The sequence below is a fragment of the Micromonospora rhizosphaerae genome (genome assembly GCF_900091465.1).
Taxonomy (GTDB): domain Bacteria; phylum Actinomycetota; class Actinomycetes; order Mycobacteriales; family Micromonosporaceae; genus Micromonospora; species Micromonospora rhizosphaerae.
The window spans coordinates 2,589,911-2,646,466 of record NZ_FMHV01000002.1 but is presented as its reverse complement, the minus strand read 5'-3'; the positions used below and the strand labels follow the sequence as shown (position 1 = coordinate 2,646,466).

General features: G+C 73.0%; 48 protein-coding genes and 5 tRNA genes (2 of these 53 only partly in view). 26 read left to right on the top strand and 27 right to left on the bottom strand.

Annotated features, from left to right (window positions below; genetic code table 11):
- On the top strand, positions 1–7 hold the final stretch of the coding sequence (locus GA0070624_RS12750) for an Acg family FMN-binding oxidoreductase (RefSeq protein WP_091340745.1). Its footprint begins 1,004 nt before the window's first position; the window shows 7 of its 1,011 coding nt (coding positions 1,005–1,011); the start codon falls outside the window, past its left edge; the stop codon is at positions 5–7.
- Between the two features lie 92 nt (positions 8–99).
- Positions 100–1,773, top strand: a complete 1,674-nt coding sequence (locus GA0070624_RS12745; protein ID WP_176732012.1) for a GAF domain-containing sensor histidine kinase — start codon at positions 100–102, stop codon at positions 1,771–1,773.
- Positions 1,774–1,813: 40 nt separating this feature from the next.
- Here the strand turns inward: GA0070624_RS12745 and GA0070624_RS12740 are convergent, their stop codons facing one another.
- Positions 1,814–2,452 carry a response regulator gene (locus GA0070624_RS12740; RefSeq protein WP_091340738.1) on the bottom strand — a complete coding sequence of 213 codons (639 nt, stop codon included), beginning with the start codon at positions 2,450–2,452 and terminating at the stop codon, positions 1,814–1,816.
- 189 nt (positions 2,453–2,641) lie between these two features.
- On the opposite strand from GA0070624_RS12740, the gene GA0070624_RS12735 reads away from it, so the two are divergent.
- Positions 2,642–3,616 (top strand): Acg family FMN-binding oxidoreductase, encoded by a 975-nt coding sequence (locus GA0070624_RS12735; RefSeq protein ID WP_091340735.1) that lies wholly within the window; start codon positions 2,642–2,644, stop codon positions 3,614–3,616.
- An 85-nt stretch (positions 3,617–3,701) separates the two neighbouring features.
- Here GA0070624_RS12735 and GA0070624_RS12730 read toward each other — a convergent pair whose 3' ends face one another.
- The gene (locus GA0070624_RS12730; protein WP_091340732.1) at positions 3,702–4,721 is read right to left on the bottom strand and encodes an NAD-dependent epimerase/dehydratase family protein; all 1,020 of its coding nucleotides are present in this window, start codon (positions 4,719–4,721) and stop codon (positions 3,702–3,704) included.
- A gap of 717 nt (positions 4,722–5,438) precedes the next feature.
- Between GA0070624_RS12730 and GA0070624_RS12725 the strand changes: the two genes are divergently transcribed.
- Positions 5,439–6,029 (top strand): hypothetical protein, encoded by a 591-nt coding sequence (locus tag GA0070624_RS12725; protein WP_091340730.1) that lies wholly within the window; start codon positions 5,439–5,441, stop codon positions 6,027–6,029.
- Positions 6,030–6,140: 111 nt separating this feature from the next.
- Here the strand turns inward: GA0070624_RS12725 and GA0070624_RS36370 are convergent, their stop codons facing one another.
- The 3 genes from GA0070624_RS36370 to GA0070624_RS12710 form a co-directional block, all read right to left on the bottom strand.
- On the bottom strand, positions 6,141–7,793 hold the full coding sequence (locus GA0070624_RS36370) for a PKD domain-containing protein (protein WP_091340726.1): 1,653 nt from the start codon (positions 7,791–7,793) through the stop codon (positions 6,141–6,143).
- A gap of 187 nt (positions 7,794–7,980) precedes the next feature.
- Positions 7,981–8,055 (bottom strand) — tRNA-Val (locus GA0070624_RS12715).
- 59 nt (positions 8,056–8,114) lie between these two features.
- Positions 8,115–8,187, bottom strand: a tRNA-Gly gene (locus GA0070624_RS12710).
- A gap of 160 nt (positions 8,188–8,347) precedes the next feature.
- On the opposite strand from GA0070624_RS12710, the gene GA0070624_RS12705 reads away from it, so the two are divergent.
- Complete coding sequence (locus GA0070624_RS12705) at positions 8,348–8,596, top strand: DUF6458 family protein (protein WP_091340723.1); 249 nt, start codon at positions 8,348–8,350, stop codon at positions 8,594–8,596.
- Positions 8,597–8,684: 88 nt separating this feature from the next.
- Here GA0070624_RS12705 and GA0070624_RS12700 read toward each other — a convergent pair.
- The 3 genes from GA0070624_RS12700 to GA0070624_RS12690 form a co-directional block, all read right to left on the bottom strand.
- Positions 8,685–8,759 (bottom strand) — tRNA-Val (locus tag GA0070624_RS12700).
- 13 nt (positions 8,760–8,772) lie between these two features.
- Positions 8,773–8,843 (bottom strand) — tRNA-Cys (locus GA0070624_RS12695).
- A 34-nt stretch (positions 8,844–8,877) separates the two neighbouring features.
- Positions 8,878–8,950: transfer RNA gene (locus GA0070624_RS12690), tRNA-Gly, on the bottom strand.
- Positions 8,951–9,141: 191 nt separating this feature from the next.
- Here GA0070624_RS12690 and GA0070624_RS12685 point away from each other — a divergent pair.
- Entirely contained in the window at positions 9,142–9,744 is a 603-nt protein-coding gene (locus tag GA0070624_RS12685; RefSeq protein WP_091340719.1) for a TetR/AcrR family transcriptional regulator, read from the top strand.
- 56 nt (positions 9,745–9,800) lie between these two features.
- Positions 9,801–10,376 (top strand): TIGR03086 family metal-binding protein, encoded by a 576-nt coding sequence (locus GA0070624_RS12680; protein ID WP_091340716.1) that lies wholly within the window; start codon positions 9,801–9,803, stop codon positions 10,374–10,376.
- Here the strand turns inward: GA0070624_RS12680 and GA0070624_RS12675 are convergent.
- Entirely contained in the window at positions 10,268–11,521 is a 1,254-nt protein-coding gene (locus GA0070624_RS12675) for an alkane 1-monooxygenase (RefSeq protein ID WP_091340713.1), read from the bottom strand. The genes GA0070624_RS12680 and GA0070624_RS12675 overlap by 109 nt on opposite strands.
- A gap of 85 nt (positions 11,522–11,606) precedes the next feature.
- Positions 11,607–12,419 (bottom strand): hypothetical protein, encoded by an 813-nt coding sequence (locus GA0070624_RS12670; RefSeq protein ID WP_091340710.1) that lies wholly within the window; start codon positions 12,417–12,419, stop codon positions 11,607–11,609.
- Positions 12,420–12,596: 177 nt separating this feature from the next.
- On the opposite strand from GA0070624_RS12670, the gene GA0070624_RS12665 reads away from it, so the two are divergent.
- Together GA0070624_RS12665 and GA0070624_RS12660 are read left to right on the top strand one after the other, a co-directional pair.
- A complete protein-coding gene (locus GA0070624_RS12665) occupies positions 12,597–13,265 on the top strand; it encodes a class I SAM-dependent methyltransferase (protein WP_091340707.1) in 669 nt (222 codons plus the stop codon).
- Positions 13,266–13,274: 9 nt separating this feature from the next.
- Complete coding sequence (locus GA0070624_RS12660) at positions 13,275–14,438, top strand: cytochrome P450 (RefSeq protein ID WP_091340705.1); 1,164 nt, start codon at positions 13,275–13,277, stop codon at positions 14,436–14,438.
- Positions 14,439–14,940: 502 nt separating this feature from the next.
- On the opposite strand, the gene bioD is transcribed toward GA0070624_RS12660, so the two are convergent.
- Positions 14,941–15,669, bottom strand: a complete 729-nt coding sequence (bioD, locus tag GA0070624_RS12655; RefSeq protein WP_091340702.1) for a dethiobiotin synthase — start codon at positions 15,667–15,669, stop codon at positions 14,941–14,943.
- Positions 15,666–16,802, bottom strand: a complete 1,137-nt coding sequence (locus GA0070624_RS12650) for an 8-amino-7-oxononanoate synthase (protein WP_091348726.1) — start codon at positions 16,800–16,802, stop codon at positions 15,666–15,668. The genes bioD and GA0070624_RS12650 overlap by 4 nt, the downstream gene beginning before the upstream one ends.
- 188 nt (positions 16,803–16,990) lie before the next feature.
- Here GA0070624_RS12650 and bioB point away from each other — a divergent pair, with 188 nt between their 5' ends.
- The 4 genes from bioB to GA0070624_RS12630 all read left to right on the top strand — a co-directional run bounded on the left by bioB (position 16,991) and on the right by GA0070624_RS12630 (position 20,078).
- Positions 16,991–17,986: a biotin synthase BioB gene (bioB, locus tag GA0070624_RS12645; protein WP_091340699.1), complete on the top strand. Its 996-nt coding sequence runs from the start codon at positions 16,991–16,993 to the stop codon at positions 17,984–17,986.
- An 8-nt stretch (positions 17,987–17,994) separates the two neighbouring features.
- Positions 17,995–18,204 carry a biotin synthase auxiliary protein BsaP gene (gene bsaP, locus GA0070624_RS12640; protein ID WP_091348723.1) on the top strand — a complete coding sequence of 70 codons (210 nt, stop codon included), beginning with the start codon at positions 17,995–17,997 and terminating at the stop codon, positions 18,202–18,204.
- A 224-nt stretch (positions 18,205–18,428) separates the two neighbouring features.
- Complete coding sequence (locus GA0070624_RS12635) at positions 18,429–19,652, top strand: YbfB/YjiJ family MFS transporter (protein ID WP_091340696.1); 1,224 nt, start codon at positions 18,429–18,431, stop codon at positions 19,650–19,652.
- A 12-nt stretch (positions 19,653–19,664) separates the two neighbouring features.
- The gene (locus tag GA0070624_RS12630) at positions 19,665–20,078 is read left to right on the top strand and encodes a universal stress protein (protein ID WP_091340693.1); all 414 of its coding nucleotides are present in this window, start codon (positions 19,665–19,667) and stop codon (positions 20,076–20,078) included.
- Here GA0070624_RS12630 and GA0070624_RS12625 read toward each other — a convergent pair.
- Positions 20,013–21,053, bottom strand: coding sequence for a GlxA family transcriptional regulator (locus GA0070624_RS12625; RefSeq protein WP_245718758.1), 1,041 nt, complete (start codon positions 21,051–21,053; stop codon positions 20,013–20,015). The genes GA0070624_RS12630 and GA0070624_RS12625 overlap by 66 nt on opposite strands.
- Positions 21,054–21,404: 351 nt before the next feature.
- Here GA0070624_RS12625 and GA0070624_RS12620 point away from each other — a divergent pair, with 351 nt between their 5' ends.
- A complete protein-coding gene (locus tag GA0070624_RS12620) occupies positions 21,405–22,145 on the top strand; it encodes an LPXTG cell wall anchor domain-containing protein (protein WP_141714991.1) in 741 nt (246 codons plus the stop codon).
- Between the two features lie 531 nt (positions 22,146–22,676).
- Positions 22,677–24,242, top strand: coding sequence for an aldehyde dehydrogenase family protein (locus GA0070624_RS12615; RefSeq protein WP_091340683.1), 1,566 nt, complete (start codon positions 22,677–22,679; stop codon positions 24,240–24,242).
- 154 nt (positions 24,243–24,396) lie between these two features.
- Here the strand turns inward: GA0070624_RS12615 and GA0070624_RS12610 are convergent, their stop codons facing one another.
- Both GA0070624_RS12610 and GA0070624_RS12605 read right to left on the bottom strand, forming a co-directional pair.
- Positions 24,397–25,452, bottom strand: coding sequence for a GNAT family N-acetyltransferase (locus tag GA0070624_RS12610; RefSeq protein WP_091340679.1), 1,056 nt, complete (start codon positions 25,450–25,452; stop codon positions 24,397–24,399).
- Between the two features lie 81 nt (positions 25,453–25,533).
- The gene (locus GA0070624_RS12605) at positions 25,534–26,238 is read right to left on the bottom strand and encodes an ACT domain-containing protein (protein WP_091340676.1); all 705 of its coding nucleotides are present in this window, start codon (positions 26,236–26,238) and stop codon (positions 25,534–25,536) included.
- A 150-nt stretch (positions 26,239–26,388) separates the two neighbouring features.
- On the opposite strand from GA0070624_RS12605, the gene GA0070624_RS12600 reads away from it, so the two are divergent.
- Positions 26,389–27,477 carry a phosphotransferase family protein gene (locus tag GA0070624_RS12600; RefSeq protein ID WP_091340673.1) on the top strand — a complete coding sequence of 363 codons (1,089 nt, stop codon included), beginning with the start codon at positions 26,389–26,391 and terminating at the stop codon, positions 27,475–27,477.
- 25 nt (positions 27,478–27,502) lie between these two features.
- On the opposite strand, the gene GA0070624_RS12595 is transcribed toward GA0070624_RS12600, so the two are convergent.
- The 6 genes from GA0070624_RS12595 to GA0070624_RS12570 form a co-directional block, all read right to left on the bottom strand.
- Positions 27,503–28,549 (bottom strand): LacI family DNA-binding transcriptional regulator, encoded by a 1,047-nt coding sequence (locus tag GA0070624_RS12595; protein WP_091340669.1) that lies wholly within the window; start codon positions 28,547–28,549, stop codon positions 27,503–27,505.
- Between the two features lie 86 nt (positions 28,550–28,635).
- Complete coding sequence (locus tag GA0070624_RS12590; RefSeq protein ID WP_091340665.1) at positions 28,636–30,063, bottom strand: GH1 family beta-glucosidase; 1,428 nt, start codon at positions 30,061–30,063, stop codon at positions 28,636–28,638.
- Entirely contained in the window at positions 30,060–30,959 is a 900-nt protein-coding gene (locus GA0070624_RS12585; protein WP_091340662.1) for a carbohydrate ABC transporter permease, read from the bottom strand. Before GA0070624_RS12585 ends, GA0070624_RS12590 begins: the two co-directional genes overlap by 4 nt.
- A 9-nt stretch (positions 30,960–30,968) precedes the next feature.
- Positions 30,969–31,946, bottom strand: coding sequence for a carbohydrate ABC transporter permease (locus GA0070624_RS12580; RefSeq protein ID WP_091340660.1), 978 nt, complete (start codon positions 31,944–31,946; stop codon positions 30,969–30,971).
- 118 nt (positions 31,947–32,064) lie between these two features.
- Positions 32,065–33,378, bottom strand: coding sequence for an ABC transporter substrate-binding protein (locus tag GA0070624_RS12575; RefSeq protein ID WP_091340657.1), 1,314 nt, complete (start codon positions 33,376–33,378; stop codon positions 32,065–32,067).
- Positions 33,379–33,626: 248 nt separating this feature from the next.
- Complete coding sequence (locus GA0070624_RS12570) at positions 33,627–34,172, bottom strand: plasmid pRiA4b ORF-3 family protein (RefSeq protein ID WP_091340654.1); 546 nt, start codon at positions 34,170–34,172, stop codon at positions 33,627–33,629.
- A 150-nt stretch (positions 34,173–34,322) separates the two neighbouring features.
- Here GA0070624_RS12570 and GA0070624_RS12565 point away from each other — a divergent pair, with 150 nt between their 5' ends.
- Both GA0070624_RS12565 and GA0070624_RS12560 read left to right on the top strand, forming a co-directional pair.
- Positions 34,323–35,108, top strand: coding sequence for a pyrimidine reductase family protein (locus GA0070624_RS12565; protein ID WP_091340652.1), 786 nt, complete (start codon positions 34,323–34,325; stop codon positions 35,106–35,108).
- A 93-nt stretch (positions 35,109–35,201) separates the two neighbouring features.
- Entirely contained in the window at positions 35,202–35,618 is a 417-nt protein-coding gene (locus tag GA0070624_RS12560) for a DUF7144 family membrane protein (protein WP_141714990.1), read from the top strand.
- A gap of 31 nt (positions 35,619–35,649) precedes the next feature.
- On the opposite strand, the gene GA0070624_RS12555 is transcribed toward GA0070624_RS12560, so the two are convergent.
- Positions 35,650–37,224 (bottom strand): alpha/beta fold hydrolase, encoded by a 1,575-nt coding sequence (locus GA0070624_RS12555; protein WP_245719147.1) that lies wholly within the window; start codon positions 37,222–37,224, stop codon positions 35,650–35,652.
- A gap of 282 nt (positions 37,225–37,506) precedes the next feature.
- Between GA0070624_RS12555 and GA0070624_RS12550 the strand changes: the two genes are divergently transcribed.
- The 8 genes from GA0070624_RS12550 (at position 37,507) to GA0070624_RS12515 (ending at position 47,140) form a co-directional block, all read left to right on the top strand.
- Entirely contained in the window at positions 37,507–39,255 is a 1,749-nt protein-coding gene (locus GA0070624_RS12550) for an ATP-binding protein (protein WP_091340645.1), read from the top strand.
- 15 nt (positions 39,256–39,270) lie between these two features.
- Complete coding sequence (locus tag GA0070624_RS12545; protein ID WP_091340642.1) at positions 39,271–40,419, top strand: exonuclease SbcCD subunit D; 1,149 nt, start codon at positions 39,271–39,273, stop codon at positions 40,417–40,419.
- Positions 40,419–42,893, top strand: coding sequence for an AAA family ATPase (locus tag GA0070624_RS12540; protein WP_091340641.1), 2,475 nt, complete (start codon positions 40,419–40,421; stop codon positions 42,891–42,893). Before GA0070624_RS12545 ends, GA0070624_RS12540 begins: the two co-directional genes overlap by 1 nt.
- 13 nt (positions 42,894–42,906) lie before the next feature.
- Positions 42,907–43,869: a hypothetical protein gene (locus tag GA0070624_RS12535; protein ID WP_091340638.1), complete on the top strand. Its 963-nt coding sequence runs from the start codon at positions 42,907–42,909 to the stop codon at positions 43,867–43,869.
- Positions 43,869–44,726 (top strand): spermidine synthase, encoded by an 858-nt coding sequence (locus GA0070624_RS12530; protein WP_091340635.1) that lies wholly within the window; start codon positions 43,869–43,871, stop codon positions 44,724–44,726. The genes GA0070624_RS12535 and GA0070624_RS12530 overlap by 1 nt, the downstream gene beginning before the upstream one ends.
- Before the next feature lie 82 nt (positions 44,727–44,808).
- Positions 44,809–45,504 carry a sigma-70 family RNA polymerase sigma factor gene (locus GA0070624_RS12525; RefSeq protein WP_091340634.1) on the top strand — a complete coding sequence of 232 codons (696 nt, stop codon included), beginning with the start codon at positions 44,809–44,811 and terminating at the stop codon, positions 45,502–45,504.
- Positions 45,501–46,286 carry an anti-sigma factor family protein gene (locus tag GA0070624_RS12520; protein WP_091340631.1) on the top strand — a complete coding sequence of 262 codons (786 nt, stop codon included), beginning with the start codon at positions 45,501–45,503 and terminating at the stop codon, positions 46,284–46,286. The genes GA0070624_RS12525 and GA0070624_RS12520 overlap by 4 nt, the downstream gene beginning before the upstream one ends.
- Positions 46,287–46,486: 200 nt before the next feature.
- The gene (locus GA0070624_RS12515; protein ID WP_091340629.1) at positions 46,487–47,140 is read left to right on the top strand and encodes a hypothetical protein; all 654 of its coding nucleotides are present in this window, start codon (positions 46,487–46,489) and stop codon (positions 47,138–47,140) included.
- 154 nt (positions 47,141–47,294) lie between these two features.
- Here GA0070624_RS12515 and GA0070624_RS12510 read toward each other — a convergent pair whose 3' ends face one another.
- The 5 genes in view from GA0070624_RS12510 to GA0070624_RS12490 are tightly spaced (at most 25 nt apart) and all read right to left on the bottom strand, a layout consistent with a single transcriptional unit that may run on beyond the window.
- Complete coding sequence (locus GA0070624_RS12510; RefSeq protein WP_091340624.1) at positions 47,295–49,061, bottom strand: stealth family protein; 1,767 nt, start codon at positions 49,059–49,061, stop codon at positions 47,295–47,297.
- A 25-nt stretch (positions 49,062–49,086) separates the two neighbouring features.
- The gene (locus tag GA0070624_RS12505) at positions 49,087–51,327 is read right to left on the bottom strand and encodes a glycosyltransferase family 4 protein (RefSeq protein WP_091340621.1); all 2,241 of its coding nucleotides are present in this window, start codon (positions 51,325–51,327) and stop codon (positions 49,087–49,089) included.
- Entirely contained in the window at positions 51,324–52,970 is a 1,647-nt protein-coding gene (locus tag GA0070624_RS12500) for a stealth family protein (protein ID WP_218105144.1), read from the bottom strand. Before GA0070624_RS12500 ends, GA0070624_RS12505 begins: the two co-directional genes overlap by 4 nt.
- Complete coding sequence (locus GA0070624_RS12495; protein ID WP_091340619.1) at positions 52,967–55,030, bottom strand: PIG-L family deacetylase; 2,064 nt, start codon at positions 55,028–55,030, stop codon at positions 52,967–52,969. The genes GA0070624_RS12500 and GA0070624_RS12495 overlap by 4 nt, the downstream gene beginning before the upstream one ends.
- A protein-coding gene (locus GA0070624_RS12490; protein WP_091340616.1) for a stealth family protein crosses the window boundary here: on the bottom strand, positions 55,023–56,556 show its 3' portion. It continues 398 nt past the right edge of the window; the window shows 1,534 of its 1,932 coding nt (coding positions 399–1,932); its start codon lies beyond the right edge, outside the window; the stop codon is at positions 55,023–55,025. Before GA0070624_RS12490 ends, GA0070624_RS12495 begins: the two co-directional genes overlap by 8 nt.

Genomic DNA, 56,556 nt, shown 5'->3' with positions numbered 1-56,556 from the left:
CTCTTAGCGGGCTCGTCCCGCACGATCTTCGGGCGATAGCATCGGCCGGTGGCCAGCGAACCGAATTCACGGCATGAGCACGTGGCCCCGTCGCTGGGCCTGAGCCCGCTGTCCCGGGTCCGCCTCGACGAGCTGCTTCAGGAGATGCTGGACCGGGTCGGCGAGGTGGTCACCAGCCGGGAGCGGCTGCGCGCCCTGCTGGACGCGGTGGTCGGCATCGGCTCCGACCTCGACCTGCGCATCACCCTGCAACGGATCGTGCAGTCGGCGTGCGAGCTGGTCGGCGCCGAGTACGGCGCGCTCGGCGTGATCGGCCCCGACCGGATGCTGCACGACTTCGTCATCCACGGCATCAGCCCCGAGCTGCACGCGAAGATCGGCGAGCTGCCGCACGGCCGGGGAGTGCTCGGGCTGCTCATCGACGATCCCCGCCCGCTGCGCATGCCGGACATCACCCAGCACCCGAAGTCGTACGGCTTCCCGAAGCACCACCCGCCGATGCACAGCTTCCTCGGCGTGCCGGTCCGCATCCGCGACCACGTCTTCGGCAACCTCTACCTGGCCGAGAAGCAGGGCGCGGCGGAATTCACCGAGGACGACGAGGAGATCGTGGTGGCGCTGGCCGCCGCGGCCGGCGTGGCGATCGAGAACGCCCGCCTCTACGCGCTGGCCCACCGGCGGGAACGCTGGCTCGCCGCGACGGCCGAGATCACCTCGGTGCTGCTCGGCGAGGTCCGGCGTACCGACGCCCTGACCCTGGTCGCCCGGCGCGCCCGGGAGGTGGCCGAGGCGGAGCTGGCGCTGGTGCTGCTCTACGACGAGGACGCCGGCCAGTTCACCGTCGAGGTGGCCGACGGGGCCGACGAGCGGGCCCGGGAGCTGGTCGGAGCGGTGCTCCCCGCCGACGAGACCACCTTCGCCGGCTCGGTCACCGAGCGCCGGCACGAGCTGCTGGACAATCTCGCCCTGGCCGCGCCGTGGCCGGCTCCGGTGGTCGCCGGGCCGGCGGTGGTCTCCCCCCTCGCGGCGGCGGACATCCTGCACGGCGTACTGGTCATCGCCCATCGGCCCGACCACGGTCCCACTGGCGAGGACGACGTCGCGCTGCTGAACAGCTTCGCCGGCCAGGCGGCGCTGGCCATGGAGCGCGCCCGCGGCCAGGAGGAACGGGAGCTGCTGGTGGTCCTGGAGGACCGCGAGCGCATCGCCCGGGACCTGCACGACGTGGTGATCCAGCGGCTCTTCGCCACCGGCCTGCAGTTGCAGAGCGCCGCGCCGATGAACGTTCGGCCCGAGGCGGCCAAGCGGATCAACGCCGCCGTCGACGACCTGGACGCCACCATCCGGGACATCCGGCGGACGATCTTCGAGCTGCGCACCCCGATGAGCGCCGCGCTGCGTACCGAGATCCGCGAGGCGATCGAGACGGCCGCCGCGTCCCTGGGCTTCCGGCCGGAGCTGGAGCTGACCGGGCCGATCGACAGCGCCGTCCCGGACGCGCTGCGCCCGGAGCTCACGGCCGTGCTCCGGGAGGGGCTCTCCAACGCGGTACGCCACGCGCAGGCCGACCGGGTGGCGGTGGCGGTGAAGGTCGAGGCCGGCTGGGTGACCGTGACGGTGACCGACAACGGTGTCGGCTGCGATCCGGAGGCGGCCCGCAGCGGCCTGGTCAACCTGCGCGAGCGGGCCGAGCGGCTGGGCGGCGACTTCCAGCTCAGCCGGGTGATCCCGCACGGCACCGAGGTGCGCTGGAGCGTCCCGCTGCGCGACTGAGCCGGCCGGTCCCGCCCCGCCGGCCCTCAGCGGGCCGCGGTCAGTGGCTCTTGCCGAGCAGCCGGGTGGCCAGCACCGCGGCCTGGGTACGCCGTTCCAGGCCGAGCTTGGCCAGCACGCTCGAGACGTAGTTCTTCACCGTCTTCTCGGCCAGGAACATCTTGCCGGCGATTTCCCGGTTGGTGAGCCCCTCGGCCACGTACTCCAGGATCCGCCGCTCCTGCTCGGTGAGGCTCTTCAGCTCGCGCGGCTGCTCGACGCCGCTGCGGATCCGCTCCAGCACCCGGGTGGTGATCGCCGGGTCGAGCAGGGACTGGCCGGCGGCCACCCGGCGCACCGCGTCCACCAGGTCGGTGCCGCGGATCTGCTTGAGCACGTAGCCGGAGGCGCCGGCCATGATCGCCGCGAAGAGCGCCTCGTCGTCCTCGTACGAGGTGAGGATCAGACCCTTGATCGAGGAGTCCATCGCCCGGACGTCCCGGCACACGTCGATGCCGTTGCCGTCGGGCAGCCGGGCGTCGAGGATCGCCACGTCGGGGCGGAGCGCGGGGATGCGGCGGGCCGCCTCCTGGGCGGAGCCGGACTCGCCGACCACCTCGATGTCGCCGCTGCTCTGCAGCAGGTCCGCAAGGCCACGACGGACGACCTCGTGGTCGTCGAGCAGGAACACCCGGATCATCCCTCGTTTCTACCCGGTCAGCCGGGCGATTCACACGGGCCGAAGGTCCCTACCGCGGCGCGCCCGCGCCGGGCAGTCGGGCCCGGTGGGAACGGGACCTCCGGCCCTGCGCGCGAAGGCCCTGGTTGACGCACCGTGGGAGGGAACCAACCGGGGGGCGGCACGGCCTGCCACGGAAGGAGCACCACCATGACCATCGGCTTCACCGTCGAGCAGCTCAGGGCCGCCGCCATCGACGCCGTCCGGGCACCGTCGCTGCACAACACCCAGCCGTGGCGGTTCCGGCTGCGCGACGGCGCGATCGAGCTCTCCGTCGACCCGCTACGGCGGCTGCCCGCCACCGACCCGAACGGCTGGGGCGCCCGGATCGCCTGCGGGGCGGCGCTGTTCAACCTGCGGCTCGCGCTGGCCGTCGCCGGCACGCCGGCCACCGTCCGGCTGCGGCCGTACCCCGCCGAGCCGGACGTGGTGGCCCGGCTGGTGCCGGACCTGCCGCGCCGTCCCACCCCGACCGAGCAGAGCCTGTACGCGGCCATCGACCGCCGGTTCAGCAACCGCGCGCCCTTCTGGCCCGATCCGGTGCCCGCGGACGCGCGGTGGCGGCTCGGTGAGGCGGCCCGGGCCGAGCAGTGCTGGCTGGAGCTGCTGATCGGCAACAGCGCGGTCAACGCTCTCGCCGAGATCGCCCGCAGCGCCCACCGGGTGCTGGAGCGCGACCCGGCCTACGTGGCCGAGCGGGCCGAGTGGATCCGCTCGGAGCCCGCCCCGGACGGGGTGCCGGCCACCGCCGGCGGCCCGCAGAGCGAGCCGCAGGACCTGCTCCCGCAGCGCGGCTTCGGCGGGCGAAACCGGGCGCCGGGTCGGGACTTCGAGCCGGAGCCGCTGGTCGCGGTACTCGGGTCGGCGGGGAACACCGCCATGGACCAGATCATCGCCGGCCAGGCCCTGCAGCGGGTGCTGCTCACCGCCACCGACGCCGGGCTGAGCGTCTCGATGATCTCCCAGCCCATCGAGGTGCCGGGGGCGCGGGAGGCACTGCGGCTGTCGCTGGGCCGCTTCGGCACGCCGCAGATGGTCATGCGGATCGGGTACGGCCAGCCGGGGCGGCCGACGCCGCGGCGATCGGTGGACGAGGTGCTCGATCTGCCGGTAGTGCCGGCCTGATCGCCCCGCCCGACGCGGCCCTCGCGCGACGGCAATCCGGACCCGACGCTCGGGCGACCGTTTCCCACCCACCGCGCCGCCCGGGTCAGGCCGGTGCGGCGGTGCCCGTCACGGCCGCCAGCAGCGCCGCCTCCCGCTCCGGGTCAAGCCCCACCGCGGCCCGCGCCGGTCGGCCGGCGCGCGGCGGCACCTGCCCCACCTCCCGCAGCCACCGCCAGGTGTCGGCGACCGTCTCGGCCACCGGACGGCAGACCAGCCCGGCCGCGTACGCCCGCTCCACGCCGCGCTCCTGCAACCAGCGGTACTCATGGCCGAGCGGGACCCAGATCGGCAGGTCGTTCCAGGGCACGACGCCGGCGGCGAGGATCGGCTCGGGGTCCGTCCAGCGCAGCACGGCGTCCGAGCCGGTCACCGCGACCGCCGTTTCGAGCAGCTCACCCATCGTCGCGTGCCCGGTCCGGCTCACCACGTTGTACGCCCCGCCGACGCCCTCCGCGCCCCGGTCCAACAGCCAGGTCGCCAGGTCCCGCACGTCGACGTACTGCAGCGGCAGATCGCGCGGGCCCGGTGCCAGCACCTCGCCGCCCCGGGCGATCCGGGTCAGCCACCAGGGCAGCCGCCCGATGTCCTCCCCCGGCCCGAGGATCAACCCGGCCCGGACCAGCAGCGCATGATCGCCGAAGACCTCCACGGCGGCCCGCTCCCCACCCGCCTTCGACTGCGCGTAGTCGCCGTCGACCGCGGCGGCGGCGGCCTCGACCGTCGGCGCGTCCTCGTCCGAGCCCGGCTCGACCGGCTCCGCGTAGACCGAGCCGCTGGAGACGTAGACGTAATGGCGCGCCTTACCGACCAGCGCCCGGGCCGCGTCCCGCACCGCCCGGGGCGCGCCGTCCCAGGTGTCCACCACCAGGTCCCACTCGCCGCCGGCCAACGCCGACAGCCCGTCGGGCGCGGTCCGATCACCCCGCAACCGGTGTACGACCGCCGGCACGCCGCCGTGCAGCCCCCGGTTGAACACCGTCACCGACCAGCCGCGACGACGTACCCCCTCCGACACGATGGCCCCGCCGACAAACCCCGTTCCGCCCAGCACCAGGAGTCTCATGGCTCCCAGCCTGCCGTGCGCTGCCGCCGCAGGTGAGGGGTGTTCACGGTGAGCGGATCTGCTCAGGGCAGAAGGTGCGTCGTTGTCGTCCTCACGCCGCCGCGGCCGCATCAGCCGAAAGGTTTGAGGCCGCCCGGCACCTTCCCGGCCGACGTCGGGCCGGGTTCCGTCGCGGCCTCGACGGGCTTTTTCCGGGTTTCTCCCCGGCCGACCTCGCATCGGGTTTCTTCGCCGGGGGTCCCTATGCCGATTGACCAATATGCCTGAGAGGCATATCGCTGATTGGCGTGTGCGGGCTGTCCCGCCCGGAGGTTCCGGCGCCCGGTTCCGCCGCGGCTCGGCGCAACGGCCTCGGTGTCCGGCGTATTCGGCTGTCCGGGCGGCGGGGGACGTAGCCATCTGGGCGATTTCGGTGCCGGATTGTCCGATTCCAGGTGTGACCGGTGGCATTGTGGGGTCGGAATCGTGGCCGGGGTGGGGTCGTTATACCTGGCGTACGACCGAGGGCCGCCCCCTGATCTGGGGGCTGGTGGACGGGCCCCGGAATGCTGGTGGGCCGCCGGTCGTTTGCACATGGTCCCGGCGCCGTGAGGCAGCCCCGCCCGGCGGTCGGATCTTTCCCCCGAAGACTTTTTGAGCGCCCGTCCGTGGTGCGTGCGCATCTACCCGGCCCCCTATCGGGTGGGTGTGCCTGACCCCCGAATTGGAGCTTTGATCATGAACTCGATGCTGCGTAAGAGCGTGCTCGGTATCGCTGGTCTGGCCTTCACCGGTGGCGTGTTCGCCGGCCCGGCCACCGCCCACGCCGCCGCCCCGGTGGACGCCAAGCCCGTCGCCGTCGTGCAGGCCGACAAGCCGGGTGTGGACAAGGGCAAGCTGATTCCGCATGGTGTGCAGGGCACCCAGTCGCGGATCGACCTGAACAAGGAGCAGATCGGTAACGTCAAGGCGATCATCGCCGCGACGAAGAAGTCCGGCATGGACGAGCGGGCCGCGGTGGTCTCGATCGCCACCAGCCTGCAGGAGTCGAAGCTGGAGAACCTGGGTCACCTGGGGGAGCGCAACGACCACGACTCGCTGGGCCTGTTCCAGCAGCGCCCGTCCTCGGGTTGGGGCACCCCGGAGCAGATCACCGACCCGCAGTACTCGACCATGGCGTTCCTCAAGGGCCTCAAGCAGGTCGACGGCTGGCAGGACATGCCGCTGACCGAGGCCGCCCAGACGGTGCAGGTGTCGGCCTACCCGCACGCCTACGCCCAGTGGGAACAGCAGGCCGCCGACCTGGTCACCCAGCACTGGAACAACTGACACAGAGCACCAAGCCGCTGGCCGGCACCCGAACACGGGTGCCGGCCAGCGGCATATCCAGCGCCGTTCCAGAAGCAACCCGACCAGATGTGGACCGACACCTGCCGCGGATCAGGCCGGCTGGAGGATGACCGTCCAGGTCGTCGTGGTGGTGCTGGCGGCGGCCGCGGTGGCGGTCAGCCCGCCGTAACTGCCGGTCGGCACCGAGCTTCCCGAGTCGGCGAGCAGCCCCGTCACCCGCCCGCCGCCCGTCTGCGAGCTGTTGCTGCGGACCTCGACCCCGGGGGGCGGCGTGAGCGCGGTGGAGAGGCCGTCGCCGTGCATCCAGTACGACACGCCCCAGCTCTGTTCCGCCGCGACGGCGGCGTACGGGGTGACCCGCACGGCGGAGCTGGCCGTGTCCGTGGCGGCCGCGACCGCGTTCACCGGCTGCGTCGGGTTCACGCCCCGGTAGGCGGCGAGCACGAAGTTGCCCTTCGACTGCGCGCCCAGGGTCACCCGGACCGTCGAGCCGGCGTCTCCGGCAGCCGCCACCTTCTGCCACGCCGTGGTGGTGGCGTTGCCGCCGTCGATCCGGTCCAGCCGGGTCCAGCCGGTCACGCCGGTGGGCTCACCCGTGGTGGCGTGGGTGTTCTGGCTGAGGAACAGCACCAGGGCGTCACCCGTCTGGACCCCGGCCGGCACCACGAGGGAGTGCGTCACGACGTTCGCGTTCGCGGTGGCCTGCCCGACGAAGGAGATCCGCTCGGCGATCGGCGCGACGGTGAGCTGCGTGGTCGCCGTGTCCGTGGCACCCCGATCGTCGGTCACGGTGAGCGTGACGGGGTAGGTGCCGGCCGCGGCGTAAGTGTGCGAGGTGGTCGGTACGGAGTCGGTGTCGGCGGTGGATCCGTCGCCGAAGTCCCAGCGGTGGTCCTGGATCGCGCCGTCCGCGTCGCTGGAGCCGGCGGCCGAGAACGTGCAGACCAGCCCGGAACACGACGGGGCGAGGTCGGCGACGGGCGGCTGGTTGGCGGTGCCGCCCGAACCCTTCAGGATCTTGATGTAGTCGATGTCGCCGGCGAAGTAGTCGCAGGTGACGTTCACGCCGTCGCAGGAGCTCTTGCCGCCGATGGAGAGCTGCCAGGAGTTCGCGATGGTGCCGGTCGGCCCGGTCAGCCGGCTGGTCCGCACTCCGTCGACGTACATCTCCACATAGGTCGAGGTGCGATTGCAGGTGACCGTGTGCCACTGCCCGTCCGCGATCGACACGCCCGTGTAGCCGGTACGCGAGGAGCCGTCGCCGCCGCGGAACAGGCACCTCGGCATGCCGCTCGGCGCTTCGAACTTCCAGTAGCCGCCCGAGGTCCCGCCCTGCCCCTTCTGCATGATGTTGCCGAAGGAGTGCGTCGTGCGGTAGCGGACGGTGAACGAGAAGTCCCCCGCGTCCGGGTTGAAGTCGGTGCTGTGCGGAACCCGGTTGATGTGCTCCGGGACGTACTCCATGTCCGTGGGCCGGTGGTAGGCGAACCGGTGGCCGGTCGCCCCGGCGTAGAGCGCGCCCGTCACCACCTCGGCGCCGATCGTGCCGTCCCGGCCGTTACCGCTACTGTCCTTCAGCACGGTCGCCCCAGGCGGCTCGTCCATGCTCCAGAACGCCACCGTCCGGGTGGCCGTCGCTTGCGCGGGTGAGCCCCCGACCACGATCCCCGCCGCGGCCAGCAGGGCGGCGACGCCGAGCCGACCGACCGCGCGCCTCCAGGGCCGTCCGGTGCCTGACCGCATGCGATCGCCTCCCTGGTCCGCGAGCCCTCACCCTGTCACGGGCAGGGCCCACCGTTCCATGGCCCGTCGGGCGGACCAAGGAGGGCTGCCTCGGCGGTGTGAAGTTACCGATGTGGTCAATCGCGGGGGCCGAACGGGGCCCGGAAAAGAATCAGCGGCCCCGGGAGCGAACCCGTGCCGCTGTCGATGGTGGGCGATACTGGGTTTGAACCAGTGACCTCTTCCGTGTCAAGGAAGCGCGCTCCCACTGCGCCAATCGCCCGCGCGCCCGCCGGCGCCCGCTGCGACCGGCGGCGGTCGCCCCGCGAGGGGCGGATCGCGAGCGGACGACGGGACTCGAACCCGCGACCCTCACCTTGGCAAGGTGATGCGCTACCAACTGCGCTACGTCCGCATGCCGCCGGCTCTCGTCGGCGACGGGTGAACTCTACCCGATGACAAGATCGCCGTACGGGTGCCCCCACCGCTTTGAACGGGCCGGGTGATTGCGCTGGTTGCCAGCTGGGTACTGACCCTCCTCGACAGCGCACCACGTCCCCCTGAAGGAGGCTGTCGTGGGAATCGGTACCAGCATCTTCCTGATCGCGGTCGGCGCGATCCTCACCTTCGCGCTCAACGCCAGCATCGGCGGGGTCAACCTCGACGTCGTCGGCTGGATCCTGATGGCGGCCGGCGTACTCGGCCTCATCATGACCACGCTGGTCTGGGGTCGCCGCCGCGAGGTGGTCACCACGGCCGAGCCGGCGGAGCCGGTGGAGTACCGGCGGGTGGACGAGCGCCGGGACGTCGGCCCGCCGCTGTGACCCGACCGGTTGCCGACGGAGCAGGTCCGGAAATCAAAAGGCTCGTCACCGATGTCCGGTGACGAGCCTTTTGACCTGCTCATCCAACTGGTGGGCGATACTGGGTTTGAACCAGTGACCTCTTCCGTGTCAAGGAAGCGCGCTCCCACTGCGCCAATCGCCCTCGTCTACTGCCGAGGTGGAGACGGGATTTGAACCCGTGTACACGGCTTTGCAGGCCGTTGCCTCGCCTCTCGGCCACTCCACCGAGGTTGCCCCCGACATCCATGGCGGCATCTCCGAGCGGACGACGGGACTCGAACCCGCGACCCTCACCTTGGCAAGGTGATGCGCTACCAACTGCGCTACGTCCGCGTGCCACCGGCGTTCCCCGGTAACGGATGAGAACTTTAGCCGAGGCGGGGAACGGTTGCCAAATCGGGGGCCCCCTCCGGCGCGTCCCGAACGGGTGATCCTGGTCGCCCGCCGGGTGTCGGGCACCTCCCTGCTCGACCGGCCGTGTTGGTGACTCCCTGTGCTTGGATCGATCGGCTACGGTAGCCGGCGTGACGAGACGTGCCGCCGAAATCCGCCTGGATGCCCTGTTGCACACGGCCTGTGACGTGATCGCCGAACGTGGCCTGGCGAACACTCGCACCGCCGACGTGGCGGAGGCTGCGGGGGTGAGCCAGGCGCTGGTCTTCTACCACTTCGCCACCAAGGAGCGGATGCTCGCGCAGGCCTTCGCGTACGCCGTCGAGCAGGATCTGGCCCGGCTCGACGCGGTGGTGCACTCCTCCGCCCCGCCGTTGATCAAGCTGCGGCGGATGCTGCGCCGCTACACCCCGGCAGGCCGATCCACCTCCTGGTCCGTCTGGATCGACGGCTGGGCGGAGTCGCTGCGCACCCCCGAGCTGGAGAAGGTCTCGCGCCGGCTCGACCTGCGCTGGCGGCAGGACCTGGCCGGCGTGATCTCCGAGGGGGTGGCCGACGGCACCTTCGACTGCGCGGACCCGGCCGGCGCCGCGTGGCGGATCAACGCGGTGATGGACGGCCTCGCCGTACAGCTCGCGGTGCACGACCGGGTGATCACCCGCCGGCAGATCGCCGAGTGGATCCGCTTGGTCGCCGCCCGGGAGCTGGGCCTGGAACCGGCCCAGCTCGACTGACCACCGACCGGGCAAATCCTCCCGGACCGGCCGCAGCAGCCGCCACAATCAGCGACATGGACCTGCTGGAGAGCTACCGACGCAGCCTGGCCGAGTTCACCGACCGGGTCGGCGAGGTCGGCCCTGGGCAGTGGTCGGATCCGACGCCCTGCCCAGGCTGGGACGTCCGCATGCTGGTCAACCACGTGGTGAGCGAGGACCGCTGGAGCGTGGCCCTGCTGGCCGGAAGGACCATCGAGCAGGTCGGCGACCGCTACGACGGCGACCAGCTCGGCGCCGACCCGGCCAGGACGGCCCGAGAGGCGGCCGCCCAGGCGGAGCTGGCGGCCGCCCACCCGGGCGCGCTGGACGCCATCGTCCACCTCTCCATCGGCGACACCCCGGCGGACGAGTACCTGCACCAGCTCGTCGCCGAGCACCTCGTACACGGATGGGACCTGGCGGTGGCGATCGGCGCGGATCCGCGGTTGGACCCCGAAGCGGTGCGCGAGTGCGCCCGGTGGTTCGCCGGGCGGATCTCCGACTACCAGCGGGGCGAGCTGGTCCGGCCGGGGCTGGAGGTGCCCGCCGACGCCGACGAGCAGGACCGGCTGATCGCGGCGTTCGGCCGGGACCCGGACTGGGCGCCGTAGAGCGCCCGCAGCCGGCGCAGGGCCGGCGGGTGGACGTTGGCCAACTCGAGGTCGCCGCCGTAGTGGGCGAGCACCCGGTGGTCCATCACCCGCCGCCAGACCGGCGGGACCAACGCGGCGACCACCATGGTGGCGTAGCCGGCCGGCAGCTGCGGCGAGGAGTCGAAGCTGCGCAACGTCTGGTAGCGGCGCAGCGGGTTGGCGTGGTGGTCGCTGTGCCGCTGGAGCTGAAAGAGGAAGACGTTGGTGACCGTCCGGTCGCTGTTCCAGCTGTGCTGTGGATCGACCTTCTCGTACCGGCCCGCGGCGGTGTGCTGCCGGGCCAGTCCGTAATGCTCCAGGTAGTTGACCACCTCGAGCAGGGAGAAGCCGATCACGGCCTGGAGCAGCAGGAAGGGCAGCACCCCGGGGCCGAAGGCGAGCATCAGCACGCCGTAGAGCACCAGGGTCATCGCCCAGGCGGTGAGGATGTCGTTGCGCCACGTCCAGGGGTTGCGGCCACGGATGCGGAACCGGCTCGTCTCCAGGCGCCAGGCCGAGCGCAGGCTTCCGCAGACGGTACGCGGCCAGAACGCCCAGACGCTCTCCCCCAGCCGCGCGCTGGCCGGATCCTCAGGGGTGGCGACCCGGGTGTGGTGGCCGCGGTTGTGCTCGACGTAGAAGTGCCCGTAGCCGGTGGGCGCGAGGGCCACCTTCGACAGCCAGCGCTCCATGGTCTCCCGCTTGTGGCCCAGCTCGTGCGCGGTGTTGATGGCGATGCCGTTGACCACCCCGACGGTGAAGACCAGCCCGGCCGCGCCGATCCAGGACAGGTCGCCCCGCGCCCAGACCGCGCAGCAGAGCGCCAGCGCCGCGTACTGGGCGGGCAGGTAGAGGTAGGTCAGCCAGCGGTAGTAGCCGTCGGCCGCCAGGCGGGGCACCACCTCGTCGGGCGGGTTGCGCCGGTCCTCACCGATCAGCAGGTCGATCACCGGGATCAGCCCGAATACGACCACCGGGGTGAGCCACCAGGCCCAGGCGCCCCCGGTGGAGTGCCAGATCGACCACGCGGTGAAGGGCAGGACCGGGACGAGCAGGGCCAGCGGCCAGAGCAGCTTGCGGGTGTCGCGCCAGGCCAGGGGTGGGGTGGTCGCGTCGGTGGTCATCGTCAGCCTCCGATCTCTTGGCTCCTCCCTGACTGTGGCAGCCGTCACTGGCTTTTACAAGAGGCGACATTTTGTAAAGCGCGAGCTACCGCCATCGCGTTCGGGCGGCGGGCCCGTCCTCCGCCACGCCCTCGGCCCGGCGCAGCAGGTACCGCATCCGGATCAGCAGGCCGGCGCCGAGGAAGAGCATCAGGCCACCCAGCAGGAAGGCGGCCTGGACCACCCCGAAGCCGCCCGACTGCGCCAACGGCCGGGCCGCCGCCCCGGGCGGCGGCAGCTCGCCCACCGCCTCGTCGGTGGGCGTCGCCTCCTCGGTGGCGTCGTCCGGCGTCGGCTCCACGCTGCCCTCCGTCGGCTCCGGCGCCGCCGCCTCGCTCGGCGCCGCGTCGACGCCGTCCCCGATCACCTGCCGGGTCGCGGTCTGCCGGGCGAGCAGCCGCAGGTCCTGGTCGTACGCCTCAGCGGCGAAGCTCACCCGCCCCCGGGTGACGTCCTCGGCGAAGGCCACCCGGTAGCGGGCGGTGACCGTTCGGCCCGGACAGAGCGTGCCCGGGTCGAGCTGCCGGTCGGTCAGCCGGGCCACGTCCCCCTCGGTGCGGATCTCCAGGGGGAAGGAACCGCCCTCCTCCACCCGGTCCATCTTCACCTGGTCCAGCCGCAGCCCCTGCACGCTGAGCACCATCGACCAACGCACCTTGACGCAGCCGCCACCGTCCTGCCGGGAGACCACCGCGGAGAGGGTCTCCAGCCGTTCGCCGGCGGTGAACTCGTCCGGCAGGCCGCTCAACTCGGTGGCGAAGCCGGCCGCCGCCCGCGCCGGCACGGCCGCCCCGAGGCCCGCCCCCGGCAGACAGGTCAGCACCACCCCGATCCGCAGCACGTACCGCCACACGCTCATCACCGCCTCGTCCCTCGGGCGCGTCCACCTGGCAACGCTATGAACGGTGCGGGGAAGCCGGTAGACGGGCGTGTTCGCACCGATCGCCAACCGCGGGGGCCGGTTTCACCGACAGTGGTGAACCGGTCACCGCTCCCCGCGACACGCCCGAGATCCCAGCCGGGAGAGAATCACCGGGTGTCCGACCTGTCCGCGGCCTTCGTCCGGCTGCACGCCCGGCTCGCCCCGGTCGCCTTCGTCCCCGAGCTGCGGCTGCACCAGGCCGACGAGCCGATCGGCCTCTGGGAGCTGACCGAGGGCGAGTTCCGCAGCGCCCAGCCCCCGCCGTTCTGGGCCTTCGCCTGGGCCGGCGGTCAGGGGCTGGCCCGCTACGTCACCGACCATCCCGAGGCGGTCGCCGGCCGCCGGGTGCTGGACCTCGCCTCCGGCTCCGGCCTGGTCGCCATCGCCGCCGCCCGGGCCGGCGCGGCCACCGTCCGCGCCGTCGAGGTCGACGAGCGCGCCGTCGCGGCGGTCGCGCTCAACGCCGAGGCCAATGGGGTACGCGTCGACGCGGAGTTCGGCGACGTTCTGGACGGCGACGCCGGGGACGCCGAGATCGTGCTCGCCGGGGACGTCTTCTACAGCGAGGCGATGGCGAAGCGGATGCTGCGCTTCCTGCTCCGGGCCGCCCGGTCCGGCGCCCGGGTGCTGGTCGGCGACCCGGGCCGGGCGTTCCTGCCCCGCGACCGTTTCCGCGAGCTGGCCGCGTACGACGTGCCGGTGACGGAGGCGCTGGAGAGCGTACGGGTGAAGCACACCACCGTGTTGGAACTGAACGCCGCGCCGCCGGGGACCGCCCGCTAGCGTGACGGCGTGCTGTTCCGGGGCTGGGGGGAGGCCGTCGACGGGCGGTGGCCCGATGTGGCGACCGTGGTCGACCACGTCGGCGTCGGCCACCTGGTGGTCACCCGGCACGCGCTGGTCCGGCAGGTGCTCACCGATCCGGTCACCTTCCGACCGGACAACGCCCTGGACGCGGTGACCCCGATCCCGGTGGCCGCGCTGCGGGTGCTCGCCGGGCATCGGTTCCGGCTGCCGCCGACGCTGGCCAACAACGCCGGCGCCAGCCACCCGGAGATCCGGGCGCTGGTCGCCGACGCGCTGCACCCCACCCGGGTGGCGGCGCAGCAACCCTGGCTGACCGCGCTGGTCCGGCAGCGGGTGGACCGGCTCGCCGCCGCCCTGGACGCGGGCCAACCCGTCGACCTGTACGCCGAACTCGCCGCCGACCTGCCGCTGCTGGTGCTGGCCCGCCTGGTCGAGCTGCCCGACGCCCCGGTCGGCGCAGTGAAGGGGTTCGCCCGGGCCGCGCTGGAGCTGTTCTGGGCGCCGCTGGACGCCGACCGGCAGCGGGCGCTGGCCGCCGAGGTCGGCCGGTTCCACACCGTGCTGCGCGATTTCGCCGCCACGGGTGGCGGGCTGGCCGCCCGGCTGCGGGCCGCCGGGCACTCCCGCGACGTGGTGGTCGGCGCGCTGTTCTTCCTGCTGGTCGCCGGGCAGGAGACCACCTCGCAGTTCCTCACCCTGCTGCTGCACCGGCTGACCGGCGAACCGGAGGTCCGGGCGGGCCTGCGCGGCGGGCAGGTCGCCGTCGCCGACGTGGTGGAGGAGGGACTGCGGCTGGAGCCGCCGATCGTCACCTGGCGACGGGTGGCGTCGGTCGACACCACGCTGGGCGGGACGGCGGTGCCGGCGGGCACGAGCATCGTGCTCTGGCTGGCCCGTGCGGGTCGGGACCCGGAGCTGGTGGCGGACCCGGCCGGCTTCCGGCCCGGCCAGCGCGGATCACGCCGGCACCTCGCCTTCGGCGCGGGGGCGCACCGCTGCGTGGGCGCGCAACTGGCCCGGATGGAGGCGGCGGTGGTGGTGGCCGAGGCAGCGCCGCTGCTGGACGGGGTGACCGTGGTCCGGCCGCCCTGGTGTCCGGACAACCTCACGTTCCGGATGCCGGACGCATTCGTCATCCGCCGCGGCTGAGCCTGGCACCGGCTCGGTCGCAGCTCGCCGACCTCGCACGACCCCCAGCGGAGAGCCCGAGCTCCATTGGGCTGCCGACCTCCTTTGGAGGTGCCCCGTCAGTGCTACCGCAACTGTGCGGTCGCGGAGTGGGCGACCGCGGCCCGGGCGGTGGGCCGTTTCACGGTGCCGCCCCGTCCGTGCGGGCAGCTCCCAAAGGGTCTGCGTCGCCCTGGTTCCGGACCGCCGAAGGGAGGGCGCGCTCCCGGCGCCGCGCCGCCCCGTCCATGCGGGCAAGCTCCACAGGCCCCTGGGGCGAGGGGAACGGGACGGGCCGATCGCAGGCGGGAGGGCCGACGAAAGTCAGGGTGCATCGGTGCCGATCAGCGGGAGTGACCGGACCGGTCCGGTTCGTAGCGTCGGCGCATGATCACCTTACGTGGATTGACGAAGCGGTTCGGGGGAACGACCGCCGTCGACGACCTGACCGTAGACATCGCACCCGGCGGGTGACCGGAGGTGCTCAGCTGATGTCCTCGGCCCAGGCCCGCCAGTCGTCGAGCACCCCGTACAGCGCGGGGGTGAACCAGCCGGGCGCGGACCGACGGAACACGCCCGGATCCATCGAACCGGCACCCATCGGCACCGCACCGAGCAGGTTGGGCACCAGGTCGGTCAGGTTGGCCCAGTGCACCAGCTCCGGCTCGGCCGGCCAGGCGCCGATGACCACCCCGGCCGGGATCGCCCGGCGCTCCAGCGCCTCCAGGGTGAGCGCGGTGTGGTTGAGCGTGCCGAGGCCGGCCCGCGCCACCACCACGGCGGGCGCGCCCAGCGACACCGCCAGGTCGGCCACCGTCCAGGGCTCGCCCGACGGCCGCAACCCCATCGGTACGAGCAGCCCGCCGGCCCCCTCGATCAGGATCAGGTCGTGCTTGTCGGTCTCCTCGCGGATCGCGTCCACGGCGGTGTAGAGCTCCAGCGGCTCCAGCTCCGCGACCCGGGCCGCGGCGAGCGGGGCGAGCGGATCCGGGTAGCTGGCCAGGGTCCGCCCGGTGAGCGGGGCGGCCAGCCGGGTCACGGTGTCGACATCGCCGGGCTCGCCGGTGGCCGTACCGGTCTGGCCGGGCTTGATCACCGCGACCCGCATGCCGGCGGCCTGCGCGGCCGCCGCGATCGCCGCGGTCACCACGGTCTTGCCCACCTCGGTGTCGGTCCCGGTCACCAGCACCGGCCCGCTCCACGCCGCCGTCATGGGGCACACTCCACGATCACGTCCAGGGCCCGTTCGAAGTCCGCCCGGGCCACCCCCGCGCTGATGGTCAACCGGAGCCGGGAGCGGCTGTCCGGGGTGGACGGTGGCCGGAAGCAGCCCACCGCCACGCCACGGTCCCGGCAGTCGGCCGCCCAGGCGCTCGCCGCCTCCGGGCCCGGCGCGGTCACCGAGACCACCGCCGCGTCGGGGGTGGAGACGGTCAGCCCGGCCGCGCCCAGCCGGCGGACCGCGAGGGCGGCCCGGTCGGCCAGCTCGGTGCGCAGGTCGTCGCCGGACCGGGCCAGCCGCACCGCGGCGGATACCCCGGCGGCCACCGCCGGGGGCAGCGCGGTGTCGAAGATGAACGTCCGCCCGGTCTCGACGAGGTGCCGGACGAACTCGGCCGGGCCGGCCACCACGCCGCCCGCCCCGCCGAGCGCCTTGGAGAGGGTGGCGGTCACCAGCACGTCCGGCTCGCCGGCCAGACCCGCGGCGGCAACGCCGCCGGCGCCGGCCGGGCCGATGACGCCGAGCGCGTGCGCGTCGTCGACCAGCAGCAGCGCGCCGTGTCGGCGAGCCACCACGTGGAGCCGGGCCAGTGGGGCCAGGTCGCCGTCGACGGAGAAGACCGACTCGGTGACCACCACGGCCGGCCGGCCGGGGGCGGCGGCGAGCGCGTCGGCCACCGCCTGGACGTCGGCGTGCGGGGTCACCACGGTCTCCGCGCCGGAGATCCGGCAGCCGTCGATCAGCGAGGCGTGGTTGTGCGCGTCGGAGACGAGGAGCGTGCGCGGCTGCACCAGCGCGCGTACCGCGCCGAGGTTGGCCAGGTAGCCGGAGGAGAAGACCAGGGCGCGGTCGGCGCCGAGCCAGTCGGCGAGGCGGTCCTCGAGGGCGTGGTGGGCGTCGGTGGAACCGCGTACCAGGCGTGACCCGGTCGCCCCCAGCCCGTACGCGGACAGAGCCCCCGCCGCCGCGGCGGTGACCTCGGGGTGGGTGGCCAGGCCGAGGTAGTCGTTGCCGGCCAGGTCGACCACCGCGTCGCCGGCGGCGCGCGGGTGCAGCCGGCGGGTGAGTCCCGCCTTGGCCCGCAGCTCGGCGCGGCGGTCGAGCGCCGCCAGCCAGTCCGCCACCGTCACGTCCCTTCCCACCGGTCCGCCTCGCCCGAGGCGCTTCCGCCGGGCGAAGTTACCACCTCGTCCCGGCCGGCCCGGCGTGGCGCGGCCCGCCCTGCTGGCCTGCTCGGACCGGGTTGGTGCCCCGGTTGACCAGCGGGACGCGGCCGTTCTGGCCGTCGGATCGGCCTTGTAGGGTACGGGCCATGCCAGAGATCCTCGACCAGGCCCGGACCCAGGTGCTGGAGAACGGCGTCGGCCTCGACGAGGCCGCTGTCCTCGCCGTGCTCAACCTGCCCGACGAGCACCTCCCCGCCGCGCTGCAGCTCGCCCACGAGGTGCGGATGCGCTGGTGCGGCCCGGAGGTCGAGGTCGAGGGCATCGTCTCGCTGAAGACCGGCGGCTGCCCGGAGGACTGTCACTTCTGCTCGCAGTCCGGCCTGTTCACCTCGCCGGTCCGCTCGGTCTGGTTGGACATCCCGTCGCTGGTCGAGGCGGCCAAGCAGACCGCGGCGACCGGGGCGACCGAGTTCTGCATCGTGGCCGCCGTGCGCGGCCCGGACGCCCGGCTGATGAAGCAGATGCGCGAGGGCGTCGCGGCGATCAAGGCCGAGGTCGACATCCAGGTCGCCGCCTCGCTGGGCATGCTCACCGAGGAGCAGGTCGACGAGCTGGTCGACATGGGCGTGCACCGCTACAACCACAACCTGGAGACCTGCCGCTCCTACTTCCCGAACGTGGTGACCACGCACTCGTGGGAGGAGCGCTGGGAGACGCTGCGGATGGTCCGCGAGTCCGGGATGGAGGTCTGCTGCGGCGGCATCCTCGGCCTGGGCGAGACGGTGGAGCAGCGCGCCGAATTCGCCGCGCAGCTCGCCGAGCTGGACCCGCACGAGGTGCCGCTGAACTTCCTCAACCCCCGCCCGGGCACCCCGCTGGGTGACCGACCGGTGGTCGAGGGCAAGGACGCGCTGCGGGCCATCGCCGCGTTCCGGCTGGCCATGCCGCGCACCATCCTCCGGTACGCGGGCGGGCGTGAGATCACCCTCGGCGACCTGGGCACCCGGGACGGTCTGCTCGGCGGCATCAACGCGGTGATCGTCGGCAACTACCTGACCACCCTGGGCCGGCCGGCGACCGACGACCTCGCGCTGCTGGAGGACCTGAAGATGCCGGTCAAGGCGCTCTCCGCCACCCTGTGAGGCCGACGGTGACCGAGTTGGTGGAGCCGACGGCGGCCGAGCCGTGGTGCGACCGCTGCGGTGAATCCGCCGCGGCGGGCCCGCACGAGGCCTGCGCGGCGGCCCGGGCGCTGGAGCCGCCGCGGTACTGCGCCCGCTGCCGCCGCCGGATGAAGGTGCAGGTGCTGCCGGTCGGCTGGTCGGCGGTCTGCGTGATGCACGGCGAGACCCGGGGCTGACCCCGTGCTGCGGGGGCGGGCGGTGACGCCGCGACCGCGCCGAGTCCGACCCCGACTACGCCGACCGAGCCTCGTCCGCCGCCGATTGGCCGGTGTGCGCCGGATGTCCCATTCTCTTGTCCCGATCCGAGGGTGACAGGTCCATCCGGACCGCCATCGGTCGGCGACGACGTTGGTTCTACCTGGTCAGCGGGCCGCAGGGGCCCGCCGATCAAGGAGGAACCATGTCTCGTCCACTCAGTCGGTGGCACGAGCCGCTGACGGCACTCGGGCTGGCTGCGGGCGCGGTCGTCGCGCTCGGCTTCGCCCGCTTCGCGTACGCGCTGCTCCTGCCCGCCATGCGCGGCGACCTGCACTGGACGTACGCGCAGGCGGGTGGAATGAACACGGCGAACGCCGCCGGGTACGTCATCGGCGCGGGCACCGCCGTCTTCTGGGCCCGCCGGTTCGGTGACCGGCTCGCCTTCGTCGCCACCCTCGCGGTGAGCGCGTTGACGTTGCTGCTCACCGCGGCGACCGCCGACTACACCGTCCTGGCCGGGTTGCGCTTCGTGGGCGGGATCACCACCGCTATCACGTTCGTGCTCGGCTCGGCACTGGCCGCGCGGATCGCGACCGCCGCCCATCAGCGCCGGGCCGCGCTGCTCGTCGCCCTCTACATGGCCGGCGTCGGCATCGGCGTCGTGCTCTCCGGCCTGCTCGTGCCCGCGGCGCTGGGCAGCGGCGGATGGCGGACCGGCTGGCTGCTGATGGGCATCGTCTCCGTCGTGGCCATCGTGCCGGCGCTGCTCGCGGTGCGTCGGATCGCTCCGGTTGAGGGGCGCGCAAGCGGGACACTCCCGCGGGACGCGCTCCGCAGCCTCGCGCCCACCTTCGCGTGGTACGTCCTCTTCGGCGCCGGCTACGTCAGCTACATGACGTTCGTGGTGGCCCTGTTGCGGGAGCAGGGACTGGGTACCACCGCCACCGCGACCTTCTTCGTGGTGCTCGGGCTCGCCTCGGTCGCCGCCACGCTGACCGTGTGGGGACGGCTGACCGGCCGGCTCACCGGTGGCCAGGCCCCGGCGCTGGTCTCAGCGCTGGTCCTGGTCGGCGTGCTGCCGGTACTCCTGCTGCCCGCCGGTATGCCGGCTGCCCTGCTGTCCGCGGCGGTCTTCGGCAGCGCCTTCATGGCCGGGCCCACCGCGGCGACCGTGCTGGCCCGGCGGAGCCTGCCCGCGACCGGCTGGGCCGCCGGCATCGCCCTGCTGACCGTGGCGTTCTCCCTCGGCCAGGCGGTCGGCCCGCTGCTGTCCGGTCTGCTGTCCGACCACGGCGGCGTCGCCGTCGGGCTGTGGCTGTCGGTCGGGCTGCTCGCCGCCGCCGCACTGGTGGCGCTGCGCCAGCGCGCATACCACCCGGCGCACCTTCCGGAGACCACCCAACCGGCGCCGAGCGGCGCCCGCTGAAAGGACGAAACCATGTACCAGCACATCCTGGCCGCAGTGGACGCGACACCCATCTCCGAGCGGGTCCTGGACGCGGCCACGGCGCTCGCGACCGCGTTCGGCGCCACCGTGCACGTCGTGCACATCGATGAATCCGAGGCGGTCTACGACCGGGTCGTCGACCTCGAGGACGACACGCTCGCCCGCAACCAGGTGGCCGTGGCGAAGGACCGCCTACGCGCTTCCGGCGTTCCGGCCACGGGCGAGGTCGTCGATGGACTCGACACCGACGTACCCGCGCTGATCCTCGACACCGCCCACGCGCACGGCGCGGACCTGGTCATCCTCGGCCCGCATCACCGTGCCGGGCTCGCCCGGCTGCTACAACCCAGCGTCAGCGATCACGTCGGCCGACGCGCCGACGTCGCGCTGCTGCTGGTGCGCTGAGCCGATGCCGGTCGTGCGGAACCGCTCCCGGTAGGCACCCGGCGTCACCCCCAGTTCCCGCACGAACGCCCGCCGCATCGTCTCCGGAGATCCGAAGCCGGTGCGGCGGGCCACCACGTCGAGGGTGTCGTCGCCGCTCTCCAGCAGGACCTGCGCCGCCTCCACCCGGATCCGGTCGAGGTAGTCGCCCGGGGTGGCGTCCAGTTCGGCCCGGAACAGCCGGCCCAGGTGCCGCACGCTGACCCCGGCCAGCGCCGCCATCGCAGCCAGGTCCCAGGACCGGCCGGGATCGGCAGCGACCGCGTCCAGCACCCGACGCAGTGCCTCGTTGCGGGTGCTCGCGGCGCTGGTCCGGACGCTGAACTGGGACTGGCCGCCCGGGCGTTGCAGGAAGACGACCAGGTGCCGGGCGACGGTTCTGGCCACCTCCGGTCCGAGATCCGACTCGACCAGGGCGAGGGTCAGGTCGATGCCGGCCGAGATCCCGGCCGAGGTGATGATCCTGCCGTCCGCCACGAAGATCGGATCGGCGTCGACGGTGATCGCCGGGAAGTGCGCCGCCAGGTCGTCGGCGAGGTCCCAGTGGGTGGTGGCCCGGCGGCCATCGAGCAGGCCGGCGGCGGCGAGCGAGAAGGCCCCCGCGCAGACGGAGGCGACCCGCTCCGACCCGCCGGCGAGCCGGCGGATCTGGTCCAGCAGCGCCGTGTCCCCAGCGACCGCCTGCCAGTCCGGGGCGCCGGGCACGACCAGCGTCCCCACCGGCCCGGTCACGGCGTCCAGCGCCACGTCGACGCCGAGGCGGACGCCGGCGCTGCTCACCACGTCCCGCCCGTCCGGTGAGGCCAGCACCGTTCGGTACGTGCCGCCGTGCTCGTTGGCCACGGCGAAAACCTCCACCGGCCCGGTGACATCGAGCAGGCGCACCCCGTCATAGACGACGAAGAGCACGGTGTCGGACCGTCGCGGGGCTCGCACGGGGTCGAGCCTAGGCAGCCGGGGCGCGGCGCGACGGAGATCGGTGGCTCCGTCCCGGATCAGGTGGCCGGCCGGCACCATTGCCCGTGACGGTGGACAGTGGGCGGTCCCGGCGGCAAGCGCGGGGCGCGTCACGACATTCGGGGCGAGCCGGACTGGCGTGTCGGGTCGCCGGGGTCTTGATAAACGGGCCACGTCCACTATGCTCCCGGAAGCCGCCCGTGGCGGCCGACGATGTTGGCGGCATGGCGCTGCCAAACAGATCAGGGTCGGGCCGTTCAGGGGTTGCGAATCGGCCAAGCAGTCGGTGATTCTTTAGCGTCCCTTAAATCAACTCCCGGAGGACTTCCCATGCGACAGCGTCGACGCCTCGGGCTCGCGCTCAGTTCCGCAGCAGCCACCGGCGTTGCGTGCCTCGCCATCGCCACTCCCGCGCTCGCCACCGACCCGGCTGGCAACAACGGGACTGTCAAGATCGACACCGTCGAGGTCGACGACCACAACGACCCGAACATCGCGAACCGTCCGCACGTGGGCTGCACCTTCAAGGTCAGGTTCTTCGGCTTCGACAAGGACCAGACGGCGAAGATCACCTTCGACATCCACCCGCCGTCGGGTACGAGTGACGTGCCGCTGTACTCCAAGACCGAGACGGTGAGCGACGACGCCGCCGCCGGGGGCATGAACGACGAGGACGCGGTCTTCACGTACTCCGTGGCCGACGACTTCAAGGACCTGAGCAAGTACAAGGAGCACGAGAAGCAGGGCTACCACGTCAAGCTGACCATCGAGTCGGAGGGCGTGCCGGGCGGCGTCAAGCACAAGGTCTTCTGGGTCCCGAACTGCCAGACCCCGACGACCCCGACCACCCCGCCCGGGTCGCCGACGACCACCCCGCCGACGGAGAGCACCGCGCCGGGTGGCTCCGTTTCGCCGGGCGCTGGTGGTAACGGTGGCGGCGAGGAGGGTGGTCTGCCGCTCACCGGTGTGGCCGGGACCAGCATCGCGCTCACCGGTCTCGCCCTGATCGCTGGCGGCGCCGGCCTGGTCTGGCTGCGTCGTCGTCGGGACAACATCACCTTCACCAGCTGACCTAGCGCAAGCAGCGACCGGCCGTCGGACGTCCGTCCGGCGGCCGGTTCGTCTTCCCGGACCCGACGCGGCTCGGCCGGGCGCGTCGGCCCCCGAGGGTCCGGCGGGCGATCGAGCGGACACCGGGAGCAGGCGGCTCGTTATGATCTTGGTAGGGACGAGTTTCGCCGTGGACTACATCTTCCGCCGGCTGGGGACGGTCTGCTCCACGGACGAGGCGGTGGCGGCGCTGCGCGGCTGAGCCACCCGTTGAACCGGCCGACTCGATGATCCGTACCAATCGGTAGCCCGGTCGGCGTGGCCCGGGGATGAATCACATCATCGATAACGTTGGATGGTTTCACCGCGTACGCCCAGCTTGGAGCCGGTGGCGGACGGCCGCGAGACAGCGCGGCGGCCGCCGACCGGTGGGCCGGGTGTCCTGGCATACGAGCGTACGGTTGCCGTCGCGCTCGACCTCGCGCGACAGTACGCGACACCAGCGGTGCCATCGACGCCGCCGCTCCCCCGGTCAACGCTGAGGAGATCGCGATGGCTCTCAGACTCGCCGACGGCACCGCCTGGTCCGACACCCTCGCCCGTGCGGTGGCCGCCGCGCCGGAGGCCTTCGGGTCGTCGGCCGACGGCGTCACCACGCTGCACAACCTGATCGAAGGCGACTGGCGGGCGGTCGGAGCACCCACCCCGGTGCGCACCCCGGTCGACGACACCGTCCTGGTGAACCTGTCCCGGCTGGACGCGGACTCGGCCCGCGCGGCGGTCGCGTTCGCCGCCACCGCGCACCGGGGCTGGGCGGCGGCCCCCCTCGCCGAGCGCAAGGCCCGGGTCACCGACGCCCTGGACGCGCTCACCGCGCACCGCGACCTGCTCGCCCTGCTGCTGGTCTGGGAGATCGGCAAGCCGTGGCGGCTGGCCTGCGCCGACGTGGACCGGGCCCTGGACGGCGTCCGCTGGTACGTCGACGAGATCGACCGGATGCTCGCCGACGGCCGGGAGCCGCTGCCCGGGCCGGTCAGCAACATCGCCAGCTGGAACTACCCGATGAGCGTGCTCGTCCACGCCGAGCTGGTTCAGCTGCTCGCCGGCAACGCGGTCATCGCCAAGACCCCGTCCCAGGGCGGCGCGGTCTGCCTCACCGTGGCGCACGCGCTGATGCGCCGCGCCGGGCTGCCCGCCACCCTGCTCTCCGGCAGCGGCGAGGAACTCTCCGAAGTGCTCGTGCGGGCGCCGGAGGTCGGCGCGGTGGCGTTCGTCGGCGGCCGCTCCAACGGCGGCAAGGTGGCCGCGGCCCTGCTCGACACCGACAAGCGGCACTTCATCGAGCAGGAGGGGCTCAACGCCTGGGGCATCTGGAACTTCTCCCAGTGGGACATGCTCGCCGCGCACCTGAAGAAGGGGTTCGAGTACGGCAAGCAGCGCTGCACCGCGTACCCGCGGTTCGTGGTCCAGCGCGACCTGGTCGACGAGTTCCTCGACATGTACCTGCCGGTGGTGCGCTCCGTCCGGTTCGGACACCCGCTCGCCGTGGGCGACGACTGGTCGGCCGGCGACCCGCTGCCCGAGCTGGACTTCGGGCCGCTGATCAGCGCCGCCAAGGCCGAGGAGCTGCGCCGCAAGGTCGAGGAGGCGGTACGCGGCGGCGCGGTGCCGCTGCACCGCGGCAAGCTCGACGGCGCGCCCTTCCTCGACGGGCAGGACACCTCGGCGTACGTGGCGCCATCGGTGCTGCTCGCCCCGCCCGGCCGGTCCCGGCTGATGCACGCGGAGCCGTTCGGCCCGGTCGACACCATCGTCGTGGTGGACACCACCGACGAGCTGCTGGCCGCGATGAACGCCTCCAACGGCGCCCTGGTGGCGTCGCTCGCCTGTGACGACGAGGAACTGGCCGGGAAGCTCGCGGTCGATCTCCAGGCGTTCAAGGTGGGCATCAACAAGCCCCGCTCGCGGGGCGACCGGGACGAGCCGTTCGGCGGCCGGGGCGCCTCGTGGAAGGGCGCCTTCGTCGGCGGCGACCTGCTGGTGCAGGCGGTCACCCAGGGCGGCGACGGCCGGCTCTACGGCAACTTCCCGGAGTACAGCAGCTACCCCGCCACCTGACCGACGGACCTGGGCAGGGCCCCCGCACCGGGGGCCCTGCCGTTTCGCCGCCCCCCGCACCGGAGGTCGGCCCTGTCGCCGGCACCGGGTGCACCACCCGGCACCGGCGTCCAGTCAGCTCACCATGCCCGGTCCGCCCCGGCGGTCGGGCAGCTCACCATGCCCGGTCCGCCCCGGCGGTCGCGTCGGCCACCAGCGGCACCGTCGCGCTCAGCAGGGAACCGTCCCGCTCCAGCCGCGTCGGCCGGCCCAGCCGGGCCAGGGTCCGCAGCATCGGCGCGTTCTCCGCCTGGATGTGCAGCGCCAGCGCCGCGTACCCGGCCCGCTCGGCGTGCCCGGCCAGCCGGCGGAGCAGGGCCGTGCCGATCCCGCGCCGCTGCCAGTCGTCCCGGACCAGCAGCGCCACCTCGGCCTCGTCCCCCTCCGCCAGGAGGTTCGCCATCGCGACGACCGGATCCGCCGCCCCGCCCGAGTCCGTCGCGACCAGGGTGAGGCCGCGTGCCGGTTCGAGCAGCCGGCGCAGCCGCGGCGCGGGCGGGCACGCGGCCGCGCTCAGGTAGCGCCGCTGCCGACTCCGCGCCGAGCAGGACCCGTGCAGCTCCACCACGCCCGGCAGGTCGTCCGCCGTCGCCGGGCGTACGGCAAGCTCCGCCCCGTCGGGCAGGAGCAGGGTGACCAGGTCCGCCGACCGGCGGGTCACGGTCGCCGCCAGCTCGACCAGCGCCTGCGCCCGGGCGTACTCGGCCGGGGTGAAGCTGGGCGCGGCCCGGCGCAGCTCGAACGACCCGCCGGTCGGGTCGGCCAGCAGCATCGTCGCGGCGCCGATCCCGGAGCGGGCGCCGACCGGCACCGGTCGCCAGGTCACCGTGTCCGCTGCGAGCAGGGCGCGCAACGCCTCCCCGGTCGCGTCCGGGTCCCGGACCAGCCGGCTGGCCAGGCCGAGCACCCGGGTGGGCTGGTCGGCCAGGCCGCGCGCCTCGCTGCGCGCGACCCAGCAGTCCCGCCCCCTGCCCCGCTCGACGGCGGCCAACAGGTCGGCCTCGTCGAGCCGGTCCGGCGCGTCGACCAGGAAGTCGTCGACGGCCCCCAGTTCGGTGGTGTGCACCTGCACGGTGAGGATGTTGACCCCGCGCAACGCGAGGCTCGCCGTGAGCACCGACAGGTAGCCCGGTCGGTCGTCCACAGTGGCTCGGATCCGCCATAGCGCCATGTCTGCTCCCTTCCTCACCACAAGACCCTGCCGGGCGGCTGTTGCAACGCCGTTGCCCGTCGGTGACGCGGCGGGAACCGGTCAGGTGACGCTGGTCACGGGCGGGGCGCCGACCAGGTCAAGGCGGTCGCCGAGGATCACCGCGCTGGCCCGGACGAGCTGGGCGAGCCGGTCCACCTCGGTGGCGTGGAACGCGGGGGCGGCCAGCGGCTCGGTGTGGTCCCGGGCCACGACCAGCACCAGCCCGGCCCGGCCGAACGGCGCGACCGCGTAGTGGTTGCCGTCGGCGGTGGTCATCGACCGGGCCCGCAGCGGGGTCACCTGTGGCAGCCGGGGCGGGACCGTGGCCCGCCAGCTGGCGTACCCGACCATCGCCCCACCCGCCCCGCCGCTGCGGGAGGCCCAGTCCAGGGGTACGACCGCGGCCACCGCCCAGTCCGCGGCGAGCAGCCCGGGCACCGCGTCGACCAGGGTGGCCACCCCGTCGGTCCGGTTCGCGGCGACCTGTGCGAGCAGTTCGGCGTCCTGGCCGACGGTGGTCGGCGCGCCGATCGCCCGCCACACCCCGTCCACCCGTACGCCGGGGATGGCGGCGAGGCCTGCCAGCAGCCGCTCCACCCGCGCCGCCCCCGGCCAGACCACGGTGAAGTCGTCCACTGCCCGCCCGCCGAGCCGTTCCAGGACGACCACCTGGACGATGTCGGCGCCGGAGACGCCGAGTGTCCGGGCCACCTGGCCGAGCGTGCCCGGTCGGTCCGGCAGGGTCACCCGAACTCTCAGCAACATGTCTGGTACCTCCGCTCGGCGGGCCGGCCGCGGCGGCTGGCTGGCTGGACACCAGCCTGCCGATTGACCATTTCGCCCCTGTTGCCGCGGCATGTCCCGACCGGAAAATCCGACCTTGACAACAAAGCTGAGCTGCCATCAACTATCCGGATGACCGAACCGGCCGTCGACGCACCCCAGACCCCGACCGGCCCGGAGTCCGGCCGGTCTCCGAAGGGGCTGGACCTCGACCGGCTCGCCGCGTACCTGGCCGAGCACCGGCCCGAGCTGGTCACCGGCCCGCTGTCGGCCCGGCTGATCGCCGGCGGCAAGTCCAACCTGACGTACCTGGTTCGCGCCGGCGAGCAGGAGTTCGTGCTGCGCCGGCCGCCGCTCGGGCACGTGCTGGCCACCGCGCACGACATGGCCCGCGAGCACCGGGTGATCTCCGCGCTGACCCCGACCGAGGTGCCGGTGCCGGCGGCGCTGCTGTACTGCGCCGACGACGAGGTGATCGGCGCACCGTTCTACCTGATGGAGAAGGTCGACGGCGAGGTGTTCCGAAGCCGGTCGCAGACCGACCCGCTCACCGCCGGGCAGCGGCGCGACCTGGCGATGGCGATGATGGACACCCTCGCCGCGCTGCACATGGTCGAGCCGGCCGCGGTGGGGCTGGCCGACTTCGGTCGGCCAGAGGGCTACCTCGGCCGGCAGGTACGCCGCTGGGCCGGCCAGCTCGACCGCTCCCGCAGCCGCCCGCTGCCCGGGATCGACGAGCTGCGGGACGCGCTCGCGGAGACTGTGCCCGAGGGCGCCAACGCGGGGCGGATCGTGCACGGCGACTACCGGCTGGACAACCTCCTGGCCTCGGTCGACCCGGTCTCCGTCCGGGCGGTGCTGGACTGGGAGATGGCCACCCTCGGCGATCCGCTGGCCGACCTGGGGCTGCTGCTGACGTACTGGGACGTGCTCGGGGACAGCGACGCCGCCGACGGCAACCCGGTGGCCGACGGGCTCGGTCCGCGGGCCGGTTTCCCCACCGGCGCCGAGCTGATCGAGCGGTACGCCGGTCGCAGCGACGTCAACGTGGGGCCGCTGCACTGGCACGTCGCGCTCGGCTGCTTCAAGCTCGCGGTGATCTGCGAGGGGATCCACTACCGGCACACCCTCGGGCAGACCCTCGGCAGCGGCTTCGACCGCATCGGCGACATGGTCGCCCCGCTGGTCGACCACGGCCTCCACGCGGTCCGCGGGAAGTAACCACCGCCGGGCTCGCGCCCGCCGGTCAGGCGGAGGCGCGGTGGACGAGTTCGGTCGGCAGGAGGACGTGCCGGCTCGGGACCTCCTCGCCACTGATCCGGGAGACCAGCAGCCGGGCCATCTGGCGGCCCATCTCCTCCACCGGCTGGAAGACCGTGGTCAGCGGCGGCTCGGCCTGCCGGGCGATCGGGGCGTCGTCGAAGCCCACCACCGCCACGTCCTCGGGGACCCGCCGGCCGGCCTCGCGCAGCGTACGCAGGGCACCGAACGCCATCAGGTCGGAGGCGACGAAGACCGCGTCCAGGTCCGGGCGGATCTCCAGCAGCCGGCGCATGCAGGCGGTGCCACTGCCCTCGGTGAAGTCGCCGTACGCGACCAGGTCCTCGTCGGTACCGGCACCGGCCGCCCGGACCGCCTCCCGGTAGCCGGCCAACCGCGCCACGCCGGCGCCCATGTCCTGCGGGCCGGCGATGTGGGCGATCCGGCGGCGGCCCTGGCGGGCCAGGTGCTCCACCGCCTGCCGGGCTCCGCCGACGTTGTCCACGTCGACGTACCAGGCCGGCGGGGCGCCAGGCTTCAGCATCCGGGCCGGGCGACCGCCGAGCACGGTCGGCAGGCCACGCTCCTCCAGCAGGGTGGGCAGCGGGTCGGCGTCGTGAAGCGAGAGCAGCAGGACGCCGTCGACGTGCTGGTTGGTCAGGTGGTGCACGACCCGTTCCCGCTCGAGCGGCGACTGCACCATGGCCAGCCAGAGCTGCATCGGGGTGTCCAGCAGTCCGGAGCTGACGCCCCGCACGATGCCGGCGAAGAACGGCTCGGTGAAGACCCGCTCACCGGACTCGGAGACCACCAGCGCCACCGAGTCGGTCCGCTGGGTCACCAGCGCCCGCGCGGCCCGGTTCGGCACGTACCCGAGCTCGGCGATCGCCGCCTGGACGGCGGCCCGGGCCTCGGGGCTGACCTGGGGCGAGCCGTTGACCACGCGAGAGACGGTGCCGCGCCCCACGCCGGCGCGGGCGGCGACCGCGTCGAGGGTCGGGCGCCCGAGCGAGCGGGTGCGCTGCGTTGTCATCGTCTGCTCCTCCGACCTCGGGCGGGCCCGCCCGGTACCTCCAACGGCATCGGTGCCGGGCCGCCCGTTACTGCCTGGCCTGGAGCCTATTGTGCGGCCAGCCCGTTGCGTCGGATCACGTCGGCGTACCACCTGGCGCTGGACTTGGGGATCCGGGCCTGGTTGTCGTAGTCGACGTAGACCATGCCGAAGCGCTTGGTGTAGCCGAACGCCCACTCGAAGTTGTCCAGCAGTGACCAGGCGAAGTAGCCCTTCAACGGCACCCCGGCGCTGATCGCCGCGTGGGCGGCGCGCAGGTGCGCGTCGAAGTACGCCAGCCGCTCGGGGTCGTCGACGCGGCCGTCGACCAGCCGGTCGACGAAGGCGGAGCCGTTCTCGGTGACGTAAAGCGGCAGGTCGGTGTAGTCCCGGTGGACCCGTTCCAGCGTCTCGACCAGTCCGGGCGCGTCGATCTCCCAGTCCATGTCGGTGACCGGTATGCCCCGGGTGACGAACCGGACGTCCTCGCTGCCCGGCCAGCACGACGGCCCCCGCCAGTACGCCTCGGGCTCGGCGAGGGGCACCGGCGCGGCGACCACGTGCCGGCTGTAGTAGTTGACCCCGACCAAGTCCAGCGGGGTGGAGATGATCTCCAGATCGCCGTCCCGGACGTGCCCGAAGTCGCTGACCCGGCGCAGGTCGGCCGTCAGGTCCGCCGGGTACCACCCGCGCAGCACCGGATCCAGGAAAAATCGGTTCGCCAGCCCGTCGATGCGCCGGGCGGCGTCGATGTCGCTGTCCGCGTCGGTGGCCGGGGTGACCGGGTAGAGGTTGAGCGTAATGCCGAGCTGGGCCTCCGGGCGGGACGCCCGCAGCGCCTGCACGGCCAGCCCGTGGCCGAGCATCAGGTGGTGGCCGGCCCGGACGGCGTCCGCCCCGTCGGAGCGCCCCGGGGCGTGCACGCCGGAGCCGTAACCGAGGAACGCCGAGCACCACGGCTCGTTGAGGGTGGTCCAGTAGCGCACCCGGTCGCCGAGGGCGTCCGCGACGAGCTGGGCGTAGTCGGCGAACCGGCCGGCGGTGTCCCGGGCGGGCCAGCCGCCGGTGTCCTCCAGCGGCTGGGCCAGGTCCCAGTGGTAGAGGGTGAGCCAGGGCTCGATGCCGTGCGCCAGCAGTTCGTCGACCAGCCGCCGGTAGAAGTCCAGCCCCTCCTGGTTCGCCGGGCCCGTGCCGCCCGGCTGCACCCGGGGCCAGGAGATCGAGAACCGGTACGAGGTGAGTCCCAGTTCCGCCATCAGCCGGACGTCGTCGGGCATCCGGTGGTAGTGGTCGCAGGCCACGTCGCCGGTGTGCCCGGCCACCGTCCGGCCCTCGGTGTGGCTGAACGTGTCCCAGATCGACGGGGTGCGTCCGCCCTCGTGGGCCGCCCCCTCGATCTGGTAGGCGGCGGTGGCCGCGCCCCAGCGGAAGCCGGGCGGGAAGGCGAGCTGCCGTCCCGGGTCGAGGAGGCCGAGCGGGCTGGCGGGGTTGCTCACGACTTGACGGCACCTTCCATGATCCCGCCGATGATCTGGCGGCCGAACAGGACGAACACGATGAACAGCGGCAGGGTGGCGATCAACGTTCCGGCAAAGATCTGCGAGTTGTCGGCGAAGTAGGCCGTGTTGAGACTGCGCAGGGAGATCTGCACGGTCGGGTTGGCCGGGTCGGCCAGCACCACGAAGGGCCAGAAGAACTGGTTCCACTGCTCCATGAAGGTGAGCAGTCCGAGCACCGCGGCGGCGGGACGCAGGGCCGGCACCACCACGTGCCAGTACACCCGCCAGGTGGAGCAGCCGTCCACCCGCGCCGCCTCGATCAACTCGTTCGGCACCGCCTGCTCGGCGTACTGGCGCATCATGAAGATCCCGAAGCCGCCGATGAGGAAGGGCACGGTCACCGAGGCCATCGTGTTCAGCCAGTTGAGCTTCGCCATCAGGATGTACAGCGGCAGCACGCCGAGCTGGATGGGCACCATCATCGAGGCGAGGATGATCAGCAGCAGCGCGTTCTTGCCGCGGAAGCGGAGCTTGGCGAAGGCGAAGCCGGCGAGGGAGCCGAAGAAGACCGTCGCGACGGTGATCGTCCCGGAGACCAGGAACGAGTTCAGCAGGCCCTTGACGATGTTGGCGTCGCCGTTGTCCAGCACGCGCTGGATGTTCTCGCCGAGCTTGCCGCCGGGCAGGAACGGTGGCGGCCAGGAGTTGGCCGCGTCGTTGGTCCGCGAGGCGATCACGATCATCCAGTAGAACGGAAAGAGCGAGAGGATCACGCCGAGGACGAGCCCGAACCAGGTCACGGGGCTGGCTTTCCAGAGCAGCTCGGCGGAGTGGCCGGCGCCGCGCCGCTTCAGGGTGGGACGGACGGGTGGGCGGAGCGTGGTGGTCGTCATCTCGTCACCTCACGTGTCGGAGCTGATGCGTCGGGCCAGCAGGTAGTTCACCGCCGACATCAGCGCGATGAGCGCGAAGAGCACGAGCGCGACCGCGCCGGCGTACCCCCAGCGGAAGCGCTGGTTCATCACGTCGAGCAGGTACATGGTGATGGTCTGGAACTGCCCTTCCGAGCCGCCGGAGAGCCCGCCGGAGCCGCTGGTGAACAGCAGCGGCTCGGTGAAGAGCTGCAACCCGCCGATGGTGGAGATGATCAAAGTGAAGATGATCGTCGGGCGCAGCTGCGGGATGGTGATGGACCAGAACTGGCGTCGCCGGGAGGCGCCGTCCAGGGCGGCGGCCTCGTACATGTCCTTGCTGATGGACTGCATGGCGGCCAGGTAGATCAGGGCGTTGTAGCCGACCCACCGCCAGTCGACCATGGTGGAGATGGCGAACCAGGAGGCGAACCGGTTGGCCCGCCAGTCGATCGGGTCCACGCCGACGGTGTCGAGCACCCAGTTGACCAGGCCGAAGTCCTTGGCGTAGAGCATCGAGAAGATCAGCGCGACCACCGCGGTGGAGGTGATGATCGGCATGGCGATCGCCATCCGGAAGAAGGTCTGGGCACGCAGCCGGCGGTTGAGCGCGTTGGCCAGCACCAGCGCCAGCAGCAGCTGGGGCACGGTGGAGAGCAGGAACATGCCGAACGTGTTGACGACTGCGTTCCAGAACTGCGGGTCGTCGGTGATCAGTTCGACGAAGTTGTCCAGGCCGACGAAGGAGATCGTCGCGTTCAGCGGCGACCGGTCGGTCAGCGCGATCCACACCGTGTACGCGATGGGGTACGCGCTGAACACCGCGAAGATCACGAAGAACGGCAGGACGTACAGGTAGGGCGAGTACGTCAGGTCCAGCCGGGTGAGGGACACGCGGCGGGGCGCGGAACGGGCGGTGCGAGCGGGTCGGTGTTCAGGTGGTGCCGCGGCGTGCAGGTCGAGACTCATGGAACGTCCTTCTCCTCGGCCGGCGCCACCCGCCCACGCGGGGGACGCCGGGGGTGGGCGCCGCGGGCGGCGCCGACAGCCAGCGCAGTCGACGCCACCCGCGGACGGCTCGGCCGGGTCACTTGCCGGCGGCTTCGCCGTTCTTCAGCGCCGCCTGCCACTGCTCCTCGGCGGACTTGCCCTGCTCCACCGCGCGGAGGCTGTTCTCCACGGCGGTGCGGACCCCGTTGTTCTTCGGGCCGAGGTAGACCGGCTTCAGCTCGCTCGCACCGGCGGCGAAGATCTTGCCGACCGGGGCCTTGCTGAAGTAGGCGTTGGTCGAATCGGCCACGGCCGAGTCCGCCAGCGCCTGCGGCGAGGACGGCAGGTTGCCGACCTTCTTGAACGCCTCGATCTGACCCTTGGCGCTGGTCAGGAACTTGACCAGCTCGGCGGCCTCCTTGGCGTGCTTGCTCGACTTGGGCACGGCCAGGAAGGAGCCGCCCCAGTTGCCGCCGCTGCCGGGCGCCTTGGCGATGTCCCACTTGCCGGCCGCCGCGTCGCCGGCCTGACCCTTGATGACCCCGGTCATCCACGCTGGGCAGGCGATGGTGGCGAAGGTGCCGTTCTTGAAGCCGGCGTTCCACTCGTTGGAGAACGACTGGAGGTTGTTGGACAGGCTCGCCGCGATCATCTTCGTGGTCAGGTCGTACGCCGTCTTGACGTCCGGGTTGTCGCCGATGACCAGCTTGTTGCTCTTGTCGTAGTAGGTGTAGCCGGTGCCGGCCCCCGCGATCTGCATCAGCACCACGTTGTAGAAGTTGGTCGCCGAGTCGACGAACTTGTGCTTCTTGTCGGCGGCGGCGAACTTCTGGCCGGTGGCGATGAAGTCGTCCCAGGTGGCCCACAGGGCGCCGACCTGCTCGCGGTCGGTGGGCAGGCCGGCGGCCTTGAACAGGTCGCTGCGGTAGCACAGCGCCATCGAGCCGACGTCGGTGCCGAGGCCGAGCACCTTGCCGTCGGGGGTGGTGCCCTGCTCCCACTTCCAGGGCAGGAAGTTGCCCTTGAGGTCGGTGGCCCCGTAGTCGGCGAGGTTCACGAACTTGTCGGCCTGGGCGTAGAACTGGACGATGGTGCCCTCCTCCAGGGCCACCACGTCGCCCGCGCCCGAGCCAGCGGTGATCTGCTGGGTCAGCCGGGTGTTGTAGTCACCGAGGCCGAGACCCTTGCCCCGCTCCTGGATCTTGATGTTCGGGTGATCCGCTTCGTACTGCTTGTAGAGCTCGTCGTAGCCGAAGCCCTGGTCGCCGAAGACGTCGACGACGAGGGTGATCGGGCCGTCGTTGCCAGCGGTGCCCGACGAGTCGTCGCCGCAGGCGGTGGCGGTGGCGAGGACCGCGACGGACGCGAGCGCGATGGCCGCGAACCGGCGGCGCCGGATTGGGACGCTCATCCGAGACCCCTCTTTTCGGTGGTGAGGTTGGTGTCGTGTGGTGGGGGGTGCCGTGCCGCGCTCGCCGCCGCCGCTGGTGCCGTAAGGGTCACGAATGAGATCCGCGCCACAGTCGGGAGCGCTCCCACAAGCCTGCCGGTCGATGTCAGAGAGTGTCAATAGACCGATGGGAGCGTTCCATTTCGTTACCGCGTCGTTCGTCCGCGACGCGTCGACGGGGCCCTTCAGGCTCAGCGGGGCCGACCCGATCAGCAGAGGCGGCGCAGCAGGGTCGAGGCGCGGGCGGCGTCGAAGGCGTCCGGGTCGAAGCGCGCGCCGGCCCACTCCCGCATCGCCGTGTGCTCGGGGTGGCCCGGTTCGGCCAGGGCGGCCAGCAGGACCAGGTAGCCCGACGGGCCGCCGACGTCCTCCGGTGGGCAGGCCCGCGCCCCGTCGACGCAGGAGGGGTAGCGCTCGTCCGGGTCGGCGGTGCAGACGTCCTCCACCAGCAGGTCGTGCTCCCACCAGTCGCCGAAGTCGTAGGTGTAGTGGAACCGGCTGCCCTTGCCGACCACCGCGTCCAGGCGGACGTCCAGCTCGTCGCGGAGGGCCAGCTCGCCGTCGGGGTCCGGCTCGCCGTACTGGAGCCCGTCGATCTCGAACGAGTGCAGGTGGCAGTCCCGCCAGCCCATCGCGTACTGCACCACCCGGTGCAGCCGGTCGAGGGTGTAGCCGCCGGGGACCAGCACCCGCCGCCACACCGGCGGCCGGACCCCGGCCAGGGCGACCTTCAGCTGGAAGATCTGACGCGGCATGCTGTCCCATCCTCCCTCGGCATAGGCTGCCAGCATGATCTGCCGAGCGTGCCGCGAACGACGGCACGACGACTGTCCGGGGCGGAACTGGTGCGACTGCCAGCACCGTACCCCCCGACCGACCCCTCCGGTCACCGGTCCGGCGAGCGAATGAGCGGCGAAGTCCCGATTTCCCGGGTCTGGCCCGCACCGGCGACAGCGCCGCTGACCGATTCGGAGCTGGCCGCGCTCTACGGCCGCGCGGACCGGCCCCACCTGCGGGTGAACTTCGTGTCCAGCATCGACGGTGCGGTCACGGTGGACGAGTACTCCGCCGGGCTGTCCGGCGAAGCGGACAAGCGGGTCTTCGGGCTGCTGCGGATGCTCTGTGACGGGCTGGTGGTGGCCGCCGGCACGCTGCGGCACGAGGGGTACGGGTCGGTCCGGCTCAGCGAGCCGCGCCGGGCCTGGCGCCGCGAGCACGGCCTGGCCGAATACCCCACGCTGGTGGTGGTCTCCGCCTCGCTCGACCTCGACCCGGCCCAGGGCGCCTTCGCCGACGCGCCGGTCCGTCCGCTCATCCTCACCGGGGATGCCGCCGAGCCGCCGCCCGGCCTGACCGAGGTCGCCGACGTGATCCGCTGCGGCGGCGACCGGGTGGACCTCGCCGCCGGCCTCGCCGAGCTGCGCCGACGCGGGCTGGGTCAGCTGCTCTGCGAGGGTGGCCCGTACCTGTTCGGCGCGCTCACCGCGGCCGACGTCGTCGACGAGCTCTGCCTCACCGTCACGCCGCTGCTGGCCGGAGCCGGCGCGGGCCGGATCACGGCCGGGGACGCCAGCCCACCGCGCCGGCTGCCGCTGCGGCACGTGCTCGCCGCCGAGGACGGCGTGCTGATGCTCCGGTACGCCCGGGACGCGGCCGAGCCGCCACCGGCCGGCGCCGCGCCCGCCGCCTGACTCACCGCCCCGTCCAGCACGTCCACGAGGCTGGTCCGGCGATCTGGACGAGGATCGGGTCCGACCCGGCCGCACCGTCCGTAAGCTGTGGAAATGGGCTCACCGCAGGCAGCCGGCGAGGTGGCGGTCCACGGCCGACGCCGGCCGTTGCTCGCCGGTGGCCTGTTGGCCGGCTCCGGCCTGGTCGACGTGATCACCGCGTATGCCAACACGATGGGGGATCCGTTCGTGGTGGTGACGCGGCAGAGCGCCTACCGGGTCGACATCACCGGCTGGGCCTGGCTGCACGTGGCGATCGGCGCGGCGGTCATGGTCGCCGGGCTGCTGGTGTTCACCGGCCGGCGGGCCACGGTCCGGTTCGCCATCGCGGCAGCCGTGCTGGCGATCGCCGCCGACCTGCTCCTCTTCCCCTACGCGCCGATCCGGTCGGTGCTGGTGGTGGGGCTCAACGGCGCGGCCATCCGGCTGCTGGTCCGCCGCGGTGCCGCGCCGCCCGGCCGGCAGCCGTAGGGCCGCCGAGTGGTCGGAGCGCCGCGGGCGGTCAGCGGGGCTCGCAGATGCGGCCGGTGAGGGCCGGGTCGGCCTCCCGCTCGGGCGACCAGACCGGGTTGAGGGGCAGCGCGAGCGGAGGCGGCTGCCACGCGGCACCCAACCGCTGCAGCAGGCCGTACTCCCGTCTCGGCTGCTCGACTGGATCACCGGCCAGGAAGTCCATTACGCGCACCTCGGCGGCGCGGCGGCCGAGCAGGCCGCCGTGGAAGGCGGGCAGCTGAAAGGTCGGGATCCGGCTGTACTCGCCGGGCGGCGCCTCCGCCGCGCTGACCGTGGGCAGGAACGCGATCATGCGCACCCCGGGCACCGGGCAGAGCGTGCGGTTGCGAAAGAACGGTGCGTTGACGAGGACCGAGCGGATGAACGGCTGGTCGGGACTGCTCTTCACCTTCTGCGGCACGTTCGCCACCGCGAAGATCGCCCGCAGCCCCCAGCCCGTGGCCACCCCCCAACCGCTGTGTCCAGGGGGCGGATAGTAGGCGCGCCCCGGCTGGATCAGCGGGCTGAACAGCATCTCCGCCTCCACCGGGGACGGCCTCGACACCTTCTCCAGGTACATGCGCGCCACCATGGCGCCCTCGCTCTGCCCGAGCAGGGCCACCGGCCTACCGGTACGCCGGTGCAGCGAGTCGACGTGCGCCTCGAGCAGGACCGCGCTCTCCTCCAACGACTGGTGGGTGTCCCTCGGCCCGTACGGCAGCGGCCGGCCCTGGCCGTCGAGCCCCCGGTAGGAGAAACGCTCGACCCGCGGATCCGCCGCCGGCCGTCCGTCCCATTGCGAATCGTGCCCGGCGATGGCGATCACGGCGTGCGGGACCCGGTCCGGCAGCCGCTGCGAGATGATGGGGGGACGCCACTCCCCCGGCCTGCCCACCAGCAGGCCGGTCAGCGACTGCGATCCCACCGCGGCGGCCATGATGAGCACGATCGCGATCGGTGCCACCGGGACCCGCGCCCAACGAATGCGCTTAGGCAGCACGGCCGCGGCCACGGTCTGCCGCCAGAGCAGCGCGTTCGCCACCCCGGACAGGGCGGCCACCGCGACCGGCCACCAGCCCGGAACGCTCGCGATGAGGGCGGCGGCGACGGTGAGGACGGTGAAGTTGAGCAGCGACCACCCGAGCAACTCGATCGTGGGCAGACCCCGCCACCAGCGGGCGACCACCCCCGCCCGCTGCAGGAACGGGGCGAGCAGCAGCATCGGGACGAGCGAGGAGAGCAGGTACCAGGAGAGCGCTACCGTGGAGAACGCCACCGAGAGTGCGGCCCACGGAGAGATGATCACCGCGGCGAGCGCGGCGACCTCCAGGTTCCGCCTGACGAGCCAACCGAACGAGGGACGGTCCACCTGCCCGGGCCAGGCCGACGCGGTCAGCCCCGCCGAGAGCAGGCCACGGAACGCGATGAGGGCAAGCAGGCCGAGCACAAAAGCCGACCAGGAGTTGTGGTAGACGAGCAGCCAGCGCAGGTCGTGGTATGAGTCGTACGGCCAGACGGCGGTGACCTGGGGAGCCAGGCCCCGGGCGGCGTGGAAGCCGATGCCGACCAGCACGGCGGCCTCCATTACCGGCGGCAGCACGGCGAGGGCCAGCAGCGCAACCCATCGGCCGCCTGATGAAGTCACGGTCGCTCCTCGCGCCCGGGATGTCGGCTACCTGCATTGTTCTCGCGGCTGGCCGCAGGCGGGCGGAAATGGCCACGATCCGGTGACGGAGCGCGCACGCCCCGTTCCGGTGAGAGGTGGTGGCGTGGCATCCGCCGCGTCGCGTGGCAACCTGTCGCATCCCTCGGGCAGGATGCTCCTCGTGCCCCGCGACCGAGACGACCAGCCGACCGGAGTCCGCCGATGACCGACGACCTGCTCGACGGCCCCGGCGAAGGCGTCGGCCGGGTGCTCGGCACCGCCGACGCCACCCCGCTGACCTTCTGGACCGCCGTCGCCCCCGGCAGCTATCTCCAGCTCGACGACGTGGTGGTCACCCGCCGGGAGTTGCCCGACCGGGAGCCGGTGACCATCGCCGGCGTGGTCACCCAGGTCCGCGCCCGGCACGAGGGCGCGCAGTTCGACTCCGACGTCTTCGCCATCGCCGACGGCACCCTCCCCGCGCAGGTGCAGGAGGCCGCCGAGATCACCACCACCCGGGTCGACCCGGAGTTCTACGTCCCGCCCACCCCGGGGGCCGTCGTGCACCGGGCCGAGGGCGACGCCCGGGCCCGCGCGCTGCACTTCGACCGAATGGAACGCCGGATCCCGATGGGCATGGGTCGCGACGGCGTCCCGGTCTACCTCAACGCCGACTTCCTCGACGGCACCCGGGGCGCCCACGTCTCCATCTCCGGCATCTCCGGGGTGGCCACCAAGACCAGCTTCGCCACCTTCCTCCTCTACTCGGTCTTCCGCTCCGGCGTGCTCGGCGGCGACGCGGTCAACGCCAAGGCGCTGATCTTCAACGTCAAGGGCGAGGACCTGCTCTTTCTCGACCACCCCAACGCCCGGCTCGACGAGGCCACCCGGGCCGGTTACGCGCAGCTCGGGCTGGCCGCCGGCGCCTTCCCCGACGTGCGGGTGTATGCCCCGCCCCGGGTCGGCGACTCCTCCGGCACGCCGGACGTGAGCAGTCGGCTCACCGGGGTGGACAGCTTCTACTGGACGCTGAGCGAGTTCTGCGCCGACCGGCTCCTGCCGTACGTCTTCGCCGACGCCGACGACGAGCGCCAGCAGTACACGATGGTGGTGCATTCTGTCGCCGCCCACCTGGCCCGGTACGCCCAGCCCGCCGACGGCGGGGTGAGCATCGACGGCGTCCGGCTCGGGTCGTACGGCGACCTGGTCGACCACATCGTCGAGCAGCTCAACGACGACGAGACCCGGGCCGACTGGGCGGGCAGCGCGGTCGGCCTGGGCACGGTCAACGCGTTCGCCCGGCGGCTGATCGGCAGCAAGAAGGACCTGGGCCGGCTCATCCGCGGCGACCTCGCCACCCGCCGCCCCCACTCGATCAACACCGCCGAGTCCGCCCAGGTCACCGTGGTCGACCTGCACAACCTGCCGGACCGCGCACAGCGGTTCGTGGTCGGCGTGACGCTCAAGAGCGAGTTCGAGCGCAAAGAGAAGGCCGGCACCGCCAAGCCGCTGCTCTTCGTCGTCCTCGACGAGCTCAACAAGTACGCCCCGCGCGAGGGTTCGTCGCCGATCAAGGAGGTGCTGCTGGACATCGCCGAGCGCGGCCGCTCGCTCGGGGTGATCCTGGTCGGCGCGCAGCAGACGGCGAGCGAGGTGGAACGGCGGATCGTCACCAACTCGGCGATCCGGGTGGTCGGCCGGCTCGACCCGGCCGAGGCGTCCCGTCCCGAGTACGGCTTCCTCCCGCCGGCCCAGCGCCAGCGGGCGCTGCTGGCCAAGCCGGGCACCATGTTCGTCAACCAGCCAGACATCCCGGTGCCGCTCTGCCTGGAGTTCCCCTTCCCGGCCTGGGCGACCCGGGTCTCCGAGGCCGGCCGCGCCCCGTCGGAGACGCTGCGCTCGATCACCCAGTCGGCCGACCCGTTCGCGGTGGTCGGCTCCGGGCCCACCGACGACGACATTCCGTTCTGAGGGCGGTGACCACCCATGAAGATCCTGCACACCTCCGACTGGCACGTCGGCAAGGTCCTCAAGGGGCAGTCCCGGGCCGAGGAGCACAAGCAGGTGCTGGCCCAGGTGATCGAGACCGCCCGCACCGAGCGCCCTGACCTGGTCATCGTGGCCGGTGACCTCTACGACACCGCGGCGCCCACCCCGGAGGCGACCCGGCTGGTGACCCGGGCGCTGACCGCGCTGCGGCGCACCGGGGCGGACGTGGTCGCCATCGGCGGCAACCACGACAACGGCGCGGCGCTCGACGCGCTGCGCCCCTGGGCCGAGGCGGCCGGGATCACCCTGCGCGGCAGCGTCCGGGACAATCCGGCCGACCACATCATCGACGGGGTCACCGCCGACGGCGAGCGCTGGCAGCTGGCCGCGCTGCCCTTCCTCTCCCAGCGGTACGCCGTCCGCGCCGTGGAGATGTACGAGCTGACCGCGGCCGAGGCCAACCAGACGTACGCCGACCACCTCGGGCGGGTCCTGGCCCGGCTCACCGAGGGCTTCACCGAGCCCGACCGGGTGCACCTGGTCACCGCCCACCTGACCGTGGTCGGCGCGAGCACCGGCGGCGGCGAGCGGGACGCGCACACCGTCCTCGGGTACGCCGTACCGGCCACGGTCTTCCCCGGCAACGCGCACTACGTGGCGCTGGGCCACCTGCACCGCTCCCAGCGGGTGATCGGGCCCTGCCCGGTGCGCTACAGCGGCAGCCCGCTCGCCGTCGACTTCGGCGAGCAGGAGAACGTCGGCTCGGTGACCGTCGTCGAGGTCACCGCGACCACCGCCGCCCAGATCCGGGAGGTGCCGGTGCCGGGGGCGGTCCCGCTGCGCACCGTCCGGGGCACCCTGGCCCAGCTCGCCGAGATCGAGGCGCCGGAGGGCTGGCTGCGGGTGTACGTCCGCGAGCAGCCCCGAGCGGGGCTCCGCGAGGAGGTGCAGGAGCTGCTGCCCCGCGCGCTGGAGATCCGGATCGACCCCGAGCTGGTTCCCGTGCCCGGCAGCGGCACCCGCACCGCCCAGCGCGCCGGCCGCTCCCCCCACGAGCTCTTCGCCGACTACCTGAGCAGCCGGGGGCACGCCGACGAGGGCGTCCAGGAACTCTTCGACGAGCTCCTCGAGGGGGTCGACCACTGATGCGACCGATGCGGCTGGACATGGCCGGCTTCACCGTCTTTCGCGAGGAGACCACGGTCGACTTCACCGACGCGGACTTCTTCGCCCTGGTCGGCCCGACCGGCTCCGGCAAGTCGACGGTGCTCGACGCGATCTGCTTCGCCCTCTACGGCACCGTGCCCCGCTGGGGTGGTGCCCGCGGCCTGGCCAACGCGCTCGCCCCCTCGGCCAGCGAGGCCCGCGTCCGGCTGGTCTTCGAGTCCGCCGGCGACCGGTACGTGGCGACCCGGGTGGTCCGCCGGGACGGCCGCGGCACCGTCAAGACCGCCAATGCCGGGTTGCAGCTCATGCCCGCCGGCTTCGACGTGACCAAGCTCGACACCGGGCTCAGCCCGGAGGATCTCGGCCAGGTGGTCGCCGGCACCCCCGCCGAGATGGAGCAGGCGGTGCTGGCGGCGGTCGGGCTGCCGTACGAGCAGTTCACCAGCTGCGTGCTGCTGCCGCAGGGGCAGTTCGCCGACTTCCTGCACGCCAAGCCCGCCACCCGGCAGCAGATCCTGGTCAACCTGCTCGGCCTCGGCGTTTACGAGGAGGTGCAGAAGCGGGCCACCGAGCGTGCCGGCCAGGCCGAGGCGAAGCTGGAGGCCGTCGACCGGGTGCTGGGCGGGCTCACCGACGTCGACGACGCGGCGCTGGCCACGGCCGAGGAGCGGGTGGGCCGGATGCGCGAGCTGGCCGGGGCGGTCGCGGTGGCCGTACCGGAGCTGGAGCGGGCCCGAGCGACGGCGCGGGAGGCGACGGCGGCGCTGGCCGCCCTCGACGCCGAGCTGGCCGTGCTGGCCGGGGTGCGGGCGCCGGGCCGCATCGCCGAGCTGGCCCAGGCCGTCACCGCCGCCCGGGCCGCCGCCGACGAGGCGGCCACCGCGGTGGCGCTGGCCGAGGAGCGGGAGGAGAAGCTGCGCGGCGAGCTGGCCGGGGCCGGCGACGAGAGCGCGCTGCGCCTGCTGCTGAAGGCGCACGCGGACCGGGACCGGCTGACCGGCGAGGCCGCGGCCGTGCGGGTAGCGGTGACCGCGGCGCAGGCGGAGCACGACGCGGCGGCCCAGGCCCTGGCCGCGGCCCGCGTGGCGGCCGAGCGCGCCGACGCGGAGCTGGAGGCGGCGTTCCGCGCGCACGAGGCGGCGAAGGCCACCGACCAGGCCGTCGCGCTCCGCGCGCACCTGGTCGACGGCGCGCCCTGCCCGGTGTGCGAGCAGGTGGTGACCCGGGTGCCGGCGGTGCCCGCCGGGTCGGCGGTGGCCCGGGCCACCGCCGCCGGGAAGGCGGCCCGCGCCGCCACCGAGGCGGCGAAGCGGGTGGTGCAGGAGCGCGATGCCGCCGCCCGCGACCTGGAGCGGGTGCTGCTGCGGGCCCGCGCCCAGCACGATCAGTTCCGGGACCGGCTGGCCGAGCTGGACGAGCAGCTCTCCGGTGCGGCCACCCCGGCGGCGCTGCGCCGGGATCTCGACGAGCATGCCCGGCTGCGGCGGGCGCTGGAGGAGGCGGCGGCCGCCGTGCGCGCCGGCCGGGACGCCGCCCGACGGGCCCGTGGGGCGCTCGACGGCGCCGAGGAGCGGCTGCGCACGGCGTGGCGGGACTTCGACACCACCCGGGACGGGCTGGCCCGGTTCGGCCCGCCGACCGCGGAACGCGACGACGTGGCCGCCGCGTGGGCCGCCCTGGCCGCGTGGGCTGGTGAGCAGGCCGACCGGCGGCGCGCCGAGCGGGTCGGGCTGGCCGCCTCGGTCACCGAGGCCCGGACGGCCGCCGGGGCGGTCGACGAGCGGATCGGAGGCCTCTTCACCGACGCCGGGCTGGACGTCCCGGACGACCCGGTCCGGGCCGCTGCCGTGGCGGTGGAACGCGCCGAGGCCGAGCTGCGCCGGCTGGTCGAGCGGCGCGAACAGGCCGCCGGGCTGCGCGAGCAGCGGGCCGGCCACGAGCGGGAGGCCCGGGTGGCCCGGGCCCTCGCCGGGCACCTGCGGGCCAACAACTTCGAGCGCTGGCTGCTGGCCGAGGCGCTGGACCTGCTGGTCGACGGCGCGTCGCGGATCCTGCGCGAGCTCTCCAACGGCCAGTACGACCTGGTGCACGACAAGGGGGAGTTCTTCGTCGTCGACCACCACGACGCCGGGCTGCGCCGGGGGGTGCGGACCCTCTCCGGCGGGGAGACCTTCCAGGCCTCGCTGGCGCTGGCGCTGGCCCTCTCCGAGCAGCTGGCTGGGATGTCGACCACCGCGGCGAGCCTGGAGTCGATCGTGCTGGACGAGGGCTTCGGCACGCTGGACGCGGCCACCCTGGACACCGTCGCCGCCACCCTGGAAAATCTCGCGGCCCGTGGCGACCGGATGGTCGGCGTGGTCACCCACGTGCCGGCGCTGGCCGAGCGGATCCCGGTCCGCTTCGAGGTCCGCAAGGACGCCCGCACGGCCCGGGTAGAACGGACCGGCCTGTGAATACGGGGGCGGCGTGACGCGACCGCGGTTCTTCGTCGACGCGTGGGATCCGGCGTACGGGGCCTCGTTCGAGGCGTCGGCGGCTGGGCCGGCGGCGCCGAGCAGCGCCCAGGTCGACGCGGACGTCGAGCTGCCGGCGGTGGACTGGCGGGCGATCGGCGTCCGGCGGGACGTGCTCGCCCCGGACGTGGTGCTGCTGGTCGACGGGGTACGCCGGATCGACGCCAGCCTCTGGACGGCCGAGGACGACGGCGGCTCCTTCCCCGGCCTCGCCGCCTCGTACGCCGCCGGGGTGGTCCGCTGCGACCTGGAGCGCGGCGCGGCGGAGCTGGCCGGCGCCCGGGTCGGCCGGGGTCTCTTCACCGCCAGCCCGTCCGTGGCGGACGTGGTGGCCGGCCAGATTCGCTACCCGGTGCACCGGGTGGGTGGCACCGGCGAGCTGAGCAAGCTCCCGGCGGCGGTGCAGGGTCCGCTGACCGCGCTGGAGGTGGAGGTCTCCAACGCCGCGCGGGTCGACGGCGACCTGCTGGTGGTGGACGGTCCGCTGCGCAGCCGTCGGCAACTGCCGCGCACCCTGGGCTACATCAAGACCCAGCACAGTCAGTACCTGGACGCCCGGCTGACCGCGGTGGTGACCGGGCTGGTGCCGGGCCAGCGCTCGCCGGTGTTCCGGCTCGGCACCGCCTGGGGCGGCTACTCCTGGTATCTCCGGCTGCCGGTGGCAAGTGGCGCGCCCTGGGCCGGCATCGTGCGGGTGGAGTGCTCGGCCGAGCTGACCCCGGCCGAGGCGATCAAGCTGGCCGACCTCTCCCTGGTCACCCTCCCCCGGTTCGCCTCCACGCCGTACAAGGACCCGCGCGCCCCGCAGAACCTCGTCCCCATCGCCGGGCTGGAACGCCGGCTGCGCGGCCTGCTCGGTGACGCCCGCCTGCTGCACCGGGTGCTGACCGCGGCCGCCCGGGGAATCCGGCGCTGATGGGCCGCCGACGCCGCGCCGACCGGGTGATCGAGCAGGTCGACACCGGGCAGGCCGAGCTGGTGCCGGACCCGGCCCGGGCCGGCTCGTGGACGCTGCTCCTCGGCGGCGCCCCGCAGTCGCATGTGGACCTGGCCGACCCGACCCACCTCGAGTTCGAGTACGTCCGGCGGCTCGCCGCCGCGATCGACCTGATCGCCCCGGCCGGTGCGCCGCTGCGCGTGCTGCACCTCGGCGGCGGCGCGCTGACCCTGCCCCGCTACGTCACCGCCACCCGACCGGGGTCGAGCCAGCGGGTGTCCGAGGTGGACGGCGCCCTGGTCGAGCTGGTCCGCCGGGTCCTGCCCTGGCCCACCGACCCCCGGCTGCGGGTCCGGGTGGCCGACGCCCGGGCGACCCTGACCGCCAGCCGGGACGGCAGCTACGACGTGGTGGTGGCGGACGTCTTCGCCGGCGCCCGCACCCCGGCCCACCTGACCTCGGTGGAGTACGTCGCCGAGGTGGCCCGGGTGCTCCGCCCGGACGGCTGGTACCTCGCCAACATCGCCGACGGGCCGCCGCTGCGGCACGCCCGCGCCCAGGTCGCCACGGTCCGGTCGGTGCTGCCGCGGGCCTGCGTGGTCGGCGACGCGGCGGTGCTGCGTGGCCGGCGCTACGGAAACCTGGTGCTGGTGGCGGGGCGGGTCGAGCCGCCGGTGCCGGAGCTGACCCGACGGGCGGCCGGCGACTGGTTCCCCGGGCGGGTGCTGGCCGGCGACGAACTGGAGCGGTTCGCCGGCGGCGCCCCGGTGGTGCACGACGCGGACGCCACCGCCTCCACCCCACCCCCGCCCGGAATTTTCTCCGTGCGCCGTTGATCCGCTCGGCGGGTCACTCCGTATCACCGGGCGGCCATGCCCGTGGGGGCCGGCTGATGTCATTGGACACCCGGAGGTCTGCATGCATGCGGTGGCGGCCGGCTGGCAGGGCGACATGGCAAGGCCCGAGTGGATGTTCGCCCGGGCCCAGCCGTCGCGCGCGTCGGGGTCGGGCCATGGGGTCGACGGGTGTCCCGGCGATCGCCAGAATGGCCCGGTGACGCCGCGACCGGTGCCCGGACGCCACCAGGCAGCCTCCACTGAGGTCAGTCATTCCGACCAGCTGATCCGGCTGCTCTACGCCGAGCACGCCGGCCCGCTGCTGATGTTCGTGATGCGACTGACCGGCGGCGACCGGCAGCGCGCCGAGGACATCGTCCAGGAGACGCTGCTGCGCGCCTGGCGCAACGCGCACCGGCTGGGCACGCAGGGGCAGGGGTCGCTGCGACCCTGGCTGGTCACCGTCGCCCGGCGGATCGCCATCGACGAGCACCGCAGCGAACAGGCCCGCCCGACCGAGACGTACGACCGGGACCTGACCGCGTTCGCCGAGGCGGACAGCACGGACCGGGTCCTGCGGACGATGACGGTGGCGGACGCGCTGCGTACGCTGAGCCAGTCGCACCGGGAGATCCTGGTGGCGACGTACTTCCGGGGGCGGACGGTGCCGGAGGCGGCCGCGGAGCTGGGCCTTCCGCTCGGCACCGCCAAGTCGCGGGTCTACTACGCGCTGCGCGCGCTGCGCACGGCTCTCCAGGAGCGGGGGGTGACGGAATGAGCCGGGCAGATCACCTGGACGTGGCCGCGTATGCGCTGGGCGTGCTGGATCAACAGGACACCGAGCGGTTCGAGGAGCACCTCGCCACCTGCTGGGCGTGCGCGGCGGAGCTGGAGACCATGGTGCCGGTGGTGGGGCTGCTCTCCGGGATCGACGGGGAGACCATGACCGCCCTGGAGCAGACCCACACCGATCCCGCCCTGCTGGACCGGACCCTGATGGCGGTGCGGCTCGACCGGCGGCGCGCCCGGTTCCGCCAGCTGCTCGCCACGGCGGCGGCCGTGGTGGTCTTCGGCGGCGTCAGCGGCGTCGGCATCGCCGGCATCGCGGGCATCGGCGACGAGCGGGTCCCGTACGCGGAGCCGACCCTGACCACGCCGGTCACCGCCCCGCCGAGCGATGTCCCGGCCGACCCCAACGACCCGAACATCGGCGGTAATGAGCAGGAGGGCGAGCAGCACGACGCCACCGATCCGACCACCGGGGTGAAGACGACGATGTGGCTCACCTCGAAGGAGTACGGCACCAGGATCGACCTTCAGCTCGCCAAGCTGCCCGGGCCGCGCACCTGCCGACTGGTGGTGATCCGGAAGAACTCCACCACCGAGGTGATCTCGACCTGGGCCGTGCCGGGCGGCGGCTACGGGACCAACAGCAATCAGCTCCCGCTGGAGCTGACCGCGTCCACCTCCGCCGGACGGGACGACATCGAGAAGATCCAGGTGCAGTCGATCGACGCGAAGGGGGTGGCCAGCCCGCTGGTGACGGTGGCCGACCTCTGACCCGCCACGACGTCGGCGCCGGGCAGTGCCCCGGCGCCGCTTCGGCGTGCCCGGCGGAGGAGGAGCCGACGTGCTCGGTCACTTGCCGGGCCCCGGAACGGTTCAACGGATCCACTGTGAAATGCAGCACGCTTTCGCCTTCAACCTTGACAGAGAACGGGCCGTACTACCCCGTGAACTGCCAAGCATGAGGAGGGCACGTGGCACAGATGAAGCGGACCGTCATCGCCGCGAGCGCGATGGTTGCACTAACGGCCTGCGCTCCCGCGGGTTACGACGGGGCGAACTCGAGCGCGGCCGAGCCGGTCGCCGTCGCCGCGGCCGAACCCACCGCGACGGCCGAACCGGAAGCCACCGCGAGCGCGGAGGCCACCGACGACCAGGCGCCGCCGGCCGACGTCCGGCTCACCGAACGGCTGATCGGCAAGAAGGTCGCCCGGATGGGCAACGTGGTGACCGACCAGGACGGCTGGATCCTCTACCGCTTCGACAAGGACTCGGCGGACCCGCCGTCGTCCAACTGCGTGGACAAGTGCGCCAAGGTCTGGCCGCCCGCGCTGACCGACGGCAACCCGGAGCTTCAGGGCGTCTCCGACGACAAGGTCGGCACGGTCACCCGGCAGGACGGCACCCGGCAGATCACCATCGGCGGCTGGCCGGTCTACCGGTACATCGGCGACAAGAAGCCCGGCCAGTGGAAGGGCCAGGGTGTCGGCGGCACCTGGTTCGTGGTCGACCGGAACGGCAAGAAGAACCTGACCTGCCTGCCCACCGGCACCCCGAAGCCGGTCGCCCCGCCGTCGTCGGGCGACTCGGGCAGTTCCGACGGCGGCAGCTCGGGTTACTCGTACTGAACCGCGCCACACCTGGACACGGTGGCCGGTCGCAGCCGGGGAGGGCGCGGCCGGTCACCGTCGTGCAGGGGACGCGTACCGGCAGCGCTTCGCGTCCCGGCTGCGGCGCCGGCCCGCTCGAGGCCGGCGTTGCGGGGCCGCGTTGGGGCCGGCCTCAGCTCTTCTCCCAGGGGCTCGGCACGGGGAAGTAGGTGTCCAGGAAGGGCGTGAGGATCGACAGCTGGGCGGCCATGTCCTCCTCCGTGGAGAAGGCGTCGTTGAGGCAGAAGACGTGCCGGTCCCGTCGCGCGAGCAGGTGCGCGAGGCGCGCGGGCGTGTCGGGATGGGACAGCTCGGCGATGGTGTATTCCAGCTCCCCCGGCACCGCGCGACCGGTGTGGAAAGCGTAGTAGTGGTGCAGCGACGAGGCGATCGAGATGTCGGCCATGCTGCGCAAGCGGTTGCCGGCGGTGCCCCGGTGCTGGGCCGGGAACGTCTCCTCGATCTCGTACAGCACGCTGCGCCGCAGCACGTGCGGCATGTGCTTCATCTTCTGCGTCAGCACCGTGCCGAAGCGCTCCGCGATCAGCCGTCGGTTGTTCTTGCCGGCGGCTGAGGCCGGGATGTCGTCCGCCGACGGCGGCCCTGGTGGCACCAGCGCCGGCGAGGGGAAGAACTTCGTGATGCCGTTGGCCAGGAAGAAGTCCTTCGGGGTGACCTCGCAGCCGAGGAAGACGTCGTCGTTGAAGTAGAGGAAGTGCTCGGACAACTCCTCGATGTGGTGCAGCTGGCTCTCGATGGCGTGCGAGTTGAACGTCGGCAGCATGGACGGATCGCGGAAGATCTCCCGGTGGCTGACCACTCGCAGGCCCGGGGCCGAACGGTCCAACCAGGGCGGCACCTGGTCGTCGGTGACCAGGTAGACGGTACGCACCCAGGGGGCGTAGGTGTGCAGCGAGCGCAGTGAGTAGCGCAGCTCGTCCCGGCTGAGGAACCGCGCGGCGCTCGCCGACTCAGCGTGATACGGCGTACCGGCCACCTCGGCGCGCCGGCGCAGCCACTCCGGATCGGTGCCGTCCACCCAGGTGTAGACGACGTCGACCGGGAACGTCACGTCCCCGGGGAGCCGGATCGCGAACTCCGGACGGGTCCGGACCGTCACCGCCGGAGTGGTCGGCCCCAGCACGGTGAACAGGTCGGCGGGCGCGTGGACCACGGCACCCACCACCGGCACCGATTCCGTCACCAGGTTCCGGCGGGGGGCGACCAGCCGGTCCTCCCGCCGGGTCCAGAGCTCCACGTCGCAGCCGTACGGCACACCGAGCACCAGCCGGTGCCGGGGGTCGGTCCAGTACCAGGTCATCCGGAGCACGTTGGCGTCGCGCAGCCGTCGCCACGCGTGCGGCTCGAAGCCCGGCGCGGACGACCGCGGCTGATCGCCGGTCACCTCGGAGACGTACCCGGGCAGTCGGCGGCAGGCCTCGGCCAGCGCCGCGTACACCCGGTCGCGGTCGGCGGCGTCGACGGCGACCACCGCGTTGCGGTCGGAGCGGCCGCGTACGCAGAAGTGCTCCACCCCGGCCTCGGCGAGCGCCGCCGTGACCGCGGCGAGGTTGGCGGCCCGGGCCGACCAGGGCGACACCTCCGGGCGGACCAGAGCGACCCGGGCCCGCCGATCCACCGTGACGAGCACGCGGTCGCCGCCGGCCAGGAGCTCCGGCTGGCGGCGGGCCAGCCGCTCCCCCCGCCGCACGGACGGCTGCTGGTCGCCGGTCACCTGGGCCACCCACTGCTTGACCTGGTGACGGGTCTGCGGGCTCAACCGCTTGGCGATGGCCCGGCGGGCCTGCGGGCTGAGCACCCGACGGTAGGTGTCGACGAACCTCGTCGGCTCGGCGACGGCCCGGGGGGTGTCCGACCGCCCTTGCCTCGGCTCGCTCACCGCGGTCCTCTCCTTCGGGTCAGGGCTACGGCCGGTCGATGACGACGATCGACAGCTCACTGTCGATCGTGTAGTAGGGGCGCACCCGCAGCGTCGGCGCCGGGTCCTCCTCGACCAGGTCCAGTTCCACCTCCTGGGCCAGATGGATCTCCGGATAGTTGTAGGTGCGCTTCTTGTCGACCACGTCGTCGACGAACCGCCCCAGCCGGACCTCGTCGAGGCCGCCGGGCTGCCGGAGAAAGATGTCCCAGTCCTCGTAGCGGCCCAGCCGGAGGTCGGTCAGCGGCGCCAGGGGCACCAGCATGGTCATCGTCCCGTCGGTCGCCGACGCGGTCGACACGGCGAGCGACTCCGGTCGGTCGCCCCGGCGACGGAGCACCGCGCCGTCCGGGATGCCCGGTCCGTGCCACGTGAACGCGATCGTGACGTCCTCGCCGTCGAGCGCGATCCGGCGAACCTCGGCGTGGGCGGCGCGCACCCAGCTGCGCACCGCGAGGAAGCCGTCGGCGGTGCGGTAGGGCACGTGCGCCCGCACCCCCGACAGCCCCCCGGCGGGTCCGTCGTCCGGCCCGCCGGCGAGGAACCGGCTGTCGAGCCGCTGCGGGCGCACCCGGCGCCGGACTCCCTGCCCGTCCATCAGATAGACATTCCACCGACCCTCGGGCAGGGCGGCCGCGGCCAGCGTGCCGACGTGCCGGAGGCCGTCGACCGCCGGGGCGAGGGCCACCTGGACGACCTCGCGGGTGTCGCGGTTGCGCAGCACGACCGACGCCTCGCCAGCGCAGGTCGCCGCGTCGACGGACCACTGCAGTCCGAAGTCGGGCAGCACCAGGCAGTCCACGATCGGACCGTCGGTCGGGGCCGAGACTCGCCGCCGGATCGCCTGCTGCAGCCGCGTGCTGGTGCCCCGCACCCGCCGGACCCGCGCCAGCCGCACGAGCGCCCCCATGCTCGCCCGTCGAGCGAGGTCGTTCCCCGCGATCCCGCGCAGCACCGGATCGGCCAGCGTCCGGACCAGGTCCGGCTCCCGGAGCAGCTCGCCGCCCCGGGCGAGGACCGACCGGGTCAACCCGCTCCTCGGCACCCGGCGCCCGGCCCGCGGGCGCCGGGGCGGCTCCGCGCGCCGGACGGTCAGCACCTCTTCGCAGTCGCGAGCGAACTGGGCGGCCAGGTGGGCCGGATCGAAGCGAGCGGAGTTGGCCAGAGCCACCTTGCCCATCCGGGCACGCACCTCGTCGTCCCGCATCAGCGTCAGCAGCGCGCCGGTGTACGCGTCGAGGTCGTCGCTCGGGACCAGCAGACCGTCCTCACCGTCGTCGATGATCTCGCGCGGACCCACCGGGCAGTCGGTGCTGACCACCGGCAGGCCGAGCCGCATGGCCTCGACGATCGTCATGCCGAACGACTCGCGCTCCGAGGAGACGGCGGCGATGGCCCCCTTCACCCACTCCGTCGACATGTCATCGCGGCGGCCCATCAGCTGGACCTGGTCATAGACGCCCAGCTCCCGGATCAGCGCGGCGAGCGCCTGCCGCTGCTCGCCGTCGCCGTAGATCCGCAGGGTCCAACCGGGACAGTCCACCGCCGCCCGGGCGAAGGCGGTGATCAGTCGGTCGTACCGCTTGATCGGGTCGAGCCGCCCGGCCGCCACCACGATCCTGCTCCGCCCGTCGGCGGGCGGGACGCCGGGTGGTGGCGAACTGTTGGGCAGCACCTCGATCCGGGTGCCCGGCACCGGGTTGCCGGCGCGGAAGGCGGCCGCGTCCGCGCTCGTGACGGTGTACGCCAGGTCGATGCGCGGGTAGTACCGGCGGATCTCGGCCTTCACCGCGTCGTCGATCAGGTCCTGCGTCATGTGCTCCTGCGCGACGCGCACGGCATGCTCCGGGGCATGCCGGGCCACGGCGAGGTTGAGCCCCGGCCGGGTGCCCACGACGACATCCGCGTCGGTGGACCGGAGGTAGCGGACGATCCGCTCATCCGTCAGCCGGCTGTAGTGCAGGTGGAACTCCTCGGTCTCGGGGATCAGTGTCGAGGGTTCCCGGTGCCGCGGATTGGACCGGTCCGGCCGCCGTGGCCTGGTGTCGACCAGTGGTACGACGGTGATCCGCTCGTCGACGTCGAACATGGTCCGATCGAGCCGGCGGAACACCGACGCGACCTCGACCTGGTGTCCGCCCTCCAGCAGCGCGGTGGCCAGGTTCAGCACCGCCCGATTGGTGCCACCCACGCCGTAGAAGTTGTGGATGAGGAAGGAGTACTTCACCGCTGGCCTGCCGACTCGTACGGGCTGGGCACCGGGAAGTACGCCTCCAGGAACGGTTCCAGGATGGCCATCTGCTGCTGGAGCTGGGCGTACGTCGAGAACGCGTCGTTGATGCAGAAGGTGTCCCAGTCCCGACGCGCCTCGGCCCGCTTCAGTCGGGCGGCCAGATCCGGCACCGCCAGCTGGACATAGCCGTAGTTGACGTGGCCGGGCAGCGCCCGCCCGGTCAGGAAGGAGTAGTAGTGGTGCAGGGAGTAGGTGATGGTGAGATCGGTGGCACTGCGGAACCTGCTCCGCACCGTGCGGGCGTGCTCCGCCGGGAACTCGCGCTCGATCTCCGCCAGGATGCTCCGCCGCAGCGGGTACGGCACGTGCTGGCTGCCCTGGGTCAGGGTCCGGCCGAACCGTTCCTCGATCAGCCGCCGGTTGTTCTTGATCATCGCGTCGACCGGGCTGTCGAGACTGGTGATCGGGCCGATCGGGATCCGGTTCTGGGACAGGAAGAACTTGGTGTTGCCGTTGGCGAGGAAGAAGGTCTGGGGCGCCAGCGGCCGGCCGAAGAACATGTCGTCGTTCAGGTAGAGGAAGTGCTCGGCGAGGCCGTCGATGTTGTGCAGCTGGCTCTCGATCGCGCACGAGTTGAACGTCGGCAGCGCGCTCCGGTCGGGGAAGATGTCCTCGTGGTTGACCAGGAAGATGTTGCCGGCGCTCAGGTCGAGCCAGGCCGGCCGCTGCCGGTCGGTCACGATGTAGATGTTGCGTACCCAGGGCGCGTTGAGGTGCAGTGACCGCAGCGAGTACTTCAGCTCGTCCCGGTTGATGTACCGCGACTCGCTGGCGGCCTCGGCGTGGAACGCCTCGCCCTTGACCTCGGCCCGGCGGCGCTGCCACTCCGGGTCCGCGCCGTCCACCCAGGTGTAGACGACGTCGATCGGGAAGTCGATGTCGTCCGGGAGCGAGTGATCGAACTCCGGCCGGGTGCGGAAGCGCGGGCCCGGCTTGGTGGCCGCGGCGAGCCGGGTGAACCGGTGCTCGCCGACCTCCACCGGCACGCCGGCCATCGACACCGCCGGCATCATCCGGTTGCGGCGCGGCGCGCGCAGCACGTCGGCCTTCCGGTCCGGCCGCCAGAACTCGATCTCGCACCCGTACGCGGCGCCGAGGACCAGCTTCTCGGTCGGGTCGATCCGGAACCAGGTCATCTTGAGCGCCCGCGCCCGGTGCAGGTCGACCCAGGCGGCCGGATCGGCGGCGTCCCGCAGCGCGCTGACGATCGGCGGTTTCGGCAGCACCTGGCTCACGTAGCAGGGGCCGGCCGCGCCGAGCTTCTCCAGGGCGCCGAGGGCGGCGACCCGGTCCTCCTCGTTGACGCCGATCACCGGCGTCCGGTCGTCCATGCCCCGGACGAGGAAGTGGTCCACGCCGTGCGCCTCGAGCGCGCCGGCCACCGCGGCGACGTTGAGCTGACGGCCCCGCAGCGGGCTGAGGTCGGCGTGCATGTGGGCGCGGCGGCGTCCCCCGTCGACCAGCACCTCGCGGATGTCGTCCGGCTCACCGGCCGGCGTGGCCGGCGCCGGCCACCCGGCCGGCGCGGAGACCGCCGGGGTCGGGAGCGTCTGCGGACCGGGGAGGGCGTCGTTCACGGAACTTCCTTCATCGAGCTGACCGACGACGTCGAGGGCGTCACCGGCAGGGTGAGCAACCCGCCGCCGGCGGAGACCGCCAGCACGACGGGCCGCCCGGAGGAGTCGACCGACACCGCGTGACTGCCGGCGACCGGGGTGGCCTCCCGCAGCCAGGTGCCGCGGGCCCGGCCGTCGGGCCCCACCCGGAGCACGCTCGTCGCCGAGGCATCGTCCCGGACGGCGACCAGCACTTCGCGCCTGTCCGGGACGAACCGGGCGGCGATCGGACCGGGCCCGCCATGACCGCCGAGGTCGACGAGACTGGACGGGTCCCAGACCTGGCCGTCGCCGCGGGTGCGGAAGGACACGACCGACGCCGAGTCCCGGCACCGGCAGAACATCATCCGGCTGCCGTCGGGCAACCGCACCACGGTGGGCGGCCCCGCGGGCGCCTCGGTGCGCACCACCGAGAACTTGGCGGTGAGCTCCCCCGCCGTGGAGACCAGCCAGCGGGCGATGCCGTTGCGGCCCGCGGCGAGCACCTCGACCGACCCGTCGTCCAGGGCGACCGCGGTCAGGCCCTCCTGGGTGTCCCCACCGCCGAGGTCCCGCCAGGGCGTCCAGGTGGCGCCGTCGTGCAGCCGACCGCTCAGCCCCTTGCCGGCGTTTCTGGTGAGGACGAGCAGTCGGCCACCGGGGAGCGAAACGGCCTGCGGCATGCCGATGTTGCGCCGCTTCGCGGGCCCGCTCTGCGCGTTGGGGTTGCCCAGCGACTCCCACCGCACGTCCCGGTAGTCGCCGGAGGCCGGCAGGAGGATCGTCCACAGGTCGCGGACGTGCTGGGCCGGGTCGGCGGTCAGCCCCTGCCGCACGGCGAACAGGCGCCAGCCGCCGTCCGCGGTCGGCACGGCGTCCACGTGCGGCAGCAGCTTGCGCCCCGGCACCCGCCGACTCCCGGCGAACTCGCCGGGGCGATCCTCCCGCCAGTGCACGACCTGTCCGCCCCGGACCGCGAAGGCGGAGAGCCGGCCGTCGGCCCCGGGACCGGCCCAGGATCGCGAGCCGGGATAGCGCAGCGTGGTGCCGGAGGCGTTGCCGCCGGCGATCAGGTCGCCGCCGACCTTCCGGTCGCCCAGGCCGGCGGGATCGCCGCTCGGGCGGCGGTCGGCCCACCCGTACACGTCCTTGTACCGCTGCTTCCGGGCGCGCGCCTCCGGGCTGAGATTGGACGGCCAGCGCCGGACGTAGTAGCCGCGGAACGCCTCGACCGACGTGCGGCGACCGCCCCCCTCCGCGAACCACCGGGCGGCGGCCTCGTGGGCGAAGAGGCCGGTGATCGTGTGGAAGATGTGGTCCGAGTAGTCCCCGGTGTCCGCGTACCGCGGGTTGGCCCGGTCGTGCACCTGCAGGTCGGGATCCGGGTCCATCGTCCACAGCAGGGTGGGCTCGAAGCGCCGCATCAGCTCCACGAGGGACTCGACCAGGCTGTCCCGGGAATAGCTGTGGGTCCCCGTGACCGGGGACCCGAGCGGAACCATCGTCGGCGTCGAGGTGGCCTCGCCCGTCCAGAGCCGGGTCAGCGGACCGGAGCCGGGAGCCGCGTCCGGCGGGGGCGCGCACCAGAGATTGAGCGCGACCAGCCGGACGTGCGGCGCGTCGACCAGAACCGACACGTCGGCCTCGGCCCCGCCGGCCAGGGTGGTCACCTCGCGGCGCCACTTGGCGTCCCGGTCACCCAGCACCATGTCGGCGTACGCGCAGCGCAGCCCGTTGAACCGGGCAGCCGCGAAGGCCTCGAAGTCGACCGGCGCGGCGGCGTGTTCCCTGGTGCCGCCCGGCGCGTTGCGGCCGTCGCCCTCGCCCGCGGTCAGGCAGACGGTCAGGTGTTCCTCGCTGCTGTGCAGCTGGCTCACCAGCAGCGGGTTGAGGAAGTAGAGGTCGTCGTCCTGGTGCGCCATGACGGCCATCGACCGCGGCCGCCCGACGGGCGCGAACGGCGTCCGGGCACCGCGCGGCAACCGGGCGGCCCGACGGGCGAGCGCGAGCACCGGCTCGACCCACTCCAGGTGATCAGGCATCTCGCGCCTCTCCTAACGCGGTGGAAGGTCCGGCTCCGGGTGGCGCGGCCTTGTCGTGGTCGACGGCGCGGGCGGCAGCGATGCGGACCGAGGGCAAGGTGGGCGCGTCCAGCCGGGGGCTGACCCGCACTCTAGCCGCGGTCGCCGCGTCCACCTGCCTGCCGACCCGGAGCGAGGGAGTCGTCGCCGCGTCCACCTGCCTGCCGTGCCGGTCGCCGCTTCGGGCCTGCCGCCACAGGGCGGTCGCCCCCAGCTTCCGGCGCTCGGCGACCACGTGGTCGGGCAGCTCGAACGGTGCGGGGAAGGGCAGGTATCGGGGCAGGAAGTCGGCCAGCATGCTCTCCTGCTCCGTGAAGACCTCCGGGTCGGAGTCGGTGTCGTTGAGGCAGAAGACGTCGCGGTGCCGGCGGGCCAGGAGTTCGGCGAGGCGGGCGGGCGTCGAGGGGTGGCCGAGGTCGGCGTACTCGTACTCGATGTCGCCCGGCACAGCCTGACCGGTCAGGTAGGCCCAGTACTGGTACAGCGACGACGGGATGGAGAGGTCGCCGTGGTGCCGGAACTGGTGCCGCGCCGTCGCCATCACGTCCGACTGCAGCACCTGCTCGATCTGGTACATGATGCTGCGCCGCAGCGCGAACGGGGTGTGCTTCATCTTCTGCGTGATGGTGACGCCGAACTGCCGCTGGATGTGCCAGCGGTTGTTCTTCCCGGCAGCGTTCACCGGCGGGTCGCTCGGCTTCGCCTCCCCGAGGCCGAACTGGGCCGGGGAGAGGAAGAACTTCGCGATCCCATTGGCGTGGAAGAAGTGGGTGGGCAGCAGCGGTCGGCCCAGGAAGACGTCGTCATTGAAGTAGAGGAAGTGCTCCGCGAGGCCCTCGATCCGGTGCAGCCGGGACTCGATCGCGTGCGAGTTGAACGACGACCGCCCGCCGAGGTCGGCGAAGAGTTCGGCGTGGGTCACGACGGTGACCATCGGGTGATTGGGGTCGAGCCAACTGGGCAGCTGACTGTCGGTGACCAGGAAGATCCGGCGCAGCCAGGGCGCGAAGCTGTGCAGCGAGCGCATCGCGTACCGCAGTTCGTCGCGGTTGTGGTAGCGGGAGGTGTTCGCCGCGACGGCGTGCAGCAGGCCGCCGGGGGTGCCGAGCGCGGCCTCCTTCCGGCGCAGCCACTCCGGATCCGAGCCGTCCACCCAGGTGAAGACGGCGTCGATCGGGAAGCCCACCCGGTCGGGGGCGCGCACGGTGAGGTCTCGGCGGGTGCGGTAGGTGCGGTCGTCCGCCTCCGGGACGAAGTGGCTGATCAGCGCGGCCGCCACCCGGACCGGCTCCGCCCAGGCCGGCGCCTCGTCGACCACCGCGTTGTGCCGGGGCGCGCGAACGACGTCGCCCACCCGCGTCCAGAACTCGATCTCGCAGGCGAACTGGACGCCCAGGACCACGCCCGCCCGGACGTCGGTCACCGGGAACCACACCTGGATCACCTCGGTGGGCGTCAGGTCGGGCTGGTTCCGCCCGGGCCGTACC

Coding starts and splice junctions, on each gene's coding strand:
- GA0070624_RS12740 (WP_091340738.1), bottom strand. CDS start 2,452: ATGATCCGGGTGTTCCTGCTCGACGACCACGAGGTCGTCCGTCGTGGC.
- GA0070624_RS12735 (WP_091340735.1), top strand. CDS start 2,642: ATGACCATCGGCTTCACCGTCGAGCAGCTCAGGGCCGCCGCCATCGAC.
- GA0070624_RS12730 (WP_091340732.1), bottom strand. CDS start 4,721: ATGAGACTCCTGGTGCTGGGCGGAACGGGGTTTGTCGGCGGGGCCATC.
- GA0070624_RS12725 (WP_091340730.1), top strand. CDS start 5,439: ATGAACTCGATGCTGCGTAAGAGCGTGCTCGGTATCGCTGGTCTGGCC.
- GA0070624_RS36370 (WP_091340726.1), bottom strand. CDS start 7,793: ATGCGGTCAGGCACCGGACGGCCCTGGAGGCGCGCGGTCGGTCGGCTC.
- GA0070624_RS12680 (WP_091340716.1), top strand. CDS start 9,801: ATGGACCTGCTGGAGAGCTACCGACGCAGCCTGGCCGAGTTCACCGAC.
- GA0070624_RS12675 (WP_091340713.1), bottom strand. CDS start 11,521: ATGACCACCGACGCGACCACCCCACCCCTGGCCTGGCGCGACACCCGC.
- GA0070624_RS12670 (WP_091340710.1), bottom strand. CDS start 12,419: ATGAGCGTGTGGCGGTACGTGCTGCGGATCGGGGTGGTGCTGACCTGT.
- bioD (WP_091340702.1), bottom strand. CDS start 15,669: ATGACGGCGGCGTGGAGCGGGCCGGTGCTGGTGACCGGGACCGACACC.
- bioB (WP_091340699.1), top strand. CDS start 16,991: ATGCCAGAGATCCTCGACCAGGCCCGGACCCAGGTGCTGGAGAACGGC.
- GA0070624_RS12635 (WP_091340696.1), top strand. CDS start 18,429: ATGTCTCGTCCACTCAGTCGGTGGCACGAGCCGCTGACGGCACTCGGG.
- GA0070624_RS12630 (WP_091340693.1), top strand. CDS start 19,665: ATGTACCAGCACATCCTGGCCGCAGTGGACGCGACACCCATCTCCGAG.
- GA0070624_RS12620 (WP_141714991.1), top strand. CDS start 21,405: ATGCGACAGCGTCGACGCCTCGGGCTCGCGCTCAGTTCCGCAGCAGCC.
- GA0070624_RS12615 (WP_091340683.1), top strand. CDS start 22,677: ATGGCTCTCAGACTCGCCGACGGCACCGCCTGGTCCGACACCCTCGCC.
- GA0070624_RS12610 (WP_091340679.1), bottom strand. CDS start 25,452: ATGGCGCTATGGCGGATCCGAGCCACTGTGGACGACCGACCGGGCTAC.
- GA0070624_RS12605 (WP_091340676.1), bottom strand. CDS start 26,238: ATGTTGCTGAGAGTTCGGGTGACCCTGCCGGACCGACCGGGCACGCTC.
- GA0070624_RS12600 (WP_091340673.1), top strand. CDS start 26,389: ATGACCGAACCGGCCGTCGACGCACCCCAGACCCCGACCGGCCCGGAG.
- GA0070624_RS12595 (WP_091340669.1), bottom strand. CDS start 28,549: ATGACAACGCAGCGCACCCGCTCGCTCGGGCGCCCGACCCTCGACGCG.
- GA0070624_RS12585 (WP_091340662.1), bottom strand. CDS start 30,959: ATGACGACCACCACGCTCCGCCCACCCGTCCGTCCCACCCTGAAGCGG.
- GA0070624_RS12580 (WP_091340660.1), bottom strand. CDS start 31,946: ATGAGTCTCGACCTGCACGCCGCGGCACCACCTGAACACCGACCCGCT.
- GA0070624_RS12575 (WP_091340657.1), bottom strand. CDS start 33,378: ATGAGCGTCCCAATCCGGCGCCGCCGGTTCGCGGCCATCGCGCTCGCG.
- GA0070624_RS12570 (WP_091340654.1), bottom strand. CDS start 34,172: ATGCCGCGTCAGATCTTCCAGCTGAAGGTCGCCCTGGCCGGGGTCCGG.
- GA0070624_RS12565 (WP_091340652.1), top strand. CDS start 34,323: ATGAGCGGCGAAGTCCCGATTTCCCGGGTCTGGCCCGCACCGGCGACA.
- GA0070624_RS12560 (WP_141714990.1), top strand. CDS start 35,202: ATGGGCTCACCGCAGGCAGCCGGCGAGGTGGCGGTCCACGGCCGACGC.
- GA0070624_RS12555 (WP_245719147.1), bottom strand. CDS start 37,224: ATGGAGGCCGCCGTGCTGGTCGGCATCGGCTTCCACGCCGCCCGGGGC.
- GA0070624_RS12550 (WP_091340645.1), top strand. CDS start 37,507: ATGACCGACGACCTGCTCGACGGCCCCGGCGAAGGCGTCGGCCGGGTG.
- GA0070624_RS12545 (WP_091340642.1), top strand. CDS start 39,271: ATGAAGATCCTGCACACCTCCGACTGGCACGTCGGCAAGGTCCTCAAG.
- GA0070624_RS12540 (WP_091340641.1), top strand. CDS start 40,419: ATGCGACCGATGCGGCTGGACATGGCCGGCTTCACCGTCTTTCGCGAG.
- GA0070624_RS12530 (WP_091340635.1), top strand. CDS start 43,869: ATGGGCCGCCGACGCCGCGCCGACCGGGTGATCGAGCAGGTCGACACC.
- GA0070624_RS12525 (WP_091340634.1), top strand. CDS start 44,809: ATGCATGCGGTGGCGGCCGGCTGGCAGGGCGACATGGCAAGGCCCGAG.
- GA0070624_RS12520 (WP_091340631.1), top strand. CDS start 45,501: ATGAGCCGGGCAGATCACCTGGACGTGGCCGCGTATGCGCTGGGCGTG.
- GA0070624_RS12495 (WP_091340619.1), bottom strand. CDS start 55,030: ATGCCTGATCACCTGGAGTGGGTCGAGCCGGTGCTCGCGCTCGCCCGT.